The organism is Parabacteroides sp. An277 (genome assembly GCF_002159645.1).
GTDB lineage: Bacteria > Bacteroidota > Bacteroidia > Bacteroidales > Tannerellaceae > Parabacteroides.
Map to the genome: position 1 here is coordinate 1 of NZ_NFJB01000005.1, position 57,671 is coordinate 57,671.

At 47.4% G+C, this 57,671-nt stretch carries 42 protein-coding genes, 2 tRNA genes, 1 pseudogene and 1 riboswitch (1 of these 46 running past the window's edge); of the genes and pseudogenes, 23 read left to right on the forward strand and 22 right to left on the reverse strand.

Annotated elements, in window-relative coordinates; genetic code table 11:
- Window positions 1-592 precede the first annotated feature (592 nt).
- The 5 genes from B5F77_RS02920 to B5F77_RS02940 form a co-directional block, all read right to left on the reverse strand.
- Window positions 593-1,534 (reverse strand): DMT family transporter, encoded by a 942-nt coding sequence (locus B5F77_RS02920; RefSeq protein WP_087327704.1) that lies wholly within the window; start codon window positions 1,532-1,534, stop codon window positions 593-595.
- Between the two features lie 96 nt (window positions 1,535-1,630).
- Entirely contained in the window at window positions 1,631-3,322 is a 1,692-nt protein-coding gene (locus B5F77_RS02925; RefSeq protein WP_087327407.1) for a hypothetical protein, read from the reverse strand.
- Window positions 3,323-3,451: 129 nt separating this feature from the next.
- Window positions 3,452-4,870 carry a carbon starvation CstA family protein gene (locus tag B5F77_RS02930; protein ID WP_087327410.1) on the reverse strand — a complete coding sequence of 473 codons (1,419 nt, stop codon included), beginning with the start codon at window positions 4,868-4,870 and terminating at the stop codon, window positions 3,452-3,454.
- A gap of 491 nt (window positions 4,871-5,361) precedes the next feature.
- Window positions 5,362-6,570 (reverse strand): hypothetical protein, encoded by a 1,209-nt coding sequence (locus B5F77_RS02935; RefSeq protein ID WP_087327413.1) that lies wholly within the window; start codon window positions 6,568-6,570, stop codon window positions 5,362-5,364.
- 32 nt (window positions 6,571-6,602) lie between these two features.
- On the reverse strand, window positions 6,603-9,272 hold the full coding sequence (locus tag B5F77_RS02940) for a TonB-dependent receptor (RefSeq protein WP_239445717.1): 2,670 nt from the start codon (window positions 9,270-9,272) through the stop codon (window positions 6,603-6,605).
- Window positions 9,273-9,553: 281 nt separating this feature from the next.
- Between B5F77_RS02940 and proB the strand changes: the two are divergent.
- The 7 genes and pseudogenes from proB to B5F77_RS02970 all read left to right on the forward strand — a co-directional run.
- Window positions 9,554-10,303, forward strand: a pseudogene (proB, locus tag B5F77_RS15940) (glutamate 5-kinase); the annotation flags it as partial.
- Window positions 10,304-10,336: 33 nt separating this feature from the next.
- On the forward strand, window positions 10,337-11,584 hold the full coding sequence (locus B5F77_RS15945; protein WP_239445718.1) for a glutamate-5-semialdehyde dehydrogenase: 1,248 nt from the start codon (window positions 10,337-10,339) through the stop codon (window positions 11,582-11,584).
- Window position 11,585: 1 nt separating this feature from the next.
- The gene (gene proC / locus B5F77_RS02950) at window positions 11,586-12,377 is read left to right on the forward strand and encodes a pyrroline-5-carboxylate reductase (RefSeq protein WP_087327420.1); all 792 of its coding nucleotides are present in this window, start codon (window positions 11,586-11,588) and stop codon (window positions 12,375-12,377) included.
- Between the two features lie 36 nt (window positions 12,378-12,413).
- The gene (locus tag B5F77_RS02955; protein ID WP_087327423.1) at window positions 12,414-12,971 is read left to right on the forward strand and encodes a hypothetical protein; all 558 of its coding nucleotides are present in this window, start codon (window positions 12,414-12,416) and stop codon (window positions 12,969-12,971) included.
- Window positions 12,972-13,043: 72 nt separating this feature from the next.
- Entirely contained in the window at window positions 13,044-13,739 is a 696-nt protein-coding gene (locus B5F77_RS02960; RefSeq protein WP_087327426.1) for an NAD-dependent deacylase, read from the forward strand.
- 9 nt (window positions 13,740-13,748) lie between these two features.
- On the forward strand, window positions 13,749-15,215 hold the full coding sequence (gene nhaC, locus B5F77_RS02965) for a Na+/H+ antiporter NhaC (protein ID WP_087327429.1): 1,467 nt from the start codon (window positions 13,749-13,751) through the stop codon (window positions 15,213-15,215).
- Complete coding sequence (locus tag B5F77_RS02970) at window positions 15,196-16,374, forward strand: dicarboxylate/amino acid:cation symporter (protein WP_087327432.1); 1,179 nt, start codon at window positions 15,196-15,198, stop codon at window positions 16,372-16,374. The genes nhaC and B5F77_RS02970 overlap by 20 nt, the downstream gene beginning before the upstream one ends.
- A gap of 90 nt (window positions 16,375-16,464) precedes the next feature.
- Here B5F77_RS02970 and B5F77_RS02975 read toward each other — a convergent pair.
- From B5F77_RS02975 to B5F77_RS02980, 3 genes are all read right to left on the reverse strand, one after another.
- A tRNA-Ile gene (locus B5F77_RS02975) sits at window positions 16,465-16,538 on the reverse strand.
- Window positions 16,539-16,957: 419 nt separating this feature from the next.
- Window positions 16,958-17,317 (reverse strand): hypothetical protein, encoded by a 360-nt coding sequence (locus B5F77_RS15525; RefSeq protein ID WP_140392800.1) that lies wholly within the window; start codon window positions 17,315-17,317, stop codon window positions 16,958-16,960.
- Between the two features lie 207 nt (window positions 17,318-17,524).
- On the reverse strand, window positions 17,525-19,621 hold the full coding sequence (locus B5F77_RS02980) for a right-handed parallel beta-helix repeat-containing protein (protein WP_162607943.1): 2,097 nt from the start codon (window positions 19,619-19,621) through the stop codon (window positions 17,525-17,527).
- Between the two features lie 108 nt (window positions 19,622-19,729).
- A riboswitch (cobalamin riboswitch) is annotated at window positions 19,730-19,932 on the forward strand.
- A gap of 50 nt (window positions 19,933-19,982) precedes the next feature.
- Between B5F77_RS02980 and accC the strand changes: the two genes are divergently transcribed.
- From accC to B5F77_RS02995, 3 genes are read left to right on the forward strand one after another with little or no spacing between them, the layout of a single operon-like run.
- A complete protein-coding gene (accC, locus tag B5F77_RS02985; protein WP_087327437.1) occupies window positions 19,983-21,494 on the forward strand; it encodes an acetyl-CoA carboxylase biotin carboxylase subunit in 1,512 nt (503 codons plus the stop codon).
- A gap of 1 nt (window position 21,495) precedes the next feature.
- The gene (locus B5F77_RS02990) at window positions 21,496-22,008 is read left to right on the forward strand and encodes an acetyl-CoA carboxylase biotin carboxyl carrier protein subunit (RefSeq protein ID WP_087327441.1); all 513 of its coding nucleotides are present in this window, start codon (window positions 21,496-21,498) and stop codon (window positions 22,006-22,008) included.
- A gap of 4 nt (window positions 22,009-22,012) precedes the next feature.
- On the forward strand, window positions 22,013-23,545 hold the full coding sequence (locus B5F77_RS02995) for an acyl-CoA carboxylase subunit beta (RefSeq protein ID WP_087327444.1): 1,533 nt from the start codon (window positions 22,013-22,015) through the stop codon (window positions 23,543-23,545).
- A 396-nt stretch (window positions 23,546-23,941) separates the two neighbouring features.
- Here B5F77_RS02995 and B5F77_RS03000 read toward each other — a convergent pair whose 3' ends face one another.
- The gene (locus tag B5F77_RS03000) at window positions 23,942-25,237 is read right to left on the reverse strand and encodes a DUF5690 family protein (protein WP_087327446.1); all 1,296 of its coding nucleotides are present in this window, start codon (window positions 25,235-25,237) and stop codon (window positions 23,942-23,944) included.
- Window positions 25,234-26,310, reverse strand: coding sequence for a zinc-binding dehydrogenase (locus B5F77_RS03005; RefSeq protein WP_087327448.1), 1,077 nt, complete (start codon window positions 26,308-26,310; stop codon window positions 25,234-25,236). The genes B5F77_RS03000 and B5F77_RS03005 overlap by 4 nt, the downstream gene beginning before the upstream one ends.
- 191 nt (window positions 26,311-26,501) lie before the next feature.
- Between B5F77_RS03005 and B5F77_RS03010 the strand changes: the two genes are divergently transcribed.
- The 5 genes from B5F77_RS03010 to tsf all read left to right on the forward strand — a co-directional run bounded on the left by B5F77_RS03010 (window position 26,502) and on the right by tsf (window position 30,691).
- Window positions 26,502-27,419 (forward strand): hypothetical protein, encoded by a 918-nt coding sequence (locus B5F77_RS03010; protein ID WP_087327451.1) that lies wholly within the window; start codon window positions 26,502-26,504, stop codon window positions 27,417-27,419.
- 572 nt (window positions 27,420-27,991) lie between these two features.
- Window positions 27,992-28,447, forward strand: a complete 456-nt coding sequence (gene rplM, locus B5F77_RS03015; RefSeq protein WP_087327453.1) for a 50S ribosomal protein L13 — start codon at window positions 27,992-27,994, stop codon at window positions 28,445-28,447.
- Window positions 28,448-28,452: 5 nt separating this feature from the next.
- The gene (gene rpsI, locus B5F77_RS03020; protein WP_087327455.1) at window positions 28,453-28,839 is read left to right on the forward strand and encodes a 30S ribosomal protein S9; all 387 of its coding nucleotides are present in this window, start codon (window positions 28,453-28,455) and stop codon (window positions 28,837-28,839) included.
- Between the two features lie 144 nt (window positions 28,840-28,983).
- Window positions 28,984-29,829 carry a 30S ribosomal protein S2 gene (gene rpsB / locus B5F77_RS03025; RefSeq protein WP_087327458.1) on the forward strand — a complete coding sequence of 282 codons (846 nt, stop codon included), beginning with the start codon at window positions 28,984-28,986 and terminating at the stop codon, window positions 29,827-29,829.
- A 34-nt stretch (window positions 29,830-29,863) separates the two neighbouring features.
- A complete protein-coding gene (gene tsf, locus B5F77_RS03030) occupies window positions 29,864-30,691 on the forward strand; it encodes a translation elongation factor Ts (RefSeq protein WP_087327461.1) in 828 nt (275 codons plus the stop codon).
- A 170-nt stretch (window positions 30,692-30,861) separates the two neighbouring features.
- On the opposite strand, the gene B5F77_RS03035 is transcribed toward tsf, so the two are convergent.
- Window positions 30,862-31,311, reverse strand: a complete 450-nt coding sequence (locus B5F77_RS03035) for a cupin domain-containing protein (protein WP_087327707.1) — start codon at window positions 31,309-31,311, stop codon at window positions 30,862-30,864.
- Between the two features lie 487 nt (window positions 31,312-31,798).
- Between B5F77_RS03035 and nudC the strand changes: the two genes are divergently transcribed.
- Window positions 31,799-32,578, forward strand: coding sequence for an NAD(+) diphosphatase (gene nudC, locus B5F77_RS03040; protein ID WP_087327464.1), 780 nt, complete (start codon window positions 31,799-31,801; stop codon window positions 32,576-32,578).
- A 202-nt stretch (window positions 32,579-32,780) separates the two neighbouring features.
- On the opposite strand, the gene B5F77_RS03045 is transcribed toward nudC, so the two are convergent.
- Complete coding sequence (locus tag B5F77_RS03045; protein ID WP_087327465.1) at window positions 32,781-33,071, reverse strand: transcriptional regulator; 291 nt, start codon at window positions 33,069-33,071, stop codon at window positions 32,781-32,783.
- A complete protein-coding gene (locus B5F77_RS03050) occupies window positions 33,071-33,670 on the reverse strand; it encodes a hypothetical protein (RefSeq protein WP_140392801.1) in 600 nt (199 codons plus the stop codon). Before B5F77_RS03050 ends, B5F77_RS03045 begins: the two co-directional genes overlap by 1 nt.
- A 581-nt stretch (window positions 33,671-34,251) precedes the next feature.
- Between B5F77_RS03050 and purL the strand changes: the two genes are divergently transcribed.
- The 5 genes from purL (at window position 34,252) to B5F77_RS03075 (ending at window position 42,174) form a co-directional block, all read left to right on the forward strand.
- On the forward strand, window positions 34,252-37,941 hold the full coding sequence (gene purL, locus B5F77_RS03055; protein WP_087327469.1) for a phosphoribosylformylglycinamidine synthase: 3,690 nt from the start codon (window positions 34,252-34,254) through the stop codon (window positions 37,939-37,941).
- Between the two features lie 407 nt (window positions 37,942-38,348).
- Window positions 38,349-39,785: a tetratricopeptide repeat protein gene (locus B5F77_RS03060; RefSeq protein WP_087327472.1), complete on the forward strand. Its 1,437-nt coding sequence runs from the start codon at window positions 38,349-38,351 to the stop codon at window positions 39,783-39,785.
- A 7-nt stretch (window positions 39,786-39,792) separates the two neighbouring features.
- Complete coding sequence (locus B5F77_RS03065) at window positions 39,793-40,260, forward strand: NfeD family protein (RefSeq protein ID WP_087327475.1); 468 nt, start codon at window positions 39,793-39,795, stop codon at window positions 40,258-40,260.
- 33 nt (window positions 40,261-40,293) lie between these two features.
- Window positions 40,294-41,289 carry a flotillin-like protein FloA gene (floA, locus tag B5F77_RS03070; RefSeq protein WP_087327710.1) on the forward strand — a complete coding sequence of 332 codons (996 nt, stop codon included), beginning with the start codon at window positions 40,294-40,296 and terminating at the stop codon, window positions 41,287-41,289.
- Window positions 41,290-41,292: 3 nt separating this feature from the next.
- Window positions 41,293-42,174, forward strand: coding sequence for a nucleoside phosphorylase (locus tag B5F77_RS03075; protein WP_087327477.1), 882 nt, complete (start codon window positions 41,293-41,295; stop codon window positions 42,172-42,174).
- Here the strand turns inward: B5F77_RS03075 and B5F77_RS03080 are convergent.
- From B5F77_RS03080 to argB, 3 genes are read right to left on the reverse strand one after another with little or no spacing between them, the layout of a single operon-like run.
- Window positions 42,146-43,123, reverse strand: a complete 978-nt coding sequence (locus B5F77_RS03080; RefSeq protein WP_087327480.1) for a site-specific integrase — start codon at window positions 43,121-43,123, stop codon at window positions 42,146-42,148. The two genes, B5F77_RS03075 and B5F77_RS03080, sit on opposite strands and share 29 nt — an antisense overlap.
- 29 nt (window positions 43,124-43,152) lie before the next feature.
- The gene (locus B5F77_RS03085; RefSeq protein ID WP_087327487.1) at window positions 43,153-44,598 is read right to left on the reverse strand and encodes an ATP-binding cassette domain-containing protein; all 1,446 of its coding nucleotides are present in this window, start codon (window positions 44,596-44,598) and stop codon (window positions 43,153-43,155) included.
- Window positions 44,599-44,605: 7 nt separating this feature from the next.
- Entirely contained in the window at window positions 44,606-45,373 is a 768-nt protein-coding gene (gene argB / locus B5F77_RS03090) for an acetylglutamate kinase (RefSeq protein ID WP_087327489.1), read from the reverse strand.
- A 76-nt stretch (window positions 45,374-45,449) separates the two neighbouring features.
- On the opposite strand from argB, the gene B5F77_RS03095 reads away from it, so the two are divergent.
- Window positions 45,450-45,522: transfer RNA gene (locus tag B5F77_RS03095), tRNA-Gly, on the forward strand.
- A 191-nt stretch (window positions 45,523-45,713) separates the two neighbouring features.
- Here B5F77_RS03095 and B5F77_RS03100 read toward each other — a convergent pair.
- The gene (locus B5F77_RS03100) at window positions 45,714-46,199 is read right to left on the reverse strand and encodes a pyridoxamine 5'-phosphate oxidase family protein (protein ID WP_087327492.1); all 486 of its coding nucleotides are present in this window, start codon (window positions 46,197-46,199) and stop codon (window positions 45,714-45,716) included.
- Window positions 46,183-47,544 carry an MATE family efflux transporter gene (locus tag B5F77_RS03105; RefSeq protein ID WP_087327495.1) on the reverse strand — a complete coding sequence of 454 codons (1,362 nt, stop codon included), beginning with the start codon at window positions 47,542-47,544 and terminating at the stop codon, window positions 46,183-46,185. Before B5F77_RS03105 ends, B5F77_RS03100 begins: the two co-directional genes overlap by 17 nt.
- 30 nt (window positions 47,545-47,574) lie before the next feature.
- Between B5F77_RS03105 and B5F77_RS03110 the strand changes: the two genes are divergently transcribed.
- Complete coding sequence (locus B5F77_RS03110) at window positions 47,575-47,886, forward strand: nitrous oxide-stimulated promoter family protein (protein WP_087327498.1); 312 nt, start codon at window positions 47,575-47,577, stop codon at window positions 47,884-47,886.
- Window positions 47,887-48,142: 256 nt separating this feature from the next.
- Here the strand turns inward: B5F77_RS03110 and B5F77_RS03115 are convergent, their stop codons facing one another.
- The 4 genes from B5F77_RS03115 to rpoB all read right to left on the reverse strand — a co-directional run.
- Window positions 48,143-49,522, reverse strand: coding sequence for an alpha-L-fucosidase (locus tag B5F77_RS03115; protein WP_087327501.1), 1,380 nt, complete (start codon window positions 49,520-49,522; stop codon window positions 48,143-48,145).
- A 319-nt stretch (window positions 49,523-49,841) separates the two neighbouring features.
- Window positions 49,842-50,189: a DUF3467 domain-containing protein gene (locus B5F77_RS03120; RefSeq protein ID WP_087327504.1), complete on the reverse strand. Its 348-nt coding sequence runs from the start codon at window positions 50,187-50,189 to the stop codon at window positions 49,842-49,844.
- A 146-nt stretch (window positions 50,190-50,335) separates the two neighbouring features.
- Window positions 50,336-54,622, reverse strand: coding sequence for a DNA-directed RNA polymerase subunit beta' (gene rpoC, locus B5F77_RS03125; protein ID WP_087327507.1), 4,287 nt, complete (start codon window positions 54,620-54,622; stop codon window positions 50,336-50,338).
- 77 nt (window positions 54,623-54,699) lie between these two features.
- A protein-coding gene (rpoB, locus tag B5F77_RS03130) for a DNA-directed RNA polymerase subunit beta (protein ID WP_087327512.1) crosses the window boundary here: on the reverse strand, window positions 54,700-57,671 show its 3' portion. Its footprint extends 841 nt past the window's final position; 2,972 of the gene's 3,813 nt are visible here — the last part of the coding sequence; its start codon lies off the right edge, out of view; it ends in the stop codon at window positions 54,700-54,702.

Genomic DNA, 57,671 nt, shown 5'->3' on the forward strand with positions numbered 1-57,671 from the left:
TAAAATCAAACTATTCAGAGCAAACCTCAGAGGGGTTGCAGACAAGAAGTTCTTCTTATTCCGTATTGCAAAACTATATGCATATCCCCACTAAATTTCTACTGAGCCCTCCTTTTCTATTTCCATAGGTTTCCAATAGTTTGCTAAACGGAAATAACTAATCGAACGAAGACAATCTAACGCGTTGCCTTCATTTTCAATTTCTAATCCGCGTTGCCGCAGAATCATTAATTGCTGTGCTAATTCAATAGGAGGTTTATCATATTTCATAGTTACAAAAACGAAGTCCCACCGTGGTACGCATCCAAGGAGAGGCGTGGTGGGAATTATTGGAAGCAAAAATACGAACTTATTTTCAAATATAAAAATATATGCCGCACTAATTGCTAAACTTCTCTTTCAATACAGAGATAACATCCTATCATATAACAAGTAGCGGCAAATAGTTTTCCTCTTTCTTTCGTACTACATCAGCATGCCCTTTCAGGGAGGGGATTTATGCCTATAATCATTTTCAATTATCGTTATAATCGCTGGGGATTTTCGTTATAATCCCCGGCAATTATAACGAGACTTTCGGAAGCCTCACTTGTCAATCTGCTTTTTCCGCCGCTTTCTTCCGTTCGTATTCCTCCATCTGGGCGCGGCTCTTGCTTTGCGTCACGAAAAAGACGCCGGTAAAGACAAGGATAACCGCTATGATTTTAAGGAAATTGAAACTATCCATACCCCAAGCAACGGCCACAATGCTGGCAATGATAGGCTGCACATAGTTGTACATACTTGTCACCGTCGGGCGTAAGCTTTTCTGTCCAATTGGAATCAAGAGATAACTGATAAATGTACCACCTACGACTACCATCGCAATGCCACCCATCGTACGAAAATCCAACATCTGCCAATCCATTGCCAATAATTGAGTGTAAGAGAAGGGAATCATACAGATAGAAGAATAGGTAAACATCCACTTCATCAGCGTGATAGGAGAATATTTACCTATTAAACCTTTAAAGAAAACGAGGTAAAGGGAGAAACAAAATTGGGCAAACAGACATAACAACACGCCCCAAATACTCCCGGAATCACCTCCAGATAGCCGTTGGCCGCTCAATATCAATAACAATGCCCCTACAGCCCCCATAAAAACACCTAATAATTTCTTGCCAGTGACCGGCTCATGCAGATAAATGGCGGCAATAATCATCGTCAAAATGGGCAAGCTGGTCGTTACAATCGAGGCATTGATAGGCGTAGTCAAACCCAAACCAAAGAGATAAGAACCTTGATTAAAGACAATACCCAGCAAGGCCGCAAAAAACATAGACAGCATATCCTTATGATTTACATGCTCTTGCTTTGTAAAGAAAGAAACGATCCAAAAGAGGCAAGCCGCCCCTATCATACGGCAATCGGTCAGGATGAGAGGTGTCACAACAGCTCCAGAAAGGACAAATTTACCTACCGGCGCCATCAAACCCCACAACGCTTCAGCAACTAACATTGCCACATGTCCTTTAAATTCATTTGCATTCATCATATAACCTAAACTATAAAAAAGAAAAGGCTCTTCTCACGAAGAACCTTCTCCCTAAAAATTCCTTTCTATGATCAAATTCGAAGTTAAAACTATTTATTTTACCAATGAAGTAAAATCAGCGTTTGTTGCATACTTAGCAAATTCAAGGTCGATAGCCGCTTCGCTCTTCAATGAAGCATCTTTTGCGATAGCGTCTTTCAAGTTGCTAACTACGCCATTGGCATCGTTTGTACGAGCTGCTACGACAGCCTTCAAATAAGAAGTAGTCGCATCCGGAGTTGGAACAGCATTCAATGTCTGCGAAGCTTTGCTGTAATCCTTTGTCAAGATCTGAGCCAACGCAGCGTTGTTCGACTTAACCGCACCGAAAGAGTTAGCAGCTTTAGCATACTCACCCTGTTCCAAATACAGAACACCTAATGCTTCGTTCAATTCAGTTACGCCCGAAGCGCTACCAAACAATTGCTGAGCTTTAGCTTTATCACCCTTCGTCAAGGCAATCAAACCTAAATTCATATTTGATTCCGGATTATTCTTGATAGAATTTGCTTTGTTGAACATTTGTTCAGCCTTTGCCAAATCACCTGCACGGAAAGCCATCATACCTACGTTGTTCCATGTACGATAATCGTTCGGATAAAGTTTAGAAGCTTCGTTGTAGATACGAGTCTTTTCTGCGTTATCATTTGTCAGAGTAGCTGCGTAGAGGATTTCTTCTACGTTCAATGCTTTCGGGTCGTTCTTTGCCAACGCTGTGATTTCGTCGTCAGACTTACCAATGATTTCGATATTAGCAATCAAACGAGAACGACGGAGCTGCGGCAAGATTTCTTCAGCCAATGTACTGTAAACAGAAGAGATATTCTTGATTTCCTGTTCGCGTTGTTCCGGATCCGTATACATAGACAATACACGCAAAACCAAATCTTTGTCTTGCAAGTTAGACTTAGAAACCAATTCTTGGAAACCTTCCCAGTCTTGAGCGGTATACTTAGCATCAACCGGAGCATCTACATCCATCTTCTTCAACTCTTTTGCCAAGTATTTATCCGTATTCTTTTCACGTCTTTCAGCCAAACCTGTATTCAATTCAACACCACCATCCGGAGATGCATAGGCTTGAATCTCGATAGCCACGTTCTGGTTAGGTGCTTCATCTGCATTTTTAACCAAGTCTTTCCATTCAGTCACTTCATCTTTCTTCAATTCTTGCGAACGAAGGTTAGCCTGCTGAATCAAGAACATGATGCTTGCATCGTGAGCTTCCTTAATAATACGTTGGAATTTGTCTGCTGCAATAGCTGCATTTGCCGTAGCGGCGTCTGCCAATTCAGAAGTAGCCAAGACTCCTTCACCGATTTTCACATCCGGCAATTTTACCGTCTTGTTCTTTACCTTTGCATCAAAAGTCAAATACAATTCAGACTTCTTCATTTCAGGTTTGTACGTGAAAGAAGATTTCAACGTGATGTTTCCACCTTCTTTGTAGGAGATTACCTGATTGTTACCGTCTACCTTTTCACCTTGGTAGGTATAAGCCGTACCCCAAGCTTCACCACCTTGATAACGAAGAACCGGTGTCATCGTTACCACAGCTTTTTTGTTAAACCATTTGGCTGGAATGGTTGCATTGATTGTCACAGGAACCTGTCCACCAATTGCTTCCAAGGGCTGAGGTTCAGCCTTGATGTACTCTTCAGCTAACGGTTTCAACTTGTTTGAGCAAGAAGAAAAAGTTAGAATTGCTGCCAACATTAAGAATGGCAATAAAAACTTTCTGTTCATAATTACTGTAAGTTTAAAATGTTATATATCTAATTTTTTGTTTCACAAATTTTATGCCTCTGCTTCTAAGCTGCAAAGCTAAAGTATTTTTTTTTATCTTGTTGCAAACTTGTCATTTTTTTTCATCCTTTACCCCAGTTTCCTGACACGTTGTCGGTTTATCCAGAATAAAACAAGACAAATTAACGTAACAACACCGCCCATAAGAAGCGAAACGGAATACGATAAGCCAAATCCTTCCGGCGCAACGAAGATATAGGTGGCGCAAACCATCGTCATGAAAAGGGCAGGCAAAAGCGTAACGATGTAGGGTTTCTTCTGCTGCAATAGATACATGCTCAATGCCCACAGCGTGAAAACGGCTAATGTCTGGTTCGACCAAGCAAAGTAACGCCAAATCATATCAAATCCGTCTTGGTCTTTCATCGAATAGATTAAGATGCCGACAGCGATAAGAAACATTGGAATGCATATTAAGAGGCGCTTCGAAATGCTCTTTTGATCCATGTGCAGAAAATCGGCCACCATCAAGCGGGCCGAACGGAACGCCGTGTCGCCCGAAGTGATTGGAGCAGCAATCACGCCCAATATAGCCAATATACCGCCTACGGTACCAAGCCATTCTTTCGTGACGGCATCGACCACCACCGCGGCATTGTTTTCGCCCATTCCGTTTTCGTGGAAAAAATAAGTGGCGGCAGCCGCCCAAATCAAAGCTACGATGCCTTCCGTAATCATAGCGCCATAAAAAACCGGATAGGCATGCTGTTCGTTTGTCAGGCAACGCGCCATCAGGGGACTTTGTGTGGCATGAAATCCGGAGATAGCTCCGCACGCGATGCTGACGAACATAATCGGGAAGATGGGCAATCCGTCAGGATGCGTATTGTTTAACCCGTCGGTCAATTCCGGTAACGCGGGTTGATGTACATAAAGCATGACCAAGATACCTACCGCCATGAAAAGCAGAGCAGCGGCAAACAAGGGATATATTTTCCCGATGATTTTATCAATCGGAAGTAACGTCGCCAATATATAATAAAGGAAAATAACCAGAATCCAGAAGGTCGTATCGAGCGCAGCGGGTGTCAAATTGGCTAACAATCCGGCAGGTCCTGCCACGAACACAACGCCCACCAATACCATCAACAAAATAGTGAACGCACGCATGAATTGCATGAAACGATGCCCTAAATAATGACCTATAATCTCGGGCAAACTGGCTCCCTGCATTCGCAACGAGAGATGCCCGGCCAAGAAATCGTGCACGCCTCCGGCAAAAACCGTCCCGAGCACAATCCAAAGGAAAGAGGCTGTTCCAAACTTCGCCCCCAAGATAGCTCCGAAGATAGGCCCCAACCCCGCAATATTCAAGAATTGAATCATAAATATCTTCCAAGTAGGCATCGGGATGTAATCCACACCATCTTGAAGCGTATAAGCCGGTGTTTTCCATGCACGGTCTACACCGACCATCTTCTCAACCAGCTTGCCATACGTAAAGTATCCGACAAGCAATGCAATGAAACAACAGGTAAAAGTTACCATGACATAATAGTGTTTTCTTTAAATATATAGGTTCTGCTAACGACCGCCCAAAGGTACAACAATTTCGCGCAATTGTCCAAAAAAAATTTCGATTTCTCTTCTTTTTTTACAGGAATCACCTTCCACTAGACTATTCAGGCAAGAAGGAAGCTAATATTCCCCTGGCAAGAGACGCCTACGAGCGGACGGCAGGACAAATGCCCCATGCCCCCTCGCCTCCTCTTGCCCTATCTTTTCTCCCCTTCGTGGGGCTAATAGTAAATTATAAGGGAACAAAATAGTAAATGTAAGCATTCTAATCATTGTTTTCAGGCTGCGGTTTTAAAAACGGAACTTAAAAACAAACCTTATCTCCCTTTCTTAGGCATTTTTAATAGCGTATAAGAAAAAATTCCCCTTAGCGTGGGTAAAAAGTTACCTCGCTAAGGGGAATACCCGGCAGGAACGGTACCCAGGTGGCAAACCGTCACCTTACCCCCTGCCTCCTACCTTTATAATGTCCAACCAGCTGTCCAGTCGTTGTCTTCCGGAACGGCACCTTTGTAATCGGCTGTTTCGAAGAACGAATCGGAAGGAGTCGTGCCTCCGTCTGTAGTACCTGCTACCGTAGTCGGGAGCTCTTGATTTGCCAAGTTACCCTCGCCAGCTACAAACATGTCGTTGGTGTAGATACCCTCTTCCGAAGTCAACTCGCCGCTCAACGATACGTTGTTGATGATAGACGTACCATCCGCCAAAGCTTGTTCTGTTTCCGTTGTTTCTACTGTCAAAGGAAGTGCTTTCCCACTTACCAATGTATTGTAAAGTTCAACCTGCGTACCGGCGCGGAGACGAATACCCTGAGCATCGCCACCATTACCAATCAACGTCAAGTTGGCCAATACCGGATGTGCTACCGGCGTAGCTGCGTAGTTGTTTCCATTGTTATCACATTCCATCAAACAGTCGCTATCCACGTCGGAAGCCTGCGTAGCCACCAAGAACTGACCTTTTCCGTTCCAGCCTTCTGTCCAGTCAAAAGAGTCATCTTCGCAATCCGTAGCTACCAAGTTTTTCACATTGACAGCACCCCCGAAAAACTCGAAGCCGTCGTCTGCCCCTTTGTATACTTGGCAATGGTCTACCGTCGTACCATTTCCTACGCCATAGAAAGAGATACCATTGGATTCATGCTCTTCATCGAAGGCATAACCCGTATATTCCAAACGGACATATTGCAACGTACCCGAGTTGTCTGCGTCGTTATCGCCACCGTATGTCGCGCCACCGATTTCAGAACTACCCGTTCCTCCTTCTGCGTTCGTATGAGCATACCCGCAGATGTGCAAACCGCCCCATGCGCCCGACTCCTTGCTTTCTGAAGTCATCACGATAGGTTCTTCAGCCGTACCTACAGCATTGATTTTCGCCCCCTGCTCCACGAGGATATAATCCACCTGGTCGTCGTGTACTGCCGTAATCGTTACGCCCGGTTGGATAGTCAACGTCGCGCCGTTAGTCACATGAATACCCCCGTTCAACGTATATTCTTGTCCTGCTTCCAATGTCATATCTTCCGTAATGTTTTCTGATAATTCATTGGTTACGCCAGGCGTGGGGTCAGGATTCGGAGTAGGCTCGTCGTTATTATCATCACTACAAGCCGTAAAAGTCATACTTGCTGCCAACAACATAGCAACCCATTTCCAATTTGTCTTCATACTTTTCTTGTTTTTAATGATTATATTCCTAATTATAAATTGTAACTGATTCCGATTTCAAATCCTGCGCCATTCTTGAAGCGTTCTACCTCTACATTCTGATTGAGGCTCGGTACTTCTTGTTCGAACACCACGTCGCGGTTCAGGATATCATCTACCTGTAACTTCACCGACAGACGGCTATTGATTTGATAACTTGCTGCCAAGTTCAGCGTATGTACCGGTTGTTGTTTCACATCGCCCAATCCAGAGATACCTACCGAATGAATACGCGGACCCTGCAAGTTATAGAGTAATGCCACACTCAATTGGCGGTCGTTCCCGAAATTCAGAGCGTAAGTAAGGTCGGCATTCACCAAGTAAGGTGATGCTCCCTGCAAGGCACGCTGGTTGTTGGTGTAAGCACCTCCTTCCGGCAATTTCACATCTGTGTACATGAACGAACCGTTTGCTCCTACCTTCAAATCCTTGACAATCTCCTTACGGAATTCTACCTCCAAGCCCATCGCCAAGCCATTATCCGCATTCTGGAAGGAGTGTACTGTCGCACCACCCGCCAAGGTCTGGATTCGTTCGATCGGGTCGTTCAGGTATTTATAATATCCCGTTACCGAGAACATATCACCATTTGTCCAGAATTGCTCATAACGTAAATCCAAGTTGTAGTTATAGCCATTCTGCAAATCGGCATTACCACGAATCTGTGCCGAACCATACGATTCTTGATAAAGGAACGGAGCCATCTCAATAAACGACGGACGTGTAACAGTGCGCGAAAATGAGAAACGCAGGTTATTCTCTTTCGGCATCTCATACTTCAAGTTCAAGGCCGGGAAGAGGTCGTTCTTGTTCAATTCGCTACGAGCGGCTTGTCCGCCATCGGTATAATAATTCACCCATTGTTTGCTCGATTCCAAGCGAAGACCCACATTCACCAAGAGCGAAGCTATCGGATAATAATCAACCTGCGCATAACCAGCATAGATTTCATTACCTGCTTGATAACTATCACGACGTTGCTGTACACGGTCAATCGTCACACGTCCGGCTTCGATATCTGCTTGGGTAAAGAAATCGGAAGGATGATAAATATCCGTCACACTCGGATTCAGACCGTCCAAATCGTAGTAAAAGCGCGTAGCCATATAGTCACGGTCTTTATCCTTGTAGGTAAAGCCGAATTTCACATTATCTTTCTCGCTAAATTTATACCCAGCAGCAAGATTTCCGACCCATTCCTTTTCGTCCAACGTACCAAAATAACGCATCGTTTCCTGCTGGTTCAACTTAAAGAGACTTAATGAACCATCGTCATTCTTTAGGAACATCATCTGTCGGCGGTCTGGTTCCTGACTACCGGTCTTGCTATACGAACCGTTCCAATTCAAATCCCAACGGTCATCTTCACCAAAGAAGTGCTTTCCGTTGATTTGATGATTCTGCAAACTATAAATATGCGTCACATTATTGCTACCTACCAAGTTATGGTCTTCGTAGTCATATCCTTCGCGCCGCATGTAATTATCGATGGCATTCCGAGCATAGAAAAAGGTATAACCAATCATATCCCGAGTACGGAACGTATAGCTGGCACTTCCCAATCCGGCAATCTTCAGGGTCGTGGCGTAGCTATCGTAATCAAATTCGTTTAGCGTCGTACCGGTAGCTTCCAATGTGCGCACCGAAGCGTCTTGCATAGTTTGCAAATCGTTGCTCACGCCCAGCGAAGCCAAAATGCTAAGGTTATTACCTTGTATATCGAAATTCTTACCTACGCCGATATTACCTCCAAACTCGGGCAAGGCAGTCTTTTTGTCTACATCGAAATTCGTATCGAACAACGGGTTATGTCGTGCGTAATCTTCAAAGTCGGCTAATGCCATATCACGTAAGTCGCTTCTCAACGAAGGCGTTTTGAAGAGTGTCCCGTTGCGGTCCATCTGGTAAAAGTCACCACCCAAGGTATTGAAACGTCCGCCTACATTAAACGAAAGGTTGAAGAAATCTTCGCCTGTTTGCTCTTTGGTACTGATGTCGATATGCGCACCCGAATAATCAGCAAACGCACTGGCTTCGTACACTTTACTAACGGTAATATTCTTCACGGTAGACGTCGGGAACAAATCCAATGGAATCAATTTATTATCCGGATTCGGAGAAGCAATAGGCAATCCATTCAGCGTCGTCGTACTATACCGGTCACCCAATCCGCGGACAATCAATTGCCCGGCTTGCGCAATCGAAACGCCGGTGATTTTCTTCACGCCCTCTTCCACGGTCGATATACCTTTGATGCTCATCTCCTTCGCACCGATATTCTCTACCGCTACCGTGGCCATCTGCCGTTCTTGCAACAGCGCGCGTTCGCCTTCCAGATTCTTACGAGCTACGACCGTCACTTCGTCGATTTGCCGGTCATCTGTTGCCATCAGTATGGATACTTCTTGGTCACTCTCACCAAGATCCACTTCTACCCGTTGCGTTACATAGGAAATATACTTCGCAATCAAGACATATTTTCCAGCCTCCAAATCAGGGAATTCAAACCGTCCGTCAATATCTGTTACGGCACCCAAGGTCGTCCCTTCTATTTGCACCGTGGCACCAATCAACGGTTCGTTGGCCGCTTTGTCGATTACCACACCTTTCAACTTCGCGGCTTGCAAGCCCATAGCCAGGAGAAGCAAAGCCGCTATACACATCCATTTCTGTAGTTTCATTCTTTTTTTTTGCTTCTTTTAATTCGGTGGCAAAAGTACTACCGGGGTGTTTCAACAAAATGACAGGAAGATGGGATTCCAAAGTCATTTGTTTTGCAAAACAATTACAGGCGTAATTCCTATTAAATATAGGTATAAATGCTTCGAATGATAGTTATACTTCAAGGAAATGAAGCCGAAAAACGTTTCTATGTACCAACTAGTGCGGTTTTTTCGTCAAAAATTCATAGCTTTGCGCAGTAGTTCTTCCAAAAAGAAAGCATATGAAACGAATTGCCATCAAAATAGGGAGCAATGTGCTAAGCCGAGCAGACGGGAAGTTAGACATTACGCAAATGTCTGCACTCGTAGAGCAAATGGCCGAGTTGTATCATGAAGGGTACGAAATTATCCTGGTCTCGTCGGGGGCAGTAGCAGCCGGGCGGGGCGAGATTGGGGCCGACGCTTCGCTCGACGAAGTCTCTTCACGCCAGCTTTATTCGGCTATCGGACAGGCGAAGCTCATCAATCGGTATTACGATTTCTTCCGCGAGCAGGGTATCCGTTGCGGACAAGTCTTGACGCAGAAGGAGAGCTTTTCCACGCCGAAACATTACGAAACGCAACGGCATTGCATGGAGGTGATGCTTGCCCATGGCGTGATTCCGATTGTAAACGAAAACGATACCATCTCGATTACCGAACTGATGTTCACCGACAACGACGAATTGGCGGGACTGATGGCGGAAATGATGCAGGCTGACCGCCTCTTCATCCTGAGCAACGTAGATGGCATTTATACGGGGAATCCGGCCGACCCGACCAGTCGTCTTATCCCGGAAATTCGGCCGGGTGAAACGTTGGATGATTATATCCAGCCGGGACAATCGGCTGAAGGGCGCGGAGGTATGGCCAGCAAAGCGAAAGTCGCAATGCGGGTGGCGGAAAGAGGTATTCCGGTTGTCATCGCCCACGGGCGGCGTCCACATATCCTGACGGATTTGATGGCCGGCAAGCCGGAGGTGCCTTGCACGCGGTTTATGGCTGCCTCTGTTCCTTCTTCAATCCTGTCTGTCCGCAATCTATTGGAACAGGCGGCTGGGGCGGTACCCTCCGCACAATCGCTTTCAGACAAGGAGGTTTCGGTGATATTGGAAGAGCTGGCGTCTCTCTTGAAAGAACGGCAAGAAGATATCCTCCGGGCAAATGCAGCGGATTTGGCGCGGATGGAGGCCACTAATCCGAAATACGACCGGTTGAAGCTCACGCCGACCCGCCTCGACGAGATGGCCGACGAATTGACGCAAGTGGCGCATCTCCCCTCTCCGCTTTATCGGACGTTGGCGGAATGGACGCGCCCCAATGGCTTGGCTTTCCTGAAGGTGAGCGTACCCTTTGGCGTGGTCGGGATTATTTACGAAGCACGTCCGAACGTCACGACAGACGTATTCGCACTTTGTCTGAAGAGCGGTAACGTATGTGTGCTGAAAGGCGGGTCGGACGCGCAGATGTCCAACCAGGCGTTGGTGGCACTTATCCAGGATGTCTTACGCCGGCGGGGATTGGATCCGGCCATTTGTACCCTGCTTCCTCCGGAGCGGGAGGCGGCCGAGGCGTTGCTTCAGGCGGAAGGGCTGGTCGACCTGGTGATTCCGCGCGGCGGAAAGGCGTTGATTCGCTCCGTGCGCAAGCAGAGCCGCATCCCTGTCATCGAGACCGGAGCCGGTGTCTGCCATACCTATTTCGACGCTTCGGGCGATGTAGACAAGGGGCGGCGGATTATCTGCAACGCCAAGACGCGGCGGGTGAGCGTCTGCAATGCGCTGGATTGCTTACTCATTCATCGAGACCGCTTGGGCGTGTTGCCGGCCTTGTGCCAACCTTTGGCGGACAAGCAGGTCGTGCTGTATGCCGACGAGGAGGCCTTCAAGGCTTTGCAAGGGCATTACCCCGACGCGCTCCTGCAACGGGCTACGGAAGAGAGCTACGGCACGGAATTTCTGGATTACAAGATGGCCATCCGCACGGTTGCCTCGCTCGAGGAGGCTGTCCGGCATATCAACCGCTACGGCTCGCGGCACAGCGAATGCATCGTCGGCGAAGCGGAGGCCGTTATCCGCCAGTTCGAACGGGAGGTGGATGCGGCGTGCGTCTATGCGAACGCCCCGACCTCGTTTACCGACGGGGCGCAGTTCGGCTTCGGCGCGGAAATCGGCATCAGCACGCAGAAGCTCCACGCCCGCGGCCCGATGGCTTTGCCTGAATTAACGACTTATAAATATATCATTTCCGGAAACGGACAAATACGTAACTGACATGAAGATTACCATTATCGGAGCCGGCCACATGGGGCGGGCCATCGCATGGGGGCTGGCCGAAGGGAGCCAAGTCTCTGCTAAAGATATTACCTGCACAGCGCAAACCGCGGGGACGTTGCAGAAGGTACAAATGAAGGGGCACCACGACATCGTCGCTTTGCGCGACAATATCCAGGCGGTGCAGGAGGCCGACCTCATCCTGCTTTGCGTGAAGCCGTGGGCCATCGAAGGGGTCGTCCGCGAGATTCTCCCGGCATTGAAGTTGGAGAAACAAGTTATCCTCTCGGTAGCCGCAGGCATCACGTTCGAGCAGCTGGAGGCTTACCTGGGTACCTCCTCGGCGGCGCTTTTCCGCCTCATCCCGAACACGGCCATCGAGGTGAAACAGAGCATGACGTTGGTGGCTGCCCGACACGCTTCGCCTGCGCAGACGGAGCAGGTCCTCGCGCTCTTCCGCGAACTGGGACAGGCGATACTGATAGACGAGGCGCATCTGGAGGCGGCTACGGCGTTGGCTTCGTGCGGGACGGCCCTGGCCATGCGCTACATGCGCGCGTCGGTCGAAGCGGGTGTTGAGCTGGGCCTCCGTCCGGACCTCGCGCAAGAGTTGGTGGCGCAGACGTTGAAAGGGGCAGCCGAACTGCTGCAATTCAACCAAACGCACCCGGAGGAGGAAATCGACAAGGTGACGACGCCGGGCGGCTATACCATCCGCGGATTGAACGCGATGGAGCACGCCGGGTTCTCGTCCGCCGTCATCCAGGGCTTGAAAGCCTGCGTGGCGAAGTAGAACGGCCGGTAGATAAACCCGGACGCGAGTCCGTTTGTGTTCCCGGTCGGTATCGGGAACACAAGCAAGAACTCCGACGTGTTCCCGGTCGGTATCGGGAACACAAATGAGAACTCCGGCGTGTTCCCGGTCGGTATCGGGAACACAAACGAGAACTCCGGTGTGCTCCCGGTCGGTATCGGGAACACAAGCGAGAACTCCGGTGTGCTCCCGGTCGGTATCGGGAACACAAGCGAGAACTCCGGTGTGCTCCCGGTCGGTATCGGGAACACAAGCGAGAACTCTGACGTGTTCTCGGTCAGGAATGGGAACACAAAAAAGGATTCTTTCATATCCATCCTCCAGCCAGGGGATATAAAAAGGGATCCGCTCATATCAAACCGACGGTGGGGTGATATGAGAAAGCATCCGTTCATATCTGCCCGACGGTGGGGCGATATAAGAAAGTATCCGTTCATATCCTCCCGACGGTGGGGCGATATGAGAAAGTATCCGTCCATATCCGCCCGACGGTGGGGCGATATGAGAAAGTATCCGTCCATATCCGCCCAACGGTGGGGCGATATGAGAAAGTATCCGTTCATATCAAACTAACGGAGGAATGATATAAAATAAACAGCCTGCAAGGCGCGCCACCCGACGGGTGGTGTTCAAAACAGAAAAAAGATGGAAACGACAAAGAAACGATTGGTAGTATTGACCGGCGCCGGCATGAGCGCCGAGAGCGGTATCTCCACGTTCCGCGATTCGAACGGACTGTGGGAGAATTACCGCGTAGAAGACGTGGCGACGCCGGAAGGCTTCGCCCGCAACCCCGAAATGGTATTGGATTTTTACAACCAGCGCCGCCGCGAGCTGCAACACGCCCAGCCCAACGCGGGGCACATCGGGCTGGCCGAACTGGAGGCGAAATACGACGTGCGCATCATCACGCAAAACGTGGACAACCTGCACGAGCGCGCCGGGAGCACACACGTCATCCACCTGCACGGCGAGCTAATGAAGTATTGCTCCGTGGCAAACCTGGAAAAGGCGTACGACATCGACCCGGCGCACCTCGATATGCACCTGGGCGACCTGGCGCCCGACGGGAAACAACAGCGGCCTTTCATCGTCTGGTTCGGCGAGGCCGTCCCGATGATTGAACCCGCCATCCGCGAGGTCGAGGCGTGCGACATCTTCGTGATTATCGGCACGTCGCTCAACGTCTACCCGGCCGCCGGGTTGCTGAATTACGTGCGGCGCGGGCAACCCATCTACCTTATTGACCCGAAAGAGGTACAGACCTACCGGGGCGACGTAGAGCAGCTGATGTGCGGCGCGTCGGAAGGAGTTCGTCGGCTAAAAGAAATACTGGCATAAAGAAAAGGCATGGAACATATCGAAACAACAGACACGGCGCGCCGCCCCTCGCTCGCGCTTTCGCTGGTCCCCATCGTCGTGATGGTGGTGCTGCTTTTCTTTACGATACAGACATTCGGGAGCGATGCCCTCGCAGGCGGGAGCCAGGTGGTGCTGATTACCACTACGGCCTGCTGTTCGGCGCTGGCCATGCTCTTCTGCCGCGTGAAATGGAAAAAGATAGAAGAGGCCATCTGCACGAACATCCTGGGCGTGGCGACGGCGTTGCTCATCCTGCTGCTCATCGGTGCGCTATCGGGGAGCTGGATGATAAGCGGCGTGGTGCCTACGCTGATATATTATGGGATGCAAATCCTGAGCCCCACCTTCTTTCTGGCGTCGACGTGCGTGATTTGCGCCATCATCTCGGTGATGACCGGCAGTTCGTGGACCACCATCGCCACCATCGGCATCGCGCTGATGGGTATTGGCAACGCGCAAGGGTTCGACATGGGGTGGACGGCCGGTGCCATCATCTCCGGAGCCTATTTCGGCGACAAGATATCGCCCCTCTCAGACACGACCGTCCTGGCTTCGTCGACGACCGGAACGCCCCTCTTCGAACACATCCGCTACATGATGTACACCACCGTCCCGTCGATGCTGCTCACGCTCCTCATCTTCACCGTCGCCGGATTCCTGCACGAAGGAGCCGACACGGCCCAGATGATGGCCTTTGCCGAATCCCTGAAGGGTGCGTTCGACATCAACCTGTGGCTAATGATTGTCCCCGTCGCGACGGGCATCTTGATTGCGAAGCGGGTATCACCCATTATCACGCTCTTCACATCGGCACTCTTGGCCGGTATCTGCGCGATTATCTTCCAGCCCGAACTGCTCCGCGAGATAGCCGGGATGGACGTCGCGAACGCCCGGGCGATGTTCAAGGGCCTGTTCATGACCTTCTACGGCAGCACGCAAATCGAGACGGGCAACGAAGCCCTCAACTCGCTCGTCGCCACCCGCGGCATGGCAGGCATGATGGATACCATCTGGCTCATCATCTGCGCCATGTGCTTTGGCGGCGCGATGACGGCCAGCGGCATGTTGGGGACGCTCACGTCCGTCTTCATCCGCTTCATGAAGCGGCGCGTAGGCATGGTAGCCTCCACCGTCTTCTCCGGCATTACCCTGAATATATGTACGGCAGACCAATACATCTCCATCATCCTGACAGGAAACATGTTTAAAGAAATCTACCGGAAGAATGGATACGAGAGCCGGCTCCTGAGCCGCACCACGGAAGACGCTGTGACGGTGACCTCGGTACTGGTCCCTTGGAATACGTGCGGTATGACGCAGGCCACCATCCTCAGCGTCCCGACGCTCGTCTATCTCCCCTATTGCTTCTTTAACCTGATTAGCCCGTTGATGAGTATCTTTATGGCGATATTGGGCTACAAAATCAAACAACATCATGAAGAAAATCCAAGTTAGTTTATTAGGGAAGGTCGTGATAGCCATCCTGGCGGGAGTTGCCTGCGGGCAATTCGTGCCGGAAGGCTTCACCCGCCTGTTTGTGACTTTCAATTCCCTCTTTGCCAATTTCCTCTCCTTCTCGATACCGCTTATCATCGTGGGATTGGTAGCCCCCGCCATCGGCGAGCTGGGCAAAGGCGCAGGGAAGCTCCTGGCGATTACAACGTTGCTGGCATACGGCTCGACGCTCTTTTCCGGATTCTTCACGTTCCTCTCGTGCGATGCCCTCTTCCCATTCCTCCTGTCGCCCCACACCGGTTTGCAAACGGTAGAAGGACTGGAGAACAGCTCGTTGGCTCCTTACTTCACCATCGACATGCCGCCCCTGATGGACGTGATGGGCGCCCTGTTGCTTTCGTTCATCTTGGGCATGGGGCTGTCCCATATCCAAGGCCATACGTTAAAGGAGGGGTTTGCGGATTTCAAAGACATCATTATCCGCTTGATTGAGGCCGTGATTATTCCCTTATTGCCCATCCATATCTTCGGCATCTTTTTGAATATGACCGTGAGCGGACAGGTATTTACCGTCATTGCGATGTTCTTGAAGGTGATTCTCGTTATCTTCGTCTTGCACGTGTTGTTGCTCCTGATTCAATTTAGCGTGGCAGGCATCGTGAGCCGGAAGAATCCGTTGCGCTTGCTCCGAACCATGCTCCCGGCGTATGCCACGGCTTTGGGGACGCAATCCTCGGCCGCGACGATTCCGGTGACATTGGCGCAAACCATCCAAAACGGCGTGCGGCAAAACATTGCCATCTTTACCATCCCGCTCTGCGCTACCATCCATTTGGCTGGGAGTACCATGAAGATTGTGGCCTGCTCGATGGCCATCCTGTTCATGACCGGCGAACCGCCGACACTCCTCCAGTTCACCGGCTTCATCTTTATGCTGGGCATCACGATGGTAGCAGCTCCGGGCGTGCCGGGCGGCGCCATTATGGCCGCTTTAGGCATATTGCAAAGCATGTTGGGCTTTGGCGAAACCCTGCAAGCCTTGATGATAGCCCTCTATATCGCCATGGATAGTTTCGGCACAGCTTGCAACGTCACGGGCGACGGCGCCATCGCTATTTGGGTGGATAAAATTGCGGAGAAGATGGAAAGGAAGTTGTAGTTCTGCTACTTCCATTAAGTATAAAAAAGAAAAGTCACTTGTAAGTGGCTCTATACCCTACAAGAAAGTAGGGTGTTGCTTTTATTAAAGTGGTCCCACTTGGGCTTGAACCAAGGACTCCCTGATTATGAGTCAGGTGCTCTGACCAACTGAGCTATAGGACCTGAAATCGGGTGCGAAAGTACGATGTTTTTTCGATATGTGCAAGTTTTGGCGCTAAAAAATTGTTTTTTTCGACAAACAGCGACCGGAATGCCGGTTTCCCAAACTTGAAGTACGGCAGAAAACAAAATCCCTGCCGCAGTTTCACAAACTTGGCAGGGATCTTAAAATCACCATAAAAGAAAAGAATTTTGCATTTATCTCCATTGAAAACACGAATCGGACGGTGAAACCGTCGAATCATGCTTAACCGCGGGTGACGCGTCAGCGTTACCTGCGGTAGCCGATGTCCCCTCTATCCCGACCCCAACGGGGTCGAACAAGGAGCAAACAGGGTATGGTTCGACCCCTCCGAGGTCGAGACCATAGCGCGGACTTTGACCGCAGGTGCCGCTTCGCGCCACACAGCGGTTAAGCATGGTTAGACCTCTTGCGAGGTCTCCCGCGCCCGTAACCTATATATAAGGTAAGGCGTATCCACGTGACAAATAGAAAGAGCCGGCGGCTCCAGCGTGTTGTCGCGTGACAAGCAGGAAGAGCCGGCAGCTCCAGCGTGTTGTCGCGTGACAAACCGGAAGAGCCGGCGGCTCTGGTGCGTTGTCGCATGACAAGTAGGAAGAGCCGGCAGCTCCGGCGTGTTGTCGCATGACAAGTAGGAAGAGCTGGCAGCTCCGGTGCGTTGTCGCGTGACAAGTAGGAAGAGCTGGCGGCTCTGGTGCGTTGTCGCGTGACAAGTAGGAAGAGCTAATTTTAAGCCTCTCGCTCTTCGAAAAACTTCCATTGATGATGCTTTTCGAAGAGAATGGAGAGGAAAACTATCAAAATGACACACAATTAAATCTTAATTTTTTTAGTGGACACGTGTGGATTGAATCCGCCCTATTTTTTTGCCCGCCCTTTTTTGTGCCCCATTGTTTTCCATAAATAACCGTTGGAACGCAGAAAGGTGGAAGCATTCCGCCCCTACGAACGGGGAATTATCCCCTTGTCATTTTTTCATATTCCGGGCCACTTGCTCCACGAACGCGTCTTCTATCTCTTTCGGGAGCTGCGCCTTTTCGCGCCAAGCCTTGTCGCCATAGACGCCCGCTTCCCGATAGTCGAAGATTTGGAAACCGATACGCTTTACGGCCTTCGGCGAACGGAAGGTGAAGTCGTCTTGCAACGGATTGGTGAACAGCGGGTCTCGCTGGATGGAGTGTGGCTCGTGCCCCTTCTTCCAAGCCGAGAAATCGGAGCCGCCGAAATCCATCTCCTTCCCGGATATATCCCAATAGAGATTGTAATCGGCTGCGATATCGGCATTCGCCCATTCGCGGGCAAAGAGCGGTTCGCCATTCGTCAACAGCACATTATGCTGGAAAGAGAACGAACGATGCGCCTCTTTGCGCGTGCACTGGAGGAGGTTGGTGGTCGAGAAGGCCAGGATATTGTTCTCGATGCGGTTGTTCCGTCCGTAATGCTGATGGAAACCGCCGCTCTTGCAACGATACACCAAGTTATAACTCATCTCAATGTCCGACGAACCTTCGTCCGTGTACAATCCCCAGCCCCCGTAATCATACGAATAGACATCATGAATCACATTATGGGAAACGCGCGTGCCGGGAGATTCGCCCAAGGTGTAGACCGCGCCCATATCGGAGAGTTCGCCCCATCCGATGTGGTGGATATGGTTATATTCAATCCGGTTGCGCACGGCCGGGTTCACGAAAGGCTTTCCACCCACAGGCGGTTGCTGCGGATTGTATCCCCAGACCCATCCCACGGAAACACCCGAATACCGGATGTTGGAAATCTCGTTGTGGGTTACGGCATTATCAGAAGTCAGGAAAAGCACCACGCCCACTGCGCTGGGGAATTCATATCCCGCGCTGGTGATGATGTTGTTATCAATGACATTATGCGAACTGACAGGCCGCGCCATATCGGTCCGTTCCGTATCGCCCAACTTAATCCCTCCGGCACCTAAATCGTGCAGGTAATTCTTTTCAAACCGATTCCGATGACATTCCTTGCGAAACCAAATGGCATAACCGCCCGTATGCGCTATTTCGCAATTACGGAAATGAATATCCTCGGCAAAGTCCGCCTGGATGGCCGCATCGATAGGAGCCGCTGCTTGCGCCGCCTCCCCTTCGCCTGGACGAAGCGTAAACGAAGCATATTCAAAAGCTAAATTCTCGAAAGTAATATTCCGGATAGGTTGTCCGGCTTTACCTTGCAGCAGGATTTGATGGCGGAGCGTCGGCGCCACGCACTCGGCCGTACGGAGATCTTCCCCGGCTTGGGGATAATAATAGATATACCCCTGCTGGCGATCCAAATACCATTCCCCCGGTTCATCCAACAAATCCAGCTGGTTATAGATAATATAGCGTGCCCCCTCTCCGATGGGATTCCACGGTTTCATACCGGAGCCATTGAAATAAACATAATCGGAATCTGTCGCCATGTAATCACAATATTTCTGCGTGATATCCCATTTATGGAAAAAGCGGAAACGGGTCTGTTTCATCTGTTCAGGAGAAAGACCGGCAAACGGGGCAAGTTCTTGCGGAGAAAACGAGATGCGTTGCACGGCAAATTCCGGAGCGCGTTCCCCGGATTGGAAAGCCTGCTCGGACGAGGAAGTCACCCATCCCCAACCTTCATTAGGAGTACGAGCCAACTGCGCCCGTTCGCCATTGACATAAAACTGGTCGAAAGCGAACCCATATTGCTGGACTTCCGGAATGAATGCCCGCCAAACTCCTTTTTGCCAAGGTTCCCAGCCTTCGACACGCACCCCGGCCAAGAAGCGAGGTTTCTCTGCCCCTTCACCCGAGACAACTACCGGCGCCGGCAAGGGTTGATCGATTACCAACGTCTGCTCCATCCAATAATCCCCCGGAAGTACACGAAGATGTACCGTATCCATTTCCTCCAACGACGAAATCCTATCAAAAGCCTCTTGCAACGAATGACATACGTTCTCCTCTCCTGCCATCACACCTTCCGGCGCGATTGAAATCACTTGATTGCCCGCATACAAGTTCAAACTCAAGCAGGCAGACAAGCCTATTATTAAATACGTTCTATACATAATACTATACATTTATCCGTTTTCTTGTCATCTGGACGGCGAAGTTATTCATTTATCAACAAGAATCCGAATTTTTTTCAAATATTTTGATATTCTCCCAAAAACAAGTACCTTTGCGGCGCATTTGGTTTTAAGCAGATATCCATCTGCTTGGATTAAAAGGGAATCGGGTGAAAGTCCCGGACAGTCCCGCTGCTGTGAAGCTCCGTTTACGTCTTGATATATACTTTATACCACTGATACGTTGCGTATTGGGAAGGGTTCAAGACGAGGAGTCAGTCAGAAGACCTGCCATATAAATGACATACGACTATTTTCACTCGTGGGATAGGAAAATGGTATAACACATAATGTATAAGACATGATAAGGAAAGTATTGATCGCCAACAGAGGCGAAATTGCGGTACGCATCATGCGTTCTTGTCGCGAGATGGGAATCCGCACGGTGGCCGTGTTTAGCGAAGCCGATCGCACGTCGCGCCATGTGATGTATGCCGATGAAGCCTATTTGATTGGTCCAGCGATAGCTACCAATAGCTATCTAAACATCGAGAAAATCATTGAAGTCGCTAAGGCATCGCGCGCAGACGCCATTCACCCAGGGTATGGTTTCTTGTCTGAGAATGCCACGTTTGCCCGCCGTTGCCAAGAAGAAGGCATTATCTTTATCGGACCGCGGCCGGAAACCATCGAGATGATGGGGGATAAGATTGAAGCCCGCAAATGTATGGAAAAGGCCGGCGTACCCATTGTGCCCGGTACAGAAGAACCTTTGCAAAGCGTGGAGGAGGCCATCCAACTGTGTAACCGGATAGGATATCCCGTGATGCTCAAAGCCTCGATGGGAGGCGGTGGAAAAGGCATGCGATTGATACACCACGAAGGAGAAGTAGAAGAAGCCTACAACATGGCCCGCTCCGAATCCCTTTCTTCGTTTGGAGACAATACGGTGTATTTGGAAAAATTCGTAGAAGAGCCTCATCACATTGAGTTCCAAATTTTGGGCGATAATCATGGTCATGCGATTCATCTGTTCGACCGCGAATGCTCTATCCAACGTCGGCATCAGAAGATTGTGGAAGAAAGCCCCTCTCCTTTCCTTACACCGGAATTGCGCGAAGAGATGGGTCGTTGCGCCGTGCGGGCAGCCCAGGCAGTAAACTATTCAGGAGCCGGGACCATTGAATTCCTCGTAGACAAACATCGCCATTTTTATTTCTTGGAAATGAACACCCGGCTGCAAGTAGAGCATCCGGTAACAGAAGAGGTGGTGGGCGTCGATTTGGTGAAAGAGCAAATCCGCGTGGCCAATGATGAAGTCCTCCATCTCAAGCAAGAGGACATTCACCAACGAGGCCATGCCATCGAATGCCGTATTTGCGCGGAAGATACAGAGAATAACTTTATCCCTTCGCCCGGCATCATCAAGCAACTGATGGAACCCAACGGTATCGGAGTGCGCATTGACAGTTATGTCTATGAAGGTTATGAAATCCCTATTTATTACGACCCGATGATAGGCAAGCTTATCGTATGGGCAACTACCCGCCAATATGCCATCGAACGGATGCGCCGCGTGCTTTACGAATATAAAATTACAGGGTTGAAGACGAACTTGAATTACCTGAAGCGTATCATGCACAACCCGGATTTCGTCCGTGGTGAATATAATACCTTATTTATAGAGAAGAATACCAAAACCCTTTTGCGGGCCACAGGAAGCAACGAGGAATTGGAAAATGTAGCCATGATTACGGCTTATATCGATTACCTCATGAACTTGGAAGAGAACACGAATACCCCGCAAATGGATACGCGGCCGATTAGCCGTTGGCGTGAATTTGGTTTACAGAAAGGAGTATTAAGAATTTGATATGGAAATACATATAGGAGACCGCGTCGCAGACGTGGAATTGATTAGCAAAGAAGGCAACAAGGTGCAACTATCCATCGACGGTACACCCTACGACGTGGATATTGTGATGGCTGAAAATGGAAATTGTTCCGTATTGCACGAGGGCAATTCCTTCAATGTGGAATTTATCCGAAATGAAGGTGGCAAGAAATACGACATCAACATTCTGAATCGTTCGTATGTAGTGGATATTGTGGACACGCAAGCCAAATACCTGCGCATGAAGCGGGGCAGCGAAGAGAAGCAAGACGATAAGTTGGTAGCTCCGATGCCCGGAAAGGTGGTCAAGATACCCGTGCAGGTAGGCGACCGCCTCGCGGCCGGCGATACGGCCATCGTGCTCGAGGCCATGAAGATGCAAAGTAATTACAAAGTCTCGAGCGATTGTGTAGTAAAGGAAATCTTGGTAAACGAAGGCGATACCGTCAAAGCAAACCAAGTATTGATTATGTTGGACATTATACAAGGATGAAGCAATGAAACGAGAAGAAATATACGAAAAGCTGGAAGAAATCAACAAAGAAGCCCAGCAGGGCGGCGGTGTGGATAAAATCGAGAAGCTCCACGAGCAAGGCCGCATGACCGCACGCGAACGCATCGACATGCTGCTCGACAAGGGCACGTTCAATGAATTGGATAAACTGGTGACCCACCGTTGCCATGACTTTGGCATGGAGAAGAAGCGCATCGTGGGCGACGGCATCGTGAGCGGCTATGGGAAGATCGACGGCCGCCTGGTCTTTGTCTATGCTTACGACTTTACGGCGTTCGGCGGCTCGCTGAGTGAAACCAATGCGCAGAAGATCGTCAAGGTGCAGCAATTGGCCTTGAAGAACGGGGCGCCCGTCATTGCCCTGAACGATTCGGGTGGCGCGCGTATCCAAGAGGGCATTACCGGTTTGGCCGGCTATGCTTCGATTTTCTACCAGAATACGATTTCGTCGGGCGTGATTCCGCAGATTTCCGCCATCTTAGGACCTTGCGCGGGCGGAGCGTGCTATTCGCCTGCCCTTACGGACTTTATCTTTATGGTAAAGGAACAAAGCCACATGTTCATTACCGGACCGGATGTGGTCAAGACCGTGACGAACGAGGAGATCGGTAAAGAGGAATTGGGCGGTGCCTATACGCACAGTTCGAAGAGCGGCGTCACGCATTTCATGTGCGACAACGAAGAGGAAACGCTTATGACCATCCGCGAGTTGCTTAGTTTCCTTCCCTCAAACAATATGGAAGATGCGCCCCTCAAGGCCACGACCGACGACCCAGCCCGCCAAGAGGAGTCGCTCCAAACGATCATCCCTGAAGAGCCCTCTCTTCCTTACGACATCAAAGACATCATCGAGCCGGTCTTGGACGACCAATATTTCTTCGAAATCATGCCACATTTCGCCAAGAACGTAGTGATTGGGTTCGGACGGTTGAACGGTCGTTCGGTGGGCATCGTGGCAAATCAGCCGGCACACCTGGCTGGCGTGTTGGATATCGACGCTTCCGACAAGACGGCTCGCTTCATCCGTTTCTGCGATTGCTTCAACATCCCGTTGATTACGTTTGAAGATGTACCGGGTTTCTTGCCTGGAAGCCTGCAAGAGCATAACGGTATCATCCGCCACGGGGCTAAGGTGGTCTACGCGTATGCCGAGGCGACCGTTCCGAAGATTACGCTCATCACCCGCAAAGCGTACGGGGGCGCTTACATCGTGATGTCGAGCAAGCCGACCGGTGCAGACATCAACCTGGCTTATCCGCAAGCTGAGATTGCCGTCATGGGAGCTGCCGGCGCAGTCAATATCCTGTACCGCAAATCGACTCCGGAAGAGAAGCAATCCATTGCCGAGGAATATGAAAAGACCTTCTCCAACCCCTATCGCGCAGCCGAACGAGGGTTGATTGACGAAGTCATCATGCCTCGTGATACACGCTACAAACTGATTCAGGCACTCGAGATGTGCCAGAACAAGAGCCAGAGCAATCCGCCTAAGAAGCATGGCAACATGCCGCTCTAAGGCGTTCCCAAAAAGATATTTTTTACCCTATTTAGTAGAGGTCTGACGAGAGGGCACACCCACATGTGCCCCGCTGTCGGGCCTCTTTTTTTATCCCTTTTCCTCCTCGTTTCTACCCAGACGATTCCCTCGAGTTCTTAGGACCTATTCCTGAGAGATATAGATACTCATCCCCATATAGGAGCCATAGATACCTGTACTGGTATGCACCCCTAACCAGTACAGGTAAGGATAGCATACCAGTACTGGTTACACCTACATACCAGTACAGGTATTAGGTACTCATTCTAGGATATCGTCTCTCCGGAGATAAGGGAAAGAGCGGTCGTCTTCTCAGGGAGTTTCTGCCCCGCCTCTTTGGGAAACGGGGGACGGGCTCCTTTGCAAACGGGTCCGTCAACTAAAGCTCAGCGCTTTACGCTTCACTATAAGTCCCTCTTTTCTTTCTTTATATTGGAAATAAAGGTAGAGGAAGAGAGAGAAGAGCACGATGACGCCCCCGGCAATATAAGCGGCATGGGTAATGAACGAAAGCCAGTCCAATTCCCTGGTGAAGAAGTTCTTGTAGAGGAGGACGCCGACACTGCCTAAATAGCCGAACGAATCGGAGATGCAAATCAGGAAGCTGATGTTGCTCCGGTAACGGAAAAGGGCTATCCAACGCTCGAAGAACATCGTATGGAAGCAGGCATAACACAGGTAAAGCCCGAAACCGGAGAAGACCATCCACAAGACAGGCGCCAAGGCTCCCTCGGAGAAAAGCCACGTGGACCCGAAGAGGACAAGGCCGCCAAAGAAAAAGATAATGATGTTGCTATAAAAGGCTATGCGGTTGTTGATGACGCGAATCATGCTGGCAATGATGCTCAATACCAAGATGGCAATGCATATCTCTGAAACGGCCAGGATGCCGGCGTTGTCCTCATAGCCCAATTGCGCCCAAAGCTCTACGGCGAAATTATCCCGCAAGTCCCGATAGACGGTTAGGGTGGCGTAAATCAGGGTGGAGAAGATGATTCCCCAACTAAAGGAGTGGAAGAAACGGGCACGTTCGTGGGCTGTCATCGGGGCACGTTCGCTCCGGAGCTGCTTATCCTCCTCCGAAGGGGGCGGTATTTTGCCTAAAAGCCAGACCCCCAACAAGAGGACCGGCAGGAATATCAACCCGACAAGAAATGGCATCCAGAAGTCGGACACGCCGAGGTGGACAATCAGGAACTTGCCCACCGCCTTGGTGATGCCCGACGCGGTAATGAAACTGATGCACAGCCCTGCACTCAGTAATTCCGTGTTCCTCCGCCCCTCGAGGAAGGAGATGACAATACCGAATATCATGCCCAACGGAAGCCCATTGACCACCAAACATACGACGTTGTAAGGAGGCGGGACGAGGGCAAACAGCAACAGCGCTACCCATGCAATCCCCACCAACCCCAAGATATAGGCAATGCGTTCCTTGGGTTGCATCCCCGATACAATCTTAATCCCTAAGAACTTGGAGCAGGTATAACCTATCACCTGGCTGATGATGGCTATAATCTTGAAATCAAGTCCCCAATAGGTCAGCCCCTCGAACATGGCGGCGGAAAGTGGCTTGCGGAAAGCATACATGCTCATATAGGTCAACAAAGCCGCCGCGATGCAGAGCAGGTTAAAGAGCGTCCCGTTTGTCTTGGATATAGGTGCGTTCATAAGCAGTTCTCTTCAGGGTTGATATGAATGCCTACCCGGTAAGGATTCGCACGGAGCGCATACTGGAACGCCTCTTCCGCATGCTCCAAATCGAAACCGTCGTAAATCAGGTCGGCTATCGGATAACGTTGGTAATTCTCTTGGATGAAGGTGACGGCTGTCCGGAAATCCTCCAAGTTATAGTTGTGCAATCCTTTCAACGTCAGTAGCTTGCGAATAAATTGCTCGGAGTCGATAGGAACAGGAGCTTGCGGGCAGACGCCTCCAATCCAGACAGCCGTGCCCCCGATGGCGAGAGCCTCTATCGAATCTTTCATACATTGGATATGACCGCTAAAGTCGATTGTAACATCCAGTTGGTTGTCGGTGAGCTGTTCCTTCGTCGTGTTCACCAGACGAGTGGCCCCGAACCGTTGCGCTACCGAGAGGCGTTCGTCTTGGATGTCGAGTGCGAGGATTTCCTGGGCTCCTTGGTTATGACACATGGCACAAGCGATAACGCCCAACATGCCCGCGCCCCAAATCCCCACTCGCTTCCCCTTCAACTCTCCAGCCAAGCGAAGCGAACCGGCCACAGTCGATACCGCACAATTAATAATGGCCGTCACTTGCAAAGGGACCTCTTCGCGCAACTTCAATATCGGCGTGTGTTTACGCAAGAGGGTATATTCCGCCAATCCCCCGTGCAATGAATTCTCCGGCGTAAGTTGCTCGTGTCCGTATTTGAACAAGTCGGGAGCTTTCTGGGGAATGCCTCGTTGAGCCATTTCGCCAGTTGGGTCGGAAGCGTAGATGGCCCAGGTGATACGGTCTCCTATGCAGAGCGGGTTCCCTTCGCAATCGCTCTGGGGAGCCTCCGGTCCGAAAGCTGCGATTCGCCCCACGATTTCATGCCCCAAGATGGTGGGCGACTTCTCCTTCCGTTTCCCGCCATAGGTACTTAAATCACTTCGACATAGGGTGGTATATTCATTCCGGACAAGGATTTGTCCCTCGGTCAGTGCCGGTATGGGCCAGCTCACGATTTCTAATGGCTGATTTGCTTCTCTAAAGATGACAATTTTGCTCTTCATGTCTTATTTTCCGTTTTTATTTCGGAGACAAAATTCCGGAAAGTCGGGCGATGAAAGAATGAATTTGCATGATTCATTCGGAGCGTAACCCATTCATATTATTAATTCGTGTGAATGTAGCACAATTGCAATAAGATTGTAATTCTAAGCACATCTTGTATCCAGAATTTTGCAGCGTAAACGTAAAATAAATGACTGAGGAACGTAGCATGAACGAACAAGAGAAGCTTATTGAAATATATGAATTGCTGAAGGAATTGAAAGGGAACGGAGTGAAGATGAAAGATATGGCCGAACACCTCGACCTGTCGCCCAGCGTATTATCGGGACTTTATACAACGGTCTTGCCCACGTTCAAGAAGTTATCCCAAACAATGACGTTCGAAGAGGCGCTGGGCGAATCGCTTTCCTATATTAACAACCTATCCAAGAAACGTTTGTTGGGAAGATTGGACATCATGTATGAGTACTTGAAGAACTATGATTATACGGAGACCAAAGGAGGAAAGCATCCTTTCTTACGTTCGTTGGAAGAGGAGTGTGCCGCATCGGTGCGAAAAGCGGAGGCGTTCGAGGGGCTGTATATGTCGTATAGCTGCTCCTCGTCGGTACGCGCCCTGAAGGTGGAGCCTTTCTACCTAACCGTCTCGCCCGACAAACAGAGCTTCGTCGTGGGGCGCAAGAGCGTGCATAATTCTATCCGCGAGGGCATCGGCATCATCAAAGAGCAACAGATACTTTACCTCCTGTTCAATGCCTTCCGCGAGCCGAACATGTCACTCGTGACCGTCTATCTCCAGCTCCCTTTCTTAGAAGAAATCAAGCTTTTGAAAGGGCTTTACCTGGTATTGGATTATAACAAAAATCCCATCGCGCGACGCATTGTGTTCGTACGCAAATCCGAACGTTATTCGTGGGAAGAGTTCGAGAAGATGGAGGCGCGCCTCGTTATGAAGGAAGACTTTACGGAAGAGGAGTTGCTGCTCTACAACTATACATGTGGAGACTCGGATTCGCTGAAGATGTGTACATTGCCCTCCCCGAAGCTCGACCTCCGCGACTTGCAGCTGGAGCAGGAGTGGCTTGAACTGGACAAACGCAGAGGGTGATAATCCGCTATTCCCTAGACCTTTCCCCTCCATTTCCCTAATTTTGTAACTCCTCTACCTTAAGATTTATACTTAAATACCAGTACTGGTATCTATCCATTACCAGTACAGGTATCCACTATATACCAGTACAGGTAACTACCCATTACCAGTACAGGTATGAAACCCCAACTTAAGAGCAGATGAGGTCCCTACTCATAGGAGATTCCTGCCCGAAGTCAGGAACCTTTCCGCCTTCGTCCTGCAGGAGGGCGGGGAAACAAACACAGAGCTTTTTATTTTATGGGTTCTGAAAATAAATTCTCTGTATCTCCGCGTCTCTGTGTTTAAAAATCCCCATTAGGCTACCCCCTCTGATATGGATACGGACAAAAGAAAGAGCCGTGAGAAAAATACAGAAGAAAATGGGGCAGATATTTTGTAATTCAAATATTATCCGTACCTTTGCACGCCGATTATTATCAAATTAACTAAAGTTTAGTTCTTTGCGCTTTGCCGCGCGTCAGTGTCCGGCCAAAGCAAAGCAAGAGGAGCATTTATTGGATTTATTAATTAATTAAAAACATTAAGCAGTGGATACTTTAAGTTTTAAGACCATTTCTGCGAACAAAGCAACTGTAAACAAAGAATGGGTCATCGTTGACGCTGAGGGTCAATCTTTGGGCCGCCTTTGCGCGAAGGTAGCGAAGCTTTTGCGCGGTAAGTACAAACCCAATTTCACTCCGCATGTAGATTGTGGCGACAACGTCATTATCATCAATGCAGAGAAAGTCGTTCTGACGGGAAACAAATGGAACGGCCGAGTTTATGTAAGATACACCGGATATCCGGGCGGACAGCGGGAATATACACCGGCTGATTTGCTGAAGAAAGGCCCGAGCTACCTGTATCGGAAAGTAGTAAAGGGTATGTTACCAAAGAATCGTCTGGGTGCAAAATTGTTAGGCAACTTGTATGTATATGCAGGTACGGAACACAAGCATCAGGCACAGCAGCCTAAGTCAATTGATATAAATTCTTATAAATAATAACAATGGAAGTAGTAAACGCAATAGGAAGACGTAAAGCCGCTGTAGCGCGTGTATACGTTAGCGAAGGTTCAGGTAAGATTACAATCAACAATCGCGATCTGGCAACTTACTTTCCTTCTTCAATTCTGCAGTTCGTTGTAAAGCAACCGTTGAACAAGTTGAATGTAGCAGAACAATATGATGTAAAGATCAATTTGGATGGTGGCGGTTTCAAAGGCCAAGCCGAGGCAGCTCGTCTGGGTATCGCCCGCGCGTTAGTAAAGATTAATCCAGAAGACAAGGCTACACTCCGTGCCGAAGGATTCATTACGCGTGATCCGCGTGCGGTTGAACGTAAGAAACCGGGTCGTCCAAAAGCTCGCAAGAGATTCCAGTTCAGTAAACGTTAATGTGATTTGTAAGGGATTTCTTGCAAAAACAAAGCGTTTAGTATCTAAACCGGCAGGATTCATCTTATATATAATAGGTATAGGGCGACTACCTGAAGGTTGTGTCAAACAAAAAAGAATGTAAACGATTTAAGAAAAGAAACCATGTCAAGAGTAAATTTTGATCAGTTATTGGAAGCAGGTGTTCACTTCGGACACTTAAAGAGAAAGTGGAATCCTGCAATGGCTCCTTATATCTTCATGGAGCGCAATGGTATTCATATCATTGACCTTTATAAAACAGTTGCTAAAGTAGATGAAGCAGCAGAAGTATTGAAAAACCTGGCTAAGCAAGGTAAGAAGGTACTTTTCGTTGCTACCAAGAAACAAGCTAAACAAGTGATAGCTGAGAAAGCTGCCGCTGTAGGTATGCCTTACGTCATCGAACGCTGGCCGGGGGGTATGTTGACAAACTTCCCGACTATTCGTAAAGCCGTTAAGAAGATGGCTACAATCGACAAGATGACGAAGGATGGTACATTTGATAATTTATCGAAGCGCGAGAAATTGCAAATCACTCGTCAACGTGCCAAGTTGGAAAAGACATTAGGTTCTATTGCTGATTTGACGCGTCTGCCGTCTGCTTTGTTTGTAGTTGACGTGTTGAAAGAACATATTGCCGTACGTGAAGCAAACCGTTTGGGTATTCCGGTATTCGGTATGGTTGATACAAACTCAGATCCGACTAATATCGACTACGTTATCCCGGCCAACGATGATGCTACGAAGTCTGTAGAAGTAATCGTAGGTGCTATGTGCGAAGCTATGAACGAAGGATTGCAAGAACGTAAAGCTGAAAAGGTAGATGCAGAAGCAGCAGGCGAAGGTGAAAACGCTCCGAAGCGCGAACGCCGTGCTAAAGCAGCTAAAAAAGATCAGCGCGCCAAGAAAGAAGATAGCGACGCAATGAATGCGAATATCTCGGCTAAGTACGCAAAAGACGAAGAGTAATTACGATAATACCAAATTATAAGGATTAAAGATTATGGCAGTTACAATGGCTGATATCCAGCACTTGCGTAAAATGAGCGGTGCCGGAATGATGGATTGCAAGAAGGCTTTGGAAGAAGCAAACAACGATTACGACAAGGCGATGGAAATCATTCGCAAGAAAGGTCAAGCAGTCGCTGCTAAACGTTCGGATCGTGAAGCGTCTGAAGGTTGTGTATTGGCAGCTGACCAAGGCGAGTTTGCAGCAGTCGTAGCAGTAAAATGCGAAACAGACTTCGTTGCTAAGAATGCAGATTTCGTAGCTTTGACGAAAGATATTTTGAACTTGGCGATGGACAAAAAGCCGGCTTCGAAAGAAGAACTGTTGGCAGCTCCGTTGGCCGACGGACGTTCGGTTCAAGAGCATATTACAGATCGCTCAGGTATCACAGGCGAAAAAATGGAATTGGGTACGTATGAATTCGTAAATGGCGCTTCTACCATTTCTTATATTCATCCGGGAAACAAGCTTGCTACTGTAGTAGCTTTCAATCAAGCTGAGGTTGAACACCAAATGGCTCGCGACGTGGCTATGCAAGTAGCTGCTATGAATCCGGTTGCTGTACGTGCTGAAGAGGTTCCGCAGCATATATTGGATCAAGAGCTGGAGATTGCAAAAGACAAAGCACGCGAAGCTGGCAAACCGGAAAACTTGTTAGACCGTATCGCACAAGGTGCTTTGCAGAAGTATTTCAAAGAGAATACTTTATTGCAGCAGGAATTTATCAAAGATGCAAAAATCAATATCGAACAATATTTGCACTCTGCGAATAAAGATCTGACTGTAAATGCATTCAAGCGCTTTACTTTGAACGCTGACTAAACAGTTTTGTTCATAATAGACTTATTAAATAGGAGGAAAACAATCCTGTTTTCTTCCTATTTTTTTCTTTATATTGAAAGGAAATATATAAACAAAGGCCTGGGAGTTGGTATTCTTTATCCAACTTCCAGGCCTTCTCTGTTTAAATTTTCTCTTAACAAACGTTTTTTTTACCAAACGACTGGTTCACTTAGGATATTACCATCAGTGGCATCTTCAGCAGTAAATGTATTCGCTTTATACTGAACGCAAAGCATCACCAACGGTTCTTTTCCGTTATTGCGTACCGAACGTTTCCCAGCTGGTGCTACGCGTACTACGCTTCCCTCCTGAATCGGGAACACTTTTCCATCTACTTGGAATTCACCCTGCCCGCTTAAGAAGAAATAAAGCTCTTCATGATTCTTGTGAGTATGCAGGAATCCCGTCTCTGTACCTGGCGCAAACGATTGGAAAGAGAAGTCGCTTCCCGTCGCTCCTACCGTCGTCCCCCCAAATACCTTACCTGGAATCTTTACTTCCGGACCTAATTCCAATACATAATCACTCAGTTCGTTCATTTTGCCTACGTTAGCGGCCGTAAAATTCTCCGATGCCGCAATCTTTTCCATACTTTTCATACGATTTTCCTTTAAATAGTTTGACTTCATTTCTAATGACAGGACAAAGGTAGAGCAAGACTTTTTCCCTTGCAATAAGGCACTTAAAACGCTCTTTGTTACCGGCATGAAACTATTGTTGAAGCAGAGATATTTGCAAAAAGCAGTTTTATACAAATTTAACTTCTTCGCTTTTTCGCCATGCCTCTTGCTCCAAAGTTAAAAGTTCCCTTACAAAACTTTCTTTTCCGCCTACCTATTCTTCACATATCGGCGATACTTCTTTATCTTTAGGCTAAAGATATACAAATATCGTCGATACTTATACAAACATCGTCGATATTTGTAGAAACAATGGGCAGTTCCGAAACTTTTCCCGGCATGATTACAAGTTTAGGAAAAGGCTGTTTCTAAAATTCTTTCCGTTAAATTTTCAGGAAGCTCTTTCATTTTACGCTAATTATGCGTTATTTTGCATACGCAAAACGATAAAGGAAGGAAAAACAACATGGCATGTCGTTGGTTTTTATTCTATGAAGACAAGTTATTGCTTGAGAAAGAGGCAAATGAATACATAATACCTGTCGGAGACAAGCCTCCTTTCGAGACCGATGAAACGTTTGCGGTCGCTTTGGAAGGTGTACCGTCTGCCCAAGCCGCCTCTTTGAAGGAGGAGATAAATGCTAACGAACGGTTTCAACTTGTGGGCTTGCGGGCAAGCTGGGATTATTTGCCTCGCGAATGGTATAAGCGAGCAGGAAAAGCCTACCAGCTGGTGCATTGGGACCGACATAGCCGGTTTTGTCCGCAATGCGGGGCGAAGTTGGTACGCAGTTCGTTGATTTGTAAGCGATGCAAAACATGCCACGGGGAGTATTATCCGGTGATTTCACCCGCCATTATCGTTTTAATTCGGAAAGGAGACGAGGTATTGCTGGTGCATGCCCGCAATTTTAAAGGCAACTTTCGAGGGTTAGTGGCCGGTTTCCTCGAAGTAGGCGAAACGTTGGAAGCGTGTGTCTGCCGGGAGGTTCGTGAAGAAACAGGGTTAAGCATCAAGAATTTAACTTACTTCGGAAGTCAACCTTGGCCCTATCCGAGCGGGATTATGATTGGATTCTTTGCCGATTATGCAGGCGGAGCTATCCATTTGCAAGACGAAGAACTGAACGCAGGTTCGTTCTTTACGCGAGACAATCTGCCAGTTCTGCCTCAAAAATTAAGTATTGCTCGCCGTATGATTGATTATTGGTTGGCAGGCGAGCAGGGTGAAAAACCCGAATTTTGAGTAAAAAGAGTTGAATACTAATTATAAACGTTTATGCGCTGCGGGGCATTGAATGCATTTCGCAGGTCATTATTAACTATTTATTAAAACAACTATTTGCATATCATGTTGTGAATTCAAAATCTTCGCGACGAAGACCGTTGAATTAAGAATGAAGAACCGGAAGGCCTAAAACCCAACGATTCTTCATTCATTTTTTGCATCAAAGGACTTTACCGAGGTATTCCCTCAATGAAGCTACATACGCATCCAAGGCTTCCCGTCCTTTATTAGTCAGGCGGCAAGAAGTGCGCGGTTTTTTACCCACAATTTCCTTTCGGACTTCAATATAACCCGCATTCGAAAGCTTATCAAGCTGGATACTCAAATTTCCAGACGTAGCTTCCGTCTTTGCTTTAAGGTAATTGAAATCCGCTTCTTCGACCGAAAGCAACAAAGAAATAATAGCCAAGCGAAGCTGTGAATGCAACAAAGGATCGAGTTCTCTCATGATTATTGGATTTTACTTCTAACAATGTGTGCAGGTATTATCATAAAAATCAAGAAAGAGAACCCGAAGAAGAGATTCCACATATTGGTACAACTCCCTTCTACAAGCATAAATACAGCGGTCAGCAACCCGACGAGCGGCGTCCACACAAACCACTTTTCTTTAATCACAAGCCCCGTCATCGAAGTGCCAATACCGGCATAAATGAGGGACAAAGGCATCATCAACGAGAAATCAATCCGCCCAACCCCCAAACCAACGGCCAAGATGACAAAGATGGTCAGCACGAACATGCTACCGATTATTTTCCAGATATGGCCCAACATTTCGCCCAAATAGGTAGTGACTTCCTGCTTCCTCCGGTTCGAATGAATCAAAGTCCATATATAAGGAAGAAACATAGCAAACCAAACAGCCATAAATTCTTGTTGCCCCGTCAGCTGGATGCCAACCCAAGCTACAATCGAAATAAGTACGGCCGCATATCCATAAAGTAAGAACGCATTGTAATCTTGCTTCATAGACGCTTCTTTCTTTGTCTTTCTTATCATCTCTGCGATAAGTTCGATGCTTTCCATTTCAGTAATCTTTCTGTCTTCCATAATCTTAATCATTTAAATCGCTTTATTTTATAAACTATATTTACCTTAAAAAAGCAAGCCTGCGCGCCGTTGCTTGCCTTTTATAGCACAAAGGTAAAGAAGTTTATTTTATAAACCAAACTATATACAAACTTTTTCACGAAAAAATTTACTGTCCAACAGGAGGTCCTGTCCCGATAGCCAATCCATACTTTGAAACAAGCATTTAGCGTCGATTGGAAGAAGCAGCACCATATATCTGTATTTCAACAAGTTGCTTGCAACAAACCGATACTTCAGAAAACCACTTCCGACAGGTATGGGAAGTATCTTCGACACTTATAGGAAGTGTCCCCGACACTTATGGGAAGTGTCATTGACACTTATGTGAAGTGTCGGGCATACTTATGGGAAGTGTCGGCAACACTTCCTATACCTGTCGGTACCCCTCAGCCTGGAGAGCCTTTTTCGACACCAAAGATATCCAAGAGACCTCAAGAGTCGCTATATCGAATCCCCTTTCGTATTGCGCCATTCAAGGAAAAGATGTACCTTTGTAACGTTATTGAGATTCGAGTATTTATCAAATAAACAAATCATATATGATTCTATTCTTTCAATCTCCTACAAAAACGGTGCTGGCGGTAGAGGCCAAGCATTCGTTTACACCGGAAGAGACGCAAAAGCTCGTATGGCTTTTTAGCGGAGCCAAGCCGGTAGAGGCTGAGACACTGGGCGGATGGTTCGTCGGTCCGCGCCGCGAAATGATTACGCCGTGGAGTACGAACGCCGTGGAAATTACCCAAAACATGGGACTGGAGGGCATCGGCCGTATCGAGGAATACTTCCCGGTATCGTCGGGCGAGGCAGCACATGACCCGATGCTCCAGCGCATTTACAACGGGCTGGACCAAAATATCTTTACGATTGACAAGCAGCCAGACCCGATTGTCTATATCGAGGATTTGGAAGCCTACAACCAGCAGGAAGGTTTGGCGTTGAGCGCAGAGGAAATCGCCTATTTGAAGGAAGTGAGTGAGAAAATCGGCCGGAAGCTGACGGACAGCGAGGTGTTCGGCTTCTCGCAAGTGAACTCCGAGCATTGCCGCCACAAGATTTTCGGCGGAACCTTCATCATCGACGGCGAGGAGAAGGAAAGTTCGCTCTTCGGACTGATCAAGAAGACATCGGCAGAGAATCCGAACAAGTTGGTTTCGGCGTATAAGGATAACGTGGCGTTCAATGAGGGTCCGACCGTGGAGCAGTTCGCCCCGAAGAGCGGTGACAAGCCCGATTTCTATGAGGTAAAGGAAATCCCGACGGTCATCTCCCTGAAAGCCGAGACGCATAACTTCCCGACGACGGTAGAACCGTTCAACGGAGCCGCAACCGGTTCGGGTGGTGAAATCCGCGACCGTCTGGGCGGTGGCCGTGCCTCATTGCCGCTTGCCGGAACGGCGGTTTACATGACGTCTTATCCTCGCACAGAGGGAGCACGCGAGTGGGAGAAGATACTCGACCCGCGCCCGTGGCTCTATCAGACGCCGGAGCAAATCCTGATTAAAGCGTCGAATGGTGCATCCGATTTCGGAAACAAATTCGGTCAACCGCTGATTTGCGGTTCGTTGCTGACGTTCGAGCATGCAGAAAATAATAAGAAATACGCTTACGATAAGGTTATCATGCTGGCCGGTGGTGTGGGTTATGCCAATAAGCGCGATGCCCTGAAGGGTGAGCCGAAGCCGGGCGAGGAAGTGGTCGTTCTCGGTGGCGATAATTATCGTATCGGAATGGGTGGTGGTGCTGTATCGTCTGTGAATACGGGCCAGTACACGAGCGGTATCGAGTTGAATGCCGTTCAGCGTGCCAATCCGGAAATGCAGAAGCGTGTGGCGAATGTGATTCGTACCATCGCGGAATCGGATGACAACCCAATCGTTTCAATCCACGACCACGGTGCAGGCGGACACTTGAACTGCCTCTCTGAGTTGGTGGAGGCAACCGGTGGCCACATTGACATGAGCAAACTACCGATTGGCGACCCGACACTTTCAGCTAAAGAAATCATCGGAAACGAAAGCCAAGAGCGTATGGGTATCCTGATGGAAGAAAAGGATGTGGAGCGTGTACGTCGGATTGCCGACCGCGAGCGTTCGCCGATGTACGTGGTAGGTGAGACAACCGACGATATGAAGTTTGTCTTCGAGCAGGCAGACGGCGTGAAGCCCATCGACATCAAGCTGGAATATATGTTCGGAAAGCCGCCGCGCACCATCATGAAAGACCATACGGTGGAAGAACATTACCAGCCGGTCGTTTATAAGGAATCTGAATTGCACCACTATTTGGAGAACGTCTTGCAGTTGGAGGCTGTTGCCTGCAAGGATTGGCTGACAAACAAGGTGGACCGCTCGGTATCCGGAAAAGTAGCGCGCCAGCAATGTCAGGGCGAGTTGCAGTTACCGTTGAGCGACTTGGGTGCGGTAGCGTTGGACTATCGAGGCAAGTCGGGTATCGCGACATCCATCGGTCATGCACCGCAAGTAGCGATGGTGGATCCGGCAGCGGGTTCGGTGATGGCCATTGCCGAGGCTTTGACGAACATCGTGTTCGCGCCGCTTGCCGATAAGCTGACCGGCGTTTCGCTGAGTGCAAACTGGATGTGGCCGTGCCGAAACGAGGGCGAAGATGCTCGTTTGTATAAGGCCGTTCAGGCTGCATCGGACTTCGCGATTGCCTTAGGAATTAACATCCCGACGGGTAAGGACTCCCTCTCGATGACGCAGAAGTATGGCGACGATAAGGTGATTTCTCCGGGTACGGTGATTATCTCTGCCGGTGCGGAAGTGAGCGACGTGAAGAAAATCGTCTCTCCGGTCTTGGCGCACGATAAGAATACACATATATATTATATAGACTTCTCATTCGACGGACTGAAGCTGGGCGGTTCTGCCTTGGCGCAGACGTTAAACAAGCTGGGTGATGAGGTTCCGACCGTGAAGGATGCGGAATACTTCAGCGATGCCTTTAACGCCGTTCAGGATGCCATCGAAAAAGGTTTGATTCTTGCCGGACACGATATTTCTGCCGGAGGTATGATTACCACGTTGCTGGAAATGTGCTTCGCCAACGTAGAAGGCGGTCTGGAAGTAAATCTTGATAAGATTAACGAACAGGATATCGTGAAGATTCTCTTTGCCGAGAATCCGGGTATCATCGTTCAGGTGAAAGACAAGAAGGCATTCGAAAAGTTGATGCAGGAAGCGGGTGTAGGCTTTGCCGAAATCGCGAAACCGACGGATGAACGTCATATCCTCGTTTCAAAAGACGGCATCCAGTATCACTTCGGCATCGATTATATGCGCGATGTTTGGTATGAATCTTCTTATAAGTTAGATTGCAAGCAGAGTGGCGATACTTGCGCAGGCAATCGTTTCGAGAATTACAAGATGCAGCCGCTGGAATTCAAGTATCCGAAGGGCTTCACGGGTAAGTTGGCCGATTTGGGCTTGACGTTCGACCGCAAGGGACAGAGCGGCATCCGGGCAGCGGTTATCCGCGAGAAGGGTTGCCAGTGCGAGCGCGAAACTTCTTACGCACTTTATTTGGCAGGCTTCGACGTGAAGGATGTCCACATGACGGACTTGGCAAGCGGCCGCGAGACGCTGGAAGATGTCAATCTGATTGTCTTCTGCGGTGGATTCTCCAACTCGGATGTATTAGGCTCGGCGAAAGGTTGGGCTGCCGGCATCCTCTTCAACGAAAAGGCGAAGAAGGCTATCGACAACTTCTACGCCCGCAAAGATACGTTGAGCTTGGGTATCTGCAACGGTTGTCAGCTGATGGCGGAACTGGGTGTTATCTATCCGGAGCACGCCGAGAAGCACAAGATGTTGCACAACGATTCACACAAGTTTGAATCGAATTTCGTAACATTGGAGATTCCGAAGAACCACTCTGTAATGTTCGGTTCGCTGAGCGGAAGCAAGATAGGTGCTTGGGTAGCTCATGGCGAAGGCAAGTTCGGCTTCCCATACGAAGAGAAGGAATACCACATTGTAGCGAAGTATAACTACGAAGGCTATCCGGCTAACCCGAACGGCTCGCCGTGGTCTGTTGCCGGTGTTTGCTCGCACGATGGTCGTCATTTGGCCTTGATGCCGCACTTGGAACGCGCGATGTTCCCGTGGCAATGCGGTTATTATCCTGCCGACCGCAAGGGCGACGAGGTTACGCCGTGGATTGAGGCGTTCGTCAATGCACGCAAGTGGATTGGGGCTACAAAGCAATAATACAATAGCAATTGATAAATATATTTTTTCATCGGGGCACGGACGCTGTGAAGCATCCGTGCTTTTTTGCGTATATCAGCTTCTTGATTATTAATCAAACACTTACTATTTCTCTTAAGGGATGAATTACCACGCTATAGAGTTGTCGGACATAACTCTTAAGAGTTACCGATTACAACTCTTAAGAGTTACCGGACACAACTCTTAAGAGTTTCCGAGACCCACTCTTAAGAGTTATCGAGAGAGACTCTTAGGCATCTCTTTCGGAGACATTTGGAAAGGTTTTCACCTCCACACCTACCCCTTCCGCTCCCCGCTCTCTTACACATTTTTTACCCAATCGCAAAGAAATCCCAATTTTTATTCTTAACTTTGAAACCGGATAAAAAATAAAGCAAATGCTACACATGAAACTATTCGCAATCAAACTATTTTGCACCTTGGGCATGTCCCTCTGCTGGCTTCAATCCGGGGCGCAAACCCTGAACGAAGCCAAACAGCTATACGAAGAAGAGAAGTACGCAGAGGCCAAACCGGCGTTCGAGAAGTTCGTCAAGCAATCGCCCAGCAATTCATCATACAACCTTTGGTATGGCGTATGTTGCCTGAAGACAGGCGATTTGGAAGCTGCCGAGAAGCCGCTCGCGTTTGCCGTGAAACGTAAACAAATCGAAGCATTCCGTTACCGGGGCGACCTTTGCTTCCTCACCTACCGCATGGAGGAAGCGGTCGATATGTACGAACAATACCTCGAATGGCTGGAAAAGAAGAAGCGGGATACGGCGTATGCCGAGCAGCGGCTGGACTTGATGGAAGACGCGCTCCGCATGATGGAACGGACGGAAGATGTGCAGATTATCGATAGCATGGTGGTCGGGAAAGAGGATTTCCTGCAGGCTTATACCTTAAGCGAAGAGAGCGGTTCGATAGCGCCCTTCCACGCGTTTTTCGACGAAACGGATGTCCAAACATCCGTCTATATGAACCAGAAGAAAAACAAAATCTATTATGCGCAACCGGCCGATAGCACCTATCGCCTCTTTACGCGCTCGCTCCTATTGGACAAATGGGCCGACGAGAAGCGCTTGCCCATGAACGACGAGGCGGGTGCGGACGACAATTACCCCTTCGTCATGCCCGATGGCGTCACGATCTATTACGCCTCGACAGGCAATGGTGCGCTGGGGGGATACGACCTCTTCGTAACGCGCTACAACCTGAACTCTGATACCTACCTGGCTCCAGAACAATTGGGGATGCCCTTTAACTCGCCCTACAACGATTACCTGATTGTCTTCGACGCAGTCAAGGGACTGGGCTGGTTCGTCTCCGATAGATTCCAACCCGAAGGACAAGTGTGTGTCTATCTGTTCATTCCGAATGAACATCCGGTACGAGTCGAGACAGACGACATCGAACTGAAACGGGCACGGGCTTCCGTCCGCTCGATACGCGACTCGTGGCGGAAAGGCGAAGCAGATTATGCCGAACTCATCCAATTGGCCCATCAAGAAATACCCTTTGGTAAACCCCAGATAGAGAAAGACTTCGAACTGGTCATCCAAGACGACCACGTGTACTATAAATGGGAAGATATCCAATCTTCCGAAGCACGCTCCATCTACCAAAAAGCCCATACGATGAAGCAGGAACTGGAAGGCATTGAAAAGAAACTCACGCCTCAGCGCATGGATTATACCCTGACGAACAGTACCGAGCGGAAAGAACAACTGGCCGCCTCCATCCTGCACATGGAAGAGCGACGAAACGAATTGCAGGCCCAAATAAAGGAACTGGAAAAGCAAGCCCGCAATGCGGAAATCCGATACTTAAAACTAAAATAAGAAGGCTATGATGACCGAACTTTTGATTCTCATGATTGTAATGATTGTCGCCATCGTATTAGGATTGGTGGAAATCTTCCTGCTACCGGGATTGACGTTTGCAGGCATAGGCGGATTGCTCTTTGCCAGCGGTGGTTTATATTACGCTTATAGCCTAAGCAGTACGATTGGGAATTGGACCCTATTCTCGGCATTGGCCATTTTCTGCGTAGGCGTAGTATGGTTTATGCGTTCGCGATCTATCAATCGGATAGCTTTGCATACAGATGTAAATTCGCGATTGGAATCGTGTAGCGAACAAGGCATCCAGGTAGGAGACGAAGGCATAGCGCTCTCCCGTCTGGCACCTATCGGCAAAGCTCAAATCGGAACAACGATTGTCGAAGCGAAGTCTGAAACTGAGTTCATAGACGAAAAGACCCCCATTGTGGTCGTACGCGTCGAAGGATATAACGTGATTGTAAAACGAAAATAGTTACATTTAAATCTAAAATAAACGAGAACGATGATGGATCTTAGTTACTTTCCATTGGCTATCGCCGGAGCCGTGTTGCTTCTGCTGGCGATCTTTTTCTATTATGTGCCGTTCCTGCTTTGGATTTCGGCAAAAGTATCGGGCGTGAATATCTCATTGCTCCAACTCTTCTTGATGCGCATTCGAAAAGTACCGCCTTACATCATTACGCAAGCCATGATTGAAGCCCATAAAGCTGGCTTGAAAAGTTTGACGCGCGACGAACTGGAAGCGCATTATTTGGCAGGTGGACATGTGGAAAAGGTAGTACACGCCTTGGTTTCGGCTTCGAAAGCGAATATTGAATTGACTTTTCAGATGGCAACAGCTATTGACTTGGCAGGCCGTGACGTATTTGAAGCCGTGCAAATGTCCGTAAATCCGAAAGTCATCAATACACCGCCTGTGACCGCCGTAGCCAAGGATGGTATCCAGTTGATAGCCAAAGCTCGCGTGACGGTACGCGCCAATATCAAACAATTGGTCGGTGGTGCGGGCGAAGAGACCGTATTAGCCCGTGTAGGCGAAGGAATTGTCTCTTCTATTGGTTCCTCCGAATCGCATAAGTCCGTCTTAGAGAATCCCGATTCCATCTCGAAGTTAGTGTTGCGCAAAGGATTGGATGCCGGAACAGCCTTCGAGATTCTTTCTATTGATATTGCCGACATTGACATAGGAAAGAACATCGGTGCTTACTTACAAATGGATCAAGCCCAAGCTGATAAGAATATCGCACAAGCCAAAGCCGAAGAACGTCGCGCCATGGCCGTCGCCCTCGAACAAGAGATGAAAGCGAAAGCACAAGAAGCTCGTGCGAAAGTAATTGAAGCCGAAGCAGAAGTACCCAAGGCGATGTCAGATGCTTTCCGAAGTGGAAATCTCGGTGTGATGGATTACTATCGAATGAAGAATATTGAGGCAGATACATCCATGCGCGAATCGATTGCCAAACCGAATCCGAGTACTACATCTAAACCTTTAAAAGACTAAGTTATGAGCGTGATTTCTCCTCAGATTCCGGCCTCTGAACTTATTATTAATGCAGATGGAAGCATATTCCATCTGCATTTGAAACCGGAGCAATTGGCTGAACGTATCCTTTTAGTAGGTGACCCAGAGCGAGTTTCGTTGGTTGCTTCCCACTTGGATACACGCGAATGTGAAGTTTCCAATCGAGAATTTCATACGATTACGGGGACTTACCAAGGAAAACGAATTTCGATTGTTTCCCATGGCATTGGTACCGATAATATTGACATCGTACTGACCGAATTGGATGCATTGGCCAACATCGACTTTGCCACACGCACCATCAAACCAACGTTCAAACAACTCACCTTAGTGCGCGTCGGAACGAGTGGCGGGCTTCAACCCTTCACTCCTATTGGTTCTTACATAGTTGCGGAGAAATCAATTGGATTCGATGGTGTTCTCTATTTCTATGATAAGAATGAACAGGTACGTGATTTGCCTTTCGAACAAGCATTGGTACAACAATTGGATTGGAAACTTGAACGCTCCCTTCCCTATGTCGTTTCAGCAGATACCTCTTTAGTGGAACAAATCGCACAAAATGATTTGATTCGAGGCGTGACAATAGCGGCCAATGGATTCTATGGTCCCCAAGGACGCCAACTCCGCTTGCCTCTTGCCGACCCGCAACTAAACCAAAAGATAGAGGCTTTCCATTGGGGCAAATATCAAATAACCAATTTCGAAATGGAAAGCTCCTCTTTAGCAGGTTTGGCCGCTTTGATGGGACATCGCGCAATGACCGTCTGCTGTATCATAGCCGGGCGCTTGAGCGGAAAAGCCAATACGACATACCATGGTTCCATCAACGACCTCATCCAAAAGGTACTGGATCGTATTTGAGTAAGCTGAGATCACGAACCACAGTCTCTTCCATTACTCTGCCATAAATCTGAGTAGTGTGTACATTCTTATGTCCCAACAATCTTTGGACAGTCGTAATGTTAGCACCCAGATAAAGTAATAACGTTGCATGAGTGTGCCGGGCCAGGTGAAAAGTCACCCACTTATTGATATGTGCCATTTTTGCTATGATTTTCAAATGTTTATTCACATTCGAATTGGAGTTTTTCATAGCAGAAAAGAGATTATCATTCTGACTATACTTTAAGAAAATAGGAATTGTTTTCCCTCCGAAAAGGAGATAAAGCGGTAAACGAACATATTCGCCCGTCTTTACCATCTTACAAAACAGCCACCATTTTCCATGGATAAGTTGGAAATTATCCACCGTCAGCCGAGTTACATCCGAATAACGCAGACCTGTATAACAAGAAAAAAGAAACATATCTCTCGAACAAGCCATTCCCTGCTTAAAATGGCTTACATCCAAGTCCTCGATACGTTTTAATTCATCCGGCATCAGGGAATACCGAGGTTTGGCCACTTCTTTAATCCTATATTGCCCAAAAAGATCCTTATTATCCATTAATCCAGCATAATATGCCTGGTTTACATAACGCTTAATATGCCGCATGTGTTTGGCAATCGTATTCTGATTATAACGCAAGGTCAACAAATATTTTTCGAAATTACAAAGGAAAGTATACGTAATATCCGAGAAGCGCAAATTCGGAGCAAAACGCTTCAAAAGGATAAAAGTAGACTTATGATTCTCGAGAGTCGATTTTGCCAGATGCAACGCATCCTTCATTTCTTTCTCATAAAAATCTAAAAACGAAATACCTTGATATTGTTTACTTGAAAGGATGAACGAACCATCCCAACACTCCCATGATGCTGACATCGTATATAAATAATCACGCATCAAACCAAATACATAGTTTTCCATGGCTCAAATAATTATTTAAAGACAAACACTTAATATTGTTTTTCCAGCACTATTTGCTTATTTACGCACGCTGGTAATTCTTGAGGATAATGCGTCACATAGACCAATGTCTTTCCGAGACGCGAACAAAAACGATCGATAATAGCAGCTGCTTTTCGCTTATTGCTGATATCCAGTCCATGCAACGGTTCATCCAAGATAATCAAATCCGGATCCTTAACAAAAGCCCTTGCCAATAAGACCAAACGTTGCTCACCCGAAGAAAGCGTTAGAAACGAACGCTCTTTCAATGCCTTGATACCAAATAACTCCATCCAACGCAAAGCACCTTCTTCCTGCTCTTGACTACATTTTCGGAATAGACCAACCGAATCAAAATAACCCGAAGCTACAATTTGGAGGGCTGGTACGTTCTCCATGCAATAAAGATGCATCTCTGGCGAAACATAGCCGATACGCTTCTTGATATCCCAAATACTCTCACCCGTACCACGCTTTTTGTCGAAAAGATACAATGTATTGGCATATGATTGCGGATTGTCGGCATATACCAAACTCAACAAAGTGGATTTGCCGGCTCCATTCGGACCAAATAACGCCCACTTTTCACCATTCCGAACTTCCCAATTGATATCTTTCAAAATCGTCCGCTTTCCATATCGAATCGAGACATGTTCCATACGAAAGGTTACTTTATGCGTCGAAGGTTGTTTATTACTATCTACCGGCAAGACAAATTCCGAAGCCTTTATCTCAGGGAAAAGTCGTTGAACCAAACCTGTATCTTGCAAAAAAGCTTCTCGCTTCATCGGTTCATAACAAGTTTGCTGATTTATAGGCAATACATCCGTTATCATCTCTGGAATATCGGCAGGATTCGATAACAAAAGAATAACCTGCACCTGATGCCAACATGCGATTTGTTCTAACATCTCGACCAACAAATTGCGCGACGACGCATCCAAACCAATGAACGGATTATCCAAAATCAAAATATGTGGACGTGCCAATAGCGTACGAGCTATCAAAAACTTCCGTAATTCACCACTTGAAAGGAAGATTAACTTCTTTGGTAACAAATCCTCAATGCCGAATAAATGCAAAATTTCCTCTAAGTTTTTCGTCCCTAAATATGCCTTCAATAGCGATTCCACCGTAGGAACATCATCCGTTTCTGTCGAATGCCATCGTTGTTGATAATAACTGTTCCGGCAATCGGCCAACGAATAAATATCCTTGAAAGCGATGCTTCGAATCCACTCATGCACCGGGACCGTTTGCCCTAAACAAACTTCTCCTGCTTTTAAAGCAATCTTCCGTTGCAGAATGTCCGTCAACAACGTTTTTCCGGCTCCATTCGGACCTACGACCGCCCATTGTTCCCCTTCGCGAATTGTCCATTCCACCGGCGATGCAAATTGTAATTCAGGCAAACGAGGTATTGCCTGATGAATATGTGCTATTTCCTTTCCCATATTACTATTAAAATATGCGTGTACCAACCTGTTTATCAATATCTGATGCACGTGTAATAACCACTTGCCTTACACCAGCATCAATGGCCTGAAACGCGTTCTCTAATTTGGGAATCATACCTCCCTGAATAATTCCTTCAGCTACATATTGCTGAAACATTTGTCGATCTAATTCGGGAATCACACTGTCGTCATCCGCTTCATCCCGCAACACGCCTTTCTTCTCAAAGCAAAACATCAACGTTACATCGAAATAAGCGGCTAAGGCTTTTGCGGCCTCACCGGCAATGGTATCAGCATTGGTATTCAACAAATTTCCTTGCTTATCATGCGTCAATGGCGCTAATACCGGAACAACACCTTGCGCAATCAAATTGGCAAGTAAGCCCGCATTTACCTCTTTCACATCTCCGACAAAACCATAATCAATATCTTTTACCGGACGTTTAACTGAACGCATCAGGTTCATATCTGCCCCGGTCAATCCCAAAGCATTTACTCCCAATGCTTGTAACCCAGCCACAATAGTTTTATTGACCAATCCACCGTATACCATTGTTACGACTTTTAACATTTCTGCGTCGGTAATTCTTCGGCCATTTACCATCTGGCTTTCGATTCCTAACTGCGCAGCCACCTTCGTTGCCGAACGGCCACCACCATGTACCAATACCTTGTATCCTTCTATTGAAGAAAAATCTCGAAGCAATTGTTTCAGAGTATCAGCCTCTTCCACGATTTTTCCACCAACTTTTACTAAAACCAGCTTTTCCATCTATATTTTATTTAGATTTTTTTCATTTCAAAGGTAAGAAAAAAAAGAATAATATCGTATATTTGCACTCGCAAATGCGGCAGTAGCTCAGTTGGTAGAGCATTAGCTTCCCAAGCTAAGGGTCGCGGGTTCGAGTCCCGTTTGCCGCTCTTACAATAAATCAGGCAATTATCTTTCGAGGTAGTTGCCTTTTTTAGTATATCCACATTAAACATAATTTCTTATCGTATCTATTTAAACCTTATTTTTATCTTTACTGTCGCAAATATAGCGCAAAATATGACAAATGGGAAAAATATATGGGATAAAAGAACTTTTTTGTTGCCACATAGCGTTCTTTTTACTCTATTCGTTTACATTTTCCACTATATTCTTTTACCGTCAAACGGATAATCTCGGTGCGATGAAAGGATTTCTCGGCATACTTTCGGCCGATTTCCTTGTCGTTGGGAGAATATTTGTCCAGTAGCAAATCTAATGCTTGTTTCTTTTCTTCGGGTGTAAGCCCTATTTCTGCCAGACAATGCAAGACGATACTTTCATAGGCTGTCGTGAAACGACTTGAGGCGACACGTGTCCGTCCTACGACACAAAACGAGACATCCGGGCAATAGGCAATACAACGCAATTTCCTTCCGGCAGGAGCACAATGCACGTACAAGTATTTTCCCCCATCCCATACATAATTGAGCGGGACGCCATACGCGCCACCGGCTTCATCTACCAATGACAGCACACCATATTCCCCTTCGCGCAAGAGTTGGCACGCGGAGGCTTCGTCCAAGAGACGGTCTTGTCGCCTTACGGTTTCATTCACATACTTCATTTGTCAATTTTATTTGTTTGATTTTTCGATATACATAGTAAAACGCCGGAATGAGAAACAGGTCGGCAAAGAGCCAAGCGGTCGAATCGCCAAAGCATACCGCTAAATAACCCCACATCGGAACGGCTATCACACTGACCAAAATACGTGCAATCATTTCAGCTACGCCTGAAAACATAGCCAAGTTCGTAAAGCCTGCGCCTTGAATGGAATAACGCAAGATGCATAGAATCCCCACCAGCGGGAAGAAGGTGGCGGCTACGTGCAGGAAAAGTGTCGCGTCGCGCAAGATTTCCGCCTCGCCGGCATCCACAAACAGATACAACAGGGGGCGGGAAAACAGCATCAACACGGCAAACGTACACACGGCATAGATGGCCATCATCCCGCTGCTCGCCTTGATTCCCTGCCATACGCGTTCCGGACGGCCGGCTCCATAGTTCTGACCTACGTAGGTAGCCATCGCAATACCCAGGCTCTCGAAGGGTGTCAAGAAAAACATCTTAATGCGCATGGCGGCTGTAAAGGCGGCCACGCAAGCTGTTCCCAACGCGTTGTTCGCGCTTTGGAGCATAATGCTGCCGATGGCCGTAATCGAGAATTGTAATCCCATCGGGACGCCAATTCCCAACAGCGTCCGTGCCAACGCCCGGTCGAATTTCCGTTCTGCCTTTTCGCCTTGCAGGATGGGAAAACGTGCATACATATAATAATAGCACAACAGGGCAGACACGCCCTGCGAAACGACCGTGGCAATACCCGCTCCCATCACGCCCCAGCCTAACGTCAGGATGCAAAACAAATCCAGCACAACGTTCAACACGGTCGAGAAAAGCAGGAAATAGAACGGAGTCTTGCTATCGCCCAAAGCTCGTATCACACTGGCCAACAGGTTGTACAAGAAAGTGCAAGGGATGCCGAGGAACGTCACGAGTAAATACAGGTAGGCGTCGCGAAAGATGGCATCCGGCGTACGCATCATCCGCAGGATATCTGCACATAGCCAACTCGTCACGGCGGCAATCACGACCGACATCACCACCGCCAATTGCACCCCTACCGCTACGCAACGCCGCATCGTCTGGTAGTCTCGCGCACCAAACTTCTGCGCGACCGGAATGCCAAAGCCGCAACAGCATCCGTTGCAGAATCCTAATATCAAGAATACCACCGACGTACTGGCACCCACCGAAGCCAATGCGTTGATACCTAAAAATCTACCCACAATAGCTGCGTCAATCAACGAGTAGGTCTGCTGCAACACATTGCCCAACAACAGCGGCAGCGTAAAGCTGAAAATCAAGGGAAGCGGTCTTCCCGCCGTCATTTCTTTTGATAATGCCATAGGTTTCACTATTTTTGCGGCTGCAAAGATATGGAGAAAACAAATAACCTGTCCCGCATCGAACGGGAAAAGCATGTGGTCCGGCTCATGATTGACCTCTATTGCCGGAAAAAGGAGGGACACGCGACGCGCTGCCCCGCCTGCCAAACCCTGTTATCGTATGCCTACGTCCGGCTGGAACGCTGCCCGTTTGGCGAGGCCAAAACCTCCTGCCAACGCTGTCCTATCCATTGCTACAAAGCCGACATGCGCGAACGGATGCGCCAAGTCATGCGCTTCAGCGGCCCGCGGATGTTGCTCTACCATCCTTGGATAGCGCTCCGCCATCTCTTCGGGAAATAGCCTTCACACCCACCCCTTCTCGGACGGGAGACCCTTCGCCGCCCGCCCTATCCAGGCTCCGTATCTCATATGGAATACGAAAATATTCCATATGGAATACAAAAATATTCCACGTGGAATACGAAAATATCTCTGGTTAGATATGAAGCATGAACAGGACGGACGGCGAAGCGTCAACAGACCAAGCGGCAAAAGAAACGCGCCCCGGTCTTCGCAGACGGGAGCGCGCTTTGAATAGAATTTTCTACTTATGATTCTACCGTTCGTTGAACACGCCAAGCTCCGCAATGCTGAAGTTGCCTTTGCGTTCGAGCACCGTCATGCGCACGGCATCGGCATAGACTGGGGAGAAACGGTGAATTTTCACGCGCGTGGGGTTGTTGCCTTCAAACAAGGGTTGCCACGTGCCGTTGATGCGGTATTCGAAGCGGTAGCGGCTCACGGCTTCGGTGTCTTTTTCGGTGACGACAACCATGTTGATGCGCTGTTCTTTCTCCAGATAGACGGTGAGGTGGGGTTGCTCCACGGCAGGGTTCGATGTCCATCCGGTGGTGAAATCGTCGTCCGTTGCGAAGTCCGAAATGGCGAAGTCCCAGCTCCAGCTGCTGTCGGCGCGTTTGCCCTTGGCAAGGTTGGATGAGATGATGGGCACGTCAGTAGGCGAAAGGGTGGCGGCACGGTGGTTGTTGGTCCATTTCCTGCCTATTTCGGCGAGGGCGTCGATGGCGTTCTGGTCGATTAGGCCGTCACGGTTGGGAGCGACGTTGAGGATGAAGTTGCAATAAGCGTCGCCCATCGGTGCGATGTTGTCGTCGATTAATTTCTGCACGTCCTTCACCGGTGTGGTAGGAAAATCTTCTTTCCAGAACCAACTGCTGTTGATGGGGAGGCAAGAGAGGGCGGGCAATGCGTTCCGCTCTTTGGAGATATGCTGGCCGGCACCCTGCTCGTACGATTTAATGTCGGTGTAGAAGAGGGCTTCGGTCGGATATTTGGCAGCATTGAGGTCCATGACGAGGCAGTTGGGCTGAATCGACTTTATGAGGCGGTAGATTTCCTCAAACGGAATCTCGTCGTAGCTCAAACGGGACCAGGGAGCATCCCAGCCGTCGATGATAATGGCGGAAATCTCGCCGTAGTTGGTGAGCAACTCGCGCAATTGGTTCTTCACCATCTCCACGTGCTCTCGCGTAATCCAACCTTTGCGCAAATAGTGGTGGGTGTCGAGAATGGAGTAATAAAGCATCACTTTCAGACCTTTGGCACGGAAGGCATCGGCATATTCCTTCACCACATCACGCTTGAAGGGGGAAGACATGACGGAATAATCGGTCGTTTGGGTGTTCCAGATGCAGAAACCGCTGTGGTGCTTGGTCGTCAGGCAGCCGTAAGTCATGCCGGCAGATTTAGCGGCATCCGCCCACTGGTTGCAGTCGAGCTTGACGGGGTTGAACAAAGCCGGAGAGGCGTTGGGGTCGGGCCAATCGGCGTTCGCATAGGTCGGCATATTAAAATGGATGAACATACCGAAGCGCAAATCAATGAAATCCTGCTGTAACTGGTGCAACGACTTCGTTTGCGCCCATGCACCAACCCAAGTAAGGAAAGCGGCAAGTAACAATGAATATTTTCTCATGTCTTTATAAATAAAAGAGGTTTATATTAAGTTTAGCTATAATCTTTTAGGTACGGACAAAGAAGTATTTCCCGTCCCGTTTATTTTGCCGCAAAGGTATAGCGATTGATAAGAATCAAACTACATTTTTATTTTGATTTAGTTGCACTATCTTACGATTTACACTACTGGAATCCATGATACAAAAGCTGAGGTTTTCCTATCATCCAGCCTGATACGATGAGAGAGTACAAGGTTTACCACTAACTAAACCACACAAAAAAAGGCATACCGCACGCGATATACCTTTTCTTTTATGCTTTATACTCGATAACTTCGATTAAGCATCCCCTTTAGGAACGAAATCCTGAAAGTTGGCAGTCTTACCTTCGCCCGCAGCGCTCTCGTTGTTAGCAGGAGCAGCCGTACGTGCGTTAGCCAACATCGCTTCATACTTCCGCAAGTTGTCTTGCAAAGCCATAAAGAGGCGATGAGCATTGTCCGGAGTCATGATGATGCGGCTCTTTACCTGTGCTTTCGGAGCACCCGGAACGACACGGATAAAGTCCAAAATAAACTCCGAAGGAGAGTGCGAAATAATCGCAAGGTTAGAATAAGTACCCTGAGCCATCTCTTCAGAAAGCTCTACTTGGATTTCGTTGTTGTTTGTCGGTTTGTTTTCTTCCATGATTTTTAAATTATATGAGTTATTACGGCTGCAAATATACATACTTAAATCGGAATATCGGTACACAGATACCCAAAAAAACTAAAGGCAACCACTTTCACAAGCGGTTGCCTTCTTTCTACCTATTATCGTAAAATTCAAAACAATTAATCATCCTTATCCATAGCGTTGAAATCGACTACGTTTCTGCGGTTAGCCAAGAAACGATCGAAATCGTCTTTCGCTCCGACAATCAACTTATCGAACTCACGCTGTCCTGTACCAGCCGGGATCAAATGTCCGCAAATGACATTTTCCTTCAAGCCTTCCAGATAATCTACTTTGCCATTGATAGCAGCTTCGTTCAACACCTTCGTCGTTTCCTGGAAAGAAGCGGCCGACATAAAGCTGCCGGTTTGCAAAGCGGCACGGGTAATACCCTGCAAAATCTGATTAGCCGTGGCTGGCATCGCATCACGTACCTCTACGAGCTTCAAATCGCGACGTTTAAGCATACTGTTTTCATCACGCAGCTTACGAGCCGTCACAATCTGCCCAGCCTTCAACGTTTGCGAATCACCTGCATCTGTGACTACTTTCTTACCCCAGATGCGGTCATTTTCTTCCATGACTTCGACTTTATCTACCACCTGTTGCTCCAAGAAACGCGTATCTCCCGGATCAACAATTTCCACCTTACGCATCATCTGACGTACAATAACTTCGAAGTGCTTATCATTAATCTTCACACCCTGCAAACGATAGACATCCTGAATTTCATTCACGATATACTCTTGCACGGCAGTCGGACCCATGATAGACAAGATATCCGAAGGAGTAATAGCACCATCCGACAAAGGCATACCTGCACGAATATAGTCGTTCTCTTGTACTAACAACTGCTTCGACAGCGGCACCATATACTTCTTCACCTCGCCTAACTTAGAAGTTACGGTAATTTCACGATTACCACGTTTAATCTTACCGAAACCTACTTCACCATCGATTTCAGATACAACTGCAGGGTTAGACGGATTACGAGCTTCGAACAACTCTGTTACACGAGGCAAACCACCCGTGATATCACCCGCTTTACTTACCGCACGCGGAATCTTCACCAATACTTCACCTGCTTTCACCATATCGCCTGCATCCTTCACTACGTGAGCGCCAAGCGGTAATGAATAATTCTTCAAATAATTACCATTCTCGTCTACGATATGAGCAGCTGGAGCCTTCGTTTTATCTTTCGATTCGATAATGATCTTTTCCTTCAAGCCAGTCGTCTCATCGCTTTCAACCTTATAAGTCACATTCTCAATAACGCTTTCGAATTCCAATTTACCAGAAACTTCCGATACGATAACGGCATTGAACGGGTCCCATTCGATAATGACATCCCCCTTCTTCAACGTATCGCCGCTATTGAAGAACAACTTCGAACCATACGGAATATTATGCGTCATTAAAACAATCTTCGTATGCGGATCGATCAAACGCATTTCAGCCAAACGGCTGACAACGACTTGATGAGGTTTACCCTCCTCTTCGGCATTCACCGCGCGTAATTCGTCGATTTCCAACAACGCACTATCATACTTACAAGAAATACTATTTTCCGTAGCCACATTCGAAGCAATACCTCCGACGTGGAATGTACGCAAAGTCAACTGAGTACCCGGCTCACCAATGGACTGGGCAGCGATAACACCGACCACTTCGCCCTTCTGAACCATTTGATTCGTAGCCAAATTACGGCCGTAACACTTCGCACATACACCTTTCTTCGATTCGCACGTAAGTACCGAACGGATTTCTACGCTTTCAATTGGAGACTCTTGAATCTTCTTAGCAGCCTCTTCACGAATCTCTTCACCAGCTTTTACAATGATTTCACCCGTCGTTGGATGGATAACATCGTGTACAGACACACGACCTAAAATACGTTCATACAACGAAGCAATCACTTCTTCATTGTTCTTCAACTCCGTACATACCAAACCGCGTAACGTACCGCAATCCTCTTCGTTGATAATCACATCATGCGAAACATCGACTAAACGACGTGTCAAATAACCCGCATCAGCTGTTTTCAATGCCGTATCGGCCAAACCTTTACGAGCACCATGCGTAGAGATAAAGTACTCCAACACAGACAGACCTTCCTTAAAGTTAGAAAGAATCGGGTTCTCGATAATCTGACCACCTTCAGCTCCACTCTTCTGCGGTTTTGCCATCAAACCACGCATACCTGACAACTGACGAATCTGCTCTTTCGAACCACGGGCACCTGAATCCATCATCATGAAGATAGAATTGAAACCATCGTTATCTTCCGTCAATTGTTTTATCAAAATATTCGAGAGCTTGCTATTCACATGCGTCCAAGTATCAATAATCTGGTTATAACGTTCATTATTGGTAATGAAACCCATATTATAATTAGCCATGATTTGCTCTACTTCGTCATAACCCTCTTTTACCAAGTCATCCTTTTCCGGTGGAATCAACACGTCAGCCAAATTGAAGGACAAACCTCCCTTGAACGCCATATAATAACCCAAATTCTTGATATCGTCCAAGAACTGAGCAGTACGCGCCACACCACAAGCCTTAATTACTTTACCAATAATATCGCGCAAAGCCTTCTTTCCTAATACTTCGTTCAGATAACCAACTTCCTTCGGTACAAATTCGTTCACCATCAAACGACCTACCGAAGTCTCGACCATCTTCTTCACGATATTACCATCACCATCCAAATCGTCTACATACACTTTAATAGGCGCATGAATGTCCAATTTCTTCTCATTGTAAGCAATTGTAGCTTCTTCCGGTCCGTAGAATACCAAGCCTTCACCCAACGTACCTTTGCGCAACTTCGTAATATAATACAGACCAAGCACCATATCCTGAGAAGGGACAGTAATAGGAGCTCCATTCGCAGGATTCAAAATATTATGAGAAGCCAACATCAATAACTGAGCTTCCAATACCGCCTCATTTCCCAAAGGCAAATGAACCGCCATCTGATCACCATCAAAGTCCGCATTAAATGCCGTACAAGCCAACGGATGCAACTGAATAGCCTTTCCTTCAATCAATTTAGGCTGGAATGCCTGAATACCCAAACGGTGCAACGTAGGGGCACGATTCAATAATACCGGATGCCCTTTCATCACATATTCCAGAATATCCCAAACAACGGGTTCCTTTCGGTCTACAATCTTCTTAGCAGACTTTACCGTCTTTACAATACCACGCTCAATTAGCTTGCGAATAATAAACGGTTTATACAATTCAGCCGCCATATCTTTCGGCAAACCACATTCGTGCATCTTCAATTCAGGACCTACCACAATTACAGAACGAGCTGAATAATCTACACGTTTACCCAACAAATTCTGACGGAAACGTCCTTGCTTTCCCTTTAAACTATCCGATAATGACTTCAATGGACGATTTGCATCAGTCTTCACCGCACTCGACTTCCGAGAGTTATCGAACAACGAATCAACTGCTTCCTGAAGCATACGCTTTTCATTACGTAAAATCACTTCCGGAGCTTTAATATCTATTAAACGCTTCAAACGATTATTACGAATGATAACACGACGATACAAGTCATTCAAATCTGAAGTAGCAAAACGACCACCATCTAATGGAACCAACGGACGCAATTCAGGCGGAATCACCGGAATCACCTTCATAATCATCCACTCCGGTCTATTTTTACCTTTCGATGCACGGAAAGATTCAACTACCTGCAGACGTTTCAATGCCTCATTTTTACGTTGTTGAGAACTATCTGTATTCGCACGATGACGTAATTCATAAGAAAGGGAATCCAAATCCAAACGTGTTAATAAATCATACACAGCTTCTGCACCAATCTTTGCTATGAACTTATTAGGATCTGAATCTTCCAACAATTGGTTTTCTTTGGGCAAATTGTCCAAAATTTCCAAGTATTCTTCTTCCGACAATAAGTCCAACTCTGCCACCGAATCAACGCATCCCGGTTGGATAACTACGTATCTTTCATAATAAATAATAGCATCCAACTTCTTTGTGGGCAATCCCAATAAATACCCAATCTTATTAGGCAACGAACGGAAGTACCAAATATGTGCAATAGGAACAACCAAATGAATGTGTCCCATACGCTCACGACGAACTTTCTTTTCGGTAACTTCCACACCACAACGATCACACACAATTCCTTTATAACGAATCCGTTTGTATTTACCGCAATGACATTCATAATCCTTCACAGGACCAAATATACGCTCGCAGAACAAACCATCGCGTTCCGGCTTATATGTGCGATAGTTAATCGTTTCAGGTTTCAACACCTCACCATACGAATTCTCTAAAATTTCCTCTGGCGATGCTAACCCTATCGATATTTTCGTAAAGTTACTCTTTATCTTACTATCTTTTCTAAAGGCCATATTTTATTTTTATAAAGAGTTATCAACAATTAAAAGCAGGTAGGCTTTCGCCCACCTGATATGAAATAAATAGCATATTATTCCAATGTAATGCTCAAACCGAGACCTCTCAATTCATGCAATAACACATTCAATGATTCAGGTATACCTGGTTGTGGCATCGGATCGCCTTTCACAATCGCTTCGTAAGCTTTCGAACGACCTACAACATCATCTGATTTAATCGTCAGAATTTCTTGCAAAACATGAGCGGCACCAAATGCTTCCAGTGCCCAAACCTCCATTTCTCCGAAACGCTGACCTCCAAATTGAGCTTTACCACCCAAAGGCTGTTGCGTAATCAACGAATACGGACCAATTGAACGTGCATGCATCTTATCATCAACCATGTGCCCCAATTTCAAGAAATAAGTGACACCTACCGTAGCAGGCTGATCAAAACGTTCACCTGTACCTCCATCATACAAATAAGTCTTTCCATAACGAGGAATTCCAGCCTTATCTGTCCAAGCGTTCAAATCATCCAACGAAGCGCCATCAAAAATCGGAGTAGCAAATTTTACATTCAAATTACGACCAGCCCAACCTAATACAGCTTCAAATATCTGTCCTAAATTCATACGAGAAGGCACACCCAACGGATTCAAACAAATATCTACGGGTGTTCCATCCTCCAAGAAAGGCATATCTTCCTGACGAACAATCTTTGAAACAATACCTTTATTACCGTGACGACCAGCCATCTTATCACCGACTTGAATCTTACGCTTTTTCGCAATATAAACTTTAGCCATCTGAACAATACCAGTTGGAAGCTCATCGCCTATTGTAAGATCGAACTTTTTACGTCTCAATTCGGCATCTAGTTCCTTATATTTCTTCAGATAATTCAATATTACTTGCCGGATTAATTCGTTCTTATCTTCATCAGCCGTCCACCCACTTACTTGAACTGTATTATAATCCAATTCTTCCAACGGCCGACGAGTAAACTTCGCCCCTTTGACGATAATTTCTGAATTCATATAATCTTTCACGCCTTGAGACACCTTGCCATTCGTTAAAGTTAGCAACTTATCAATTAGCAAGTTCTTCAAGTCCGCCATCTTTACCTCATATTCTTCGTCCAATTTCGGCAAAAGAGCTTTGTCTGTAGCCTTTGCTTTACGTTTTTTGACAGCCTTCGAGAATAATTTCGTATCAATTACCACACCTCGTAAAGAAGGAGTAGCCTTCAACGAAGCATCCTTAACATCACCAGCCTTATCTCCAAAAATTGCACGCAATAACTTTTCTTCTGGAGAAGGATCCGATTCGCCTTTAGGGGTAATCTTACCAATCAAAATATCACCTGGTTCAACTCGTGCACCAATACGGATAATACCTCTTTCGTCCAAATCTTTCGTAGCATCCTCACTTACATTTGGAATATCAGAGGTCAACTCCTCCATACCACGCTTGGTTTCGCGTACTTCCAAAATATATTCATCCACATGCACAGACGTAAAGAAATCTTCACGAACCATACGTTCATTCAACACAATGGCATCTTCGTAATTATAACCCTTCCATGGCATATAAGCAACTTTCACATTCTTTCCTAATGCCAACTCACCATTCTGAGTAGAATAACCTTCCGTCAAGATATCTCCAGCCTTTACACGTTGCCCTCTATGACAAATAGGACGCAAATCTACCGTAGTTGATTGATTTGTCTTACGCCATTTCGGGATATTATAGGTCTTAACCGCATCTTCAAAGCTAACAAACTCTTCATCTTCCGTGCGGTCATATTTAATCTTAATGCAAGTCGCATCTACAAAAACTATCTCACCCTCACGTTCTGCTATGATCTGAGTTCGTGAATCGCGTGCTACTTGAGCTTCAATTCCCGTACCTACAATAGGTGCATCTGTTCGTAACAAAGGAACCGCCTGGCGCATCATGTTTGATCCCATCAACGCACGATTTGCATCATCATGTTCCAAGAAAGGAATTAAAGAAGCTGCAATAGAAGCAATTTGCGTTGGAGAAACATCCATTAGATTCACCTCTTCTGGCGCAACTACAGGAAAATCGGCTTCTTGTCTTGCTTTTACTTTATCCCTAACAAAACGACCTTCATCATCCAAAGGAGCATTTCCCTGGGCAATAATCTTACTTTCTTCTTCTTCAGCAGTATAATACCGTAATCCTTCAGGAGATAAATCCACCTTCCCATTTTCTACAGAACGATAAGGAGTAGATATAAATCCTAAATCATTAATTTTAGCATATACACAAAGCGAAGAAATCAAACCAATATTTGGTCCTTCTGGTGTTTCAATCGGACATAAACGACCATAATGTGTATAATGCACATCGCGTACCTCAAAACCTGCACGGTCACGAGATAAACCTCCAGGACCTAAAGCTGATAGACGACGTTTATGTGTAATTTCAGCCAATGGATTGGTTTGATCCATAAACTGCGATAATGCATTCGTTCCAAAAAATGAATTCACCACAGAAGAGATCGTCTTTGCATTAATCAAATCGATCGGAGTGAAAACCTCATTATCGCGCACATTCATACGTTCACGTACCGTACGTGACATACGAGCCAAACCAATGCCAAATTGATTATACAATTGTTCACCAACAGTACGAACACGACGATTACTCAAATGATCGATATCATCTACTATTGCTTTAGAATTAATCAATTCTATCAAATACTTGATGATTTCAATTATATCTTCTTTCGTCAGAACCTTTATATCTTCACTAATAGAAAGATTTAATTTCTTATTAATTCGGTAACGTCCTACATCACCCAAGTCATAACGCTTATCAGAAAAGAACAAATTGGTAATGACTTCACGCGCACTAGCTTCATCTGCAGGTTCAGCGTTACGCAACTGACGATAAATATAAAGGACTGCTTCTTTTTCTGAATTACTCGGGTCTTTCTGCAACGTATTATAGATAATAGCATAATCAGATAGATTCTGATCTTCCCTATGCAACAAAATATTTTGAGCACCTGATTCCAGAATATCTTCAATAT

Coding starts and splice junctions, on each gene's coding strand:
- B5F77_RS02935 (WP_087327413.1), bottom strand. CDS start 6,570: ATGAAGACAAATTGGAAATGGGTTGCTATGTTGTTGGCAGCAAGTATG.
- B5F77_RS02940 (WP_239445717.1), bottom strand. CDS start 9,272: ATGTGTATAGCGGCTTTGCTTCTCCTGGCTATGGGCTTGCAAGCCGCG.
- purL (WP_087327469.1), top strand. CDS start 34,252: ATGATTCTATTCTTTCAATCTCCTACAAAAACGGTGCTGGCGGTAGAG.
- B5F77_RS03010 (WP_087327451.1), top strand. CDS start 26,502: ATGACTGAGGAACGTAGCATGAACGAACAAGAGAAGCTTATTGAAATA.
- B5F77_RS02925 (WP_087327407.1), bottom strand. CDS start 3,322: ATGAACAGAAAGTTTTTATTGCCATTCTTAATGTTGGCAGCAATTCTA.
- B5F77_RS03065 (WP_087327475.1), top strand. CDS start 39,793: ATGATGACCGAACTTTTGATTCTCATGATTGTAATGATTGTCGCCATC.
- B5F77_RS03115 (WP_087327501.1), bottom strand. CDS start 49,522: ATGAGAAAATATTCATTGTTACTTGCCGCTTTCCTTACTTGGGTTGGT.
- B5F77_RS02960 (WP_087327426.1), top strand. CDS start 13,044: ATGGAAACGACAAAGAAACGATTGGTAGTATTGACCGGCGCCGGCATG.
- accC (WP_087327437.1), top strand. CDS start 19,983: ATGATAAGGAAAGTATTGATCGCCAACAGAGGCGAAATTGCGGTACGC.
- B5F77_RS03110 (WP_087327498.1), top strand. CDS start 47,575: ATGGAGAAAACAAATAACCTGTCCCGCATCGAACGGGAAAAGCATGTG.
- rpoC (WP_087327507.1), bottom strand. CDS start 54,622: ATGGCCTTTAGAAAAGATAGTAAGATAAAGAGTAACTTTACGAAAATA.
- B5F77_RS03000 (WP_087327446.1), bottom strand. CDS start 25,237: ATGAACGCACCTATATCCAAGACAAACGGGACGCTCTTTAACCTGCTC.
- B5F77_RS03050 (WP_140392801.1), bottom strand. CDS start 33,670: ATGGAAGACAGAAAGATTACTGAAATGGAAAGCATCGAACTTATCGCA.
- nhaC (WP_087327429.1), top strand. CDS start 13,749: ATGGAACATATCGAAACAACAGACACGGCGCGCCGCCCCTCGCTCGCG.
- B5F77_RS03085 (WP_087327487.1), bottom strand. CDS start 44,598: ATGGGAAAGGAAATAGCACATATTCATCAGGCAATACCTCGTTTGCCT.
- B5F77_RS02995 (WP_087327444.1), top strand. CDS start 22,013: ATGAAACGAGAAGAAATATACGAAAAGCTGGAAGAAATCAACAAAGAA.
- tsf (WP_087327461.1), top strand. CDS start 29,864: ATGGCAGTTACAATGGCTGATATCCAGCACTTGCGTAAAATGAGCGGT.
- rpsI (WP_087327455.1), top strand. CDS start 28,453: ATGGAAGTAGTAAACGCAATAGGAAGACGTAAAGCCGCTGTAGCGCGT.
- nudC (WP_087327464.1), top strand. CDS start 31,799: ATGGCATGTCGTTGGTTTTTATTCTATGAAGACAAGTTATTGCTTGAG.
- B5F77_RS02990 (WP_087327441.1), top strand. CDS start 21,496: ATGGAAATACATATAGGAGACCGCGTCGCAGACGTGGAATTGATTAGC.
- B5F77_RS03005 (WP_087327448.1), bottom strand. CDS start 26,310: ATGAAGAGCAAAATTGTCATCTTTAGAGAAGCAAATCAGCCATTAGAA.
- B5F77_RS03120 (WP_087327504.1), bottom strand. CDS start 50,189: ATGGAAGAAAACAAACCGACAAACAACAACGAAATCCAAGTAGAGCTT.
- B5F77_RS02930 (WP_087327410.1), bottom strand. CDS start 4,870: ATGGTAACTTTTACCTGTTGTTTCATTGCATTGCTTGTCGGATACTTT.
- B5F77_RS02980 (WP_162607943.1), bottom strand. CDS start 19,621: ATGTATAGAACGTATTTAATAATAGGCTTGTCTGCCTGCTTGAGTTTG.
- floA (WP_087327710.1), top strand. CDS start 40,294: ATGGATCTTAGTTACTTTCCATTGGCTATCGCCGGAGCCGTGTTGCTT.
- B5F77_RS03035 (WP_087327707.1), bottom strand. CDS start 31,311: ATGAAAAGTATGGAAAAGATTGCGGCATCGGAGAATTTTACGGCCGCT.
- B5F77_RS03080 (WP_087327480.1), bottom strand. CDS start 43,123: ATGGAAAACTATGTATTTGGTTTGATGCGTGATTATTTATATACGATG.
- B5F77_RS02970 (WP_087327432.1), top strand. CDS start 15,196: ATGAAGAAAATCCAAGTTAGTTTATTAGGGAAGGTCGTGATAGCCATC.
- B5F77_RS03105 (WP_087327495.1), bottom strand. CDS start 47,544: ATGGCATTATCAAAAGAAATGACGGCGGGAAGACCGCTTCCCTTGATT.
- B5F77_RS02920 (WP_087327704.1), bottom strand. CDS start 1,534: ATGAATGCAAATGAATTTAAAGGACATGTGGCAATGTTAGTTGCTGAA.
- argB (WP_087327489.1), bottom strand. CDS start 45,373: ATGGAAAAGCTGGTTTTAGTAAAAGTTGGTGGAAAAATCGTGGAAGAG.
- B5F77_RS03060 (WP_087327472.1), top strand. CDS start 38,349: ATGAAACTATTCGCAATCAAACTATTTTGCACCTTGGGCATGTCCCTC.
- B5F77_RS03075 (WP_087327477.1), top strand. CDS start 41,293: ATGAGCGTGATTTCTCCTCAGATTCCGGCCTCTGAACTTATTATTAAT.
- rpsB (WP_087327458.1), top strand. CDS start 28,984: ATGTCAAGAGTAAATTTTGATCAGTTATTGGAAGCAGGTGTTCACTTC.
- B5F77_RS15525 (WP_140392800.1), bottom strand. CDS start 17,317: ATGGAAGTTTTTCGAAGAGCGAGAGGCTTAAAATTAGCTCTTCCTACT.
- B5F77_RS03100 (WP_087327492.1), bottom strand. CDS start 46,199: ATGAAGTATGTGAATGAAACCGTAAGGCGACAAGACCGTCTCTTGGAC.
- proC (WP_087327420.1), top strand. CDS start 11,586: ATGAAGATTACCATTATCGGAGCCGGCCACATGGGGCGGGCCATCGCA.